This is a genomic window from Desulfosporosinus fructosivorans (genome assembly GCF_004766045.1).
Taxonomy (GTDB): Bacteria; Bacillota; Desulfitobacteriia; order Desulfitobacteriales; family Desulfitobacteriaceae; genus Desulfosporosinus; species Desulfosporosinus fructosivorans.
In genome coordinates this window covers 57672-107570 of the sequence record NZ_SPQQ01000013.1, presented here as the reverse complement: position 1 = coordinate 107570, position 49899 = coordinate 57672, and the positions used below count along the sequence as shown (strand labels likewise).

Genomic DNA, 49899 nt, shown 5'->3' with positions numbered 1-49899 from the left:
GTGTGGGTCAAATGCTCACGGTTTAAGTCCTGGGGGTCTAAGATTTAATGGAGTCATTATTAAATCTTAGACCCTTTTTCTATAACGTCAGATAGTTTGTCATGGTTATTCTGCTATGAGTAATATTGATTATAAGAAGCTGAATTTGAAGCGGGAAAATGTCACATTAAAGGCGAATAATAAACTATTATTAATAAAAAGTAATGTGGTAATACCTCATACCTTATTATTGGCTGCGGTTTTTTCCAATCCTTTGGAGAAGCCCCCATCGCCGTGGTCATAGGATTGAGAAAGTGAACACGTGATTCTTAAACTTAGGCGGTAAAAATCGATCGTATTTAAAAATTACTTAATATTCTTTATGTAGATTTACCTTCTTGCTTTAAATCTAGGGAAATAAACTTAATTGAAACAAAGGGGAGTTAATCGTGAAGAAAAACAGAATTTTGGTTTCGATTGTTGGCATTGTCGTAATTTTAGCGCTTACTTTAACAGGATGTGGACAGAAAGCTACAGCAACTAAGGAGAAATATCCCACCAAGCCACTTAACATGATTATTGCGTTTAGTGCTGGCGGTTCCAGTGATATCCAAGCTCGGATTATGCAAAAGTACTGGAATAAATATGTGCCAGAGCAACCTTGGGTATTTAACTATACGACTGGTGCAGGTGGAGCTATCGGTTTTGGTGCAATCGCTAAGGCTCAACCTGACGGGTATACTCTCGGTGGAGTTAATACACCACACATGATTATTCAGCCAATGGGTCAAGGCGCTGAATTCAAAATTGACGATTTTCAGTATATCGCTCAGGTTGTTAATGACCCGCAAGTATTAGCAGTTCATAAGGACAGTCAGTTCAAAACCTGGCAAGGAGCTATTGATTATGCCAAAGCCAATCCTAAGAAGCTCAAAGTTGGTATAGTCGGTACCTACACGGGTCACCATATGATGCTCCTTGACCTTCAAGCAAAAACAGGTATTGAAGTTACCCAGGTTGTTTACAAAGGTGCTGCAGATCAAAACGCAGCTCTCCTAGGTAAAGAAATAGATCTTATGGTCGGGAACGTAAATGATGTAATGCGCAGTATGGATAATATGAGAATCCTGGGAGTTGCAGCCGAGAAACGTAGTGAATTCTTACCTGACGCTCCAACCCTCAAAGAAACTGGTCTTGATATGGTGTCAGATATTCGTCGTGCATTCGTAGTTCCAAAGGCTACCGATGCTGACAAGGTTAAATTCCTCCGCGATACCTTTAAGAAAATTCAAGATGATCCCGAGTATCTTGCAGACATGAAAAAAGCCGGACAGCCTACAGATTATATGTCGGGTGAAGACTTTGACAAGTATGTTCATGATCAAGAAGCGATCAATAAAGCACTATTAGTTAAGTTCAATTTAATGAAGTAACTGATTCAAAAAAGCATGTTAGTTCATTGCAAACTTTCAAGGGTGGAGCGGACTCTCTGTCCTTGGAAATTTGTTAAAAGGAGGATAAATTATGCTTCAGGTCATTCTCACGGGATTTGCAAACAGCTTTATACCTTTTAATTTTTTCCTAATAGTAGCTGGTCTTACGGGTGGTATCGTAATTGGTGCGCTCCCTGGTCTTACAGCTACCATGGGAGTAGCCTTGATGGTTCCTGTTACCTTTGCCATGAATCCCATTAGCGGATTAATTATGCTAGGGGCAATTTATTCCGGAGCAATCTATGGAGGTTCTAACTCTGCGATTCTAATTAACACTCCTGGTACCCCTTCTTCAGTTGCAACCACTTTTGACGGTTACCCGATGTGTCAAAAGGGAGACGCGGAGGGAGCTTTGAATGCTTCATTAATAGCTTCTGCTTTTGGTGGAGTTATAGGTACTTTGTTTCTTTTATTCCTAGCAGCTCCAATGGCACAATTGGCTCTCAAATTTGGAGCAGCGGAATTCTTCTGGCTCTGTATTTTTGGGCTCAGTACTATCGCAGCCATGTCCCAAGGGAATGTAGTGAAAGGATTAATATCCGGGGCTTTGGGTATGCTCATCAGTACAATCGGTCTTGATCCAATTGAAGGTGCCCGCCGTTTTACCTTTGGTACCTATTCTTTAGTGCAGGGTATTGAAGTGATCCCAGCCATGATTGGCCTGTTCTCCTTCTCTCAGGTTATCATCCTGGTTGGGAGCAAAAATAAATTTATTGCAGAATATAAAGGCAAAAAAGGTGCAACGTTGCGTGTGGCAAGGATACTATTTAAGAAGGCAAAAGTTAACTTATTACGTTCCTCTATTATGGGCACTATTATAGGTATTTTACCAGGCGCAGGTGGAGAAATTGCATCCATTATCTCCTACAATGAAGCAAAACGTTGGGATAAAAACAAGGCCAATTTCGGAACAGGTGCTATTGAAGGGGTTGTTGCCAGTGAGGCAGCAAACAATGCGACCATCGGCGGCAGCTTGATTCCCATGTTAACCTTAGGTATTCCAGGTAGTGCTGTTGCAGCAGTTATTATGGGTGCCTTGCTGGCTCATGGTATTCAACCTGGCTTTAAGATCTTTACAAATAACCCTGATCTTGCCTACAGCTTTATTATTTCTATGATTGTTGGTAATATTGTGATGGTTTTCGTGGGTGCACTCCTTATCAAAGGGACAGCTAAAGTTCTTAATGTCCCAACCTCCTATATAGGGGTTGCCATTGTCTCCCTCTCAATTATTGGTTCCTATGCAATTAGAAACAGCATAGTTGATGTTATGGTTATGATTTTCTTTGGTCTAGTTGGATACTTTGGAGGGAAAATTGGCTTTGACACAGGTGCTATGGCCCTTGGAATTATTCTGGGACCCATCGTGGAAGATAATCTAGGTCGATCTATATCAATAGCGGGTGCAGAAGGCTCTGTATTTAAGGTTTTCTTTTCCCACCCAATCTCTTTGTTATTAATAATTCTTACGGTTGTTTCAGTTATGACACCAGCGGTCATGGCAAAATATCATGCCAAAAAGGGGGCGGCAGCAAATGACAAAGCGTAAATCTGATCTACTTGCTGGATTGGTTAGTGTTTTAGTGGCCGTTGTCTTTATGGTTCAAGGGTCCGAGCTTACTGAACGAAGTAATACTTTTCCACAGGTCCTTGAGATTTTCCTCATTGTAACTGGGATTTATCTGATTACTCGTGGAATTAGAACAAATGGAGCTGAGAAGGGAGTAGAAGAGGTAAATGACCTCCACTGGCTGAAGCCAACAGTCATTGTCTTAGCTACATTTATTTATGTAGCCGGCATTGTTTATATCGGGTTCTATGTATGCACTTTGGTATATCTACTCTTGGGTTCCTGGTATTTGAATGAAAAAGGCTTTACTCTTTCTGCTTTGGTATTCTCGTCGTTTTTTAGTATAGGAATTACTGTTGTGTTATATTTAACATTTACAGTTTTTCTGAAGGTGCCTACTCCCAATGGTTTGCTTTTTTAGTTGAGCTTAATATTTCCATCGGAAGAGGGAAGAGGGAAGAAGGTAAGTTTGAGTGTCAGGGTGCAGGATGTATATTCGGTAGGAAGGTTGGATAATGAAACAACGTTATTCTCAGCATACGCTCGAAAATTTTTGTAAAGCCCTTTTGATGGCAGTCGAAGTCCCCGCGGCTGAGGCACTAATCGTTTCCTCAATTCTTGTGGATACTAGCCTAGATGGGGTGGATACCCATGGAATTAGTCGTTTACCAATATATCTATCTCGCATTTTGAATGGAAGAATTAATCCCAAGCCGTCAATTCAAAAAAATTTGAATGATGCAATCGCTAGTGTCGATGGAGATAACGGTCTAGGACAACTTGTGGCTTATCGGTCTATGTCCTTAGCAATTGAGTTAGCCAAAGAGTATGGTCTTGGTTTCGTTACAGTTAAGAACAGTAATCATTTTGGAGCGGCTTCAACCTATTGTAAAATGGCTGCGCAAGAGCGAATGCTTGGGCAAGCATATACAAATTCACCCAGTGGAATTCCTCCCTGGGGAGGAAAGAGTCCTTATTTCGGAACGAATCCGATTTCATTTGGATTCCCAACTGGAGATCAACCGATTGTGATTGATATGTCTTCCTCAACCGTTGCCCGTGGAAATATTATTTTGGCGGCAAAGGAAGGACGTTCGATTCCTGAGGGCTGGGCCATCAATAAGGACGGCAATTCGACGGCGGATGCCAAAGAGGCACTGCAAGGAGCAGTTTTGCCAGTCGGTGGAGCAAAAGGATATGCGCTGGCTTTGGCAGTCGAGGTTATGTCCGGGATCATCAGTGGCTCTGCTTACGGAACTCACGTAGGATGGATTTACGATGATTCTCTTGAACCAGTCAATATCGGGCATAGCTTTTTCGCGTTGGATATTTCGCGACTTATGCCCTTTGAGGATTATGCCCAAAGAATGACTGATATGATCGGAGAAATAAGAGATGTTCCGAGAGCGGATGGAGCTGATGCCATTCGGATTCCTGGTGAACGGCGGCAGTCAATAGCGAAGGAACGGAAAAAGAATGGAATTCCTATTAATGATGGGCTATTTCAAGAACTCAATGAGCTCGCCACGAAATTTGGTCTTTCGATTCTTGAATAACTGAAAGTGCTAACAGGCAATGTTACAATATGATAAATGGAGGCACTTAAAGGATCAAAATAAGAAAGGTATCGGTTTAGCAAACCGGTGCCTTTTCTTATTTTACACAACAAAAAATTGTATCAGGAAGGTATTTTGTTGTATTATTGATTATTTGTACTGATTTAGGTATAATTTGCATTGTTGTATAAATGAGTGGGAGGTTTTCTAAAATGGGAAAAGCTTTGATTATTGGCGCTGGTGGAGTTGCCAGTGTTGCTATTCATAAATGTTGTCAGAATCCCGATGTTTTTGAGGAGATTTGTATCGCGAGCAGAACTGTCGAAAAATGTGAAGCTATTAAGACCAAATTGGCAGGAAGTCGCACAATAATTCATACGGCACAGCTAGATGCTGATAATACCGATTTGGTAATTGACTTGATAAAGAGTTTTAAGCCAGATATTGTCATTAACCTTGCGCTCCCTTACCAGGATTTGACGATTATGGATGCTTGCCTAGCTACTGGTGTTGATTATCTAGATACGGCAAATTATGAACCACCCGACATTGCCAAATTCGAATACAAATGGCAGTGGGCCTATCGGGAAAAATTTGCTAAGGCTGGCTTAACTGCGTTGTTGGGGAGTGGTTTTGATCCTGGAGTTACCGGCGTCTTTTGTGCCTATGCTCAGAAACATTATTTTGATGAAATTCATTCTATTGATATTGTGGATGCCAATGCTGGAGATCATGGATATCCGTTTGCTACAAATTTTAACCCTGAAATTAATATTCGCGAAATTACAGCACAAGGAAGATACTATGAAAACGGTTCATGGGTCGAAACTGATCCTCTTTCAGTGAAAGAAGTTTACGACCTTCCTGAGATAGGCCCAAAAAACATATATCTTATGTATCATGAAGAGCTAGAATCGTTGGCCATTCATATCAAGGGAATTAAGCGGATAAGATTCTGGATGACTTTCTCTGACAATTATCTTAATCATTTACACGTGCTCGAAAATATTGGCATGACTTCGATTCAGCCCATAGAATTTGAGGGCCAACAGATCATTCCTTTACAGTTTTTAAAGGCGATGCTTCCTGATCCGGCATCCCTCGGACCAAGAACTAAGGGGAAAACGAATATCGGCTGTATAATGCAAGGAACTAAAGACGGAATGCCCAAAACCTATTATGTATATAACATTTGTGATCATCAAGAATGTTATGCCGAGGTGGGGTCGCAGGCTATCTCGTACACAACAGGGGTTCCGGCCATGATTGGAGCAATGTTGATGCTTAAAGGTATTTGGAAGAAACCTGGTGTCTTTAATGTTGAGGAATTTGATCCTGATCCGTTTATGGAAGCGCTTAATATTTGTGGTTTACCATGGCAAGAAAGCTTCTCGCCAACACTCATTGACTGAGGTGAAAGTATTGGACATAAATTTTAGTGCACTTCCATCCCCCTGCTATATTGTGGATGAACGACTTCTTTTAAGGAATCTAGAAATACTGCATTCCGTACAACAGCGTACGGGATGCAGCATTCTTCTTGCTTTAAAGGGATTTTCAATGTATTCGGCATTTCCTCTCTTGGGCAAATATCTTAAAGGTGTAACAGCAAGCTCGCTGTTTGAGGCTAGATTGGGCTTTGAAGAAATGGGGAAAGAAGTTCATATTTATGCGCCGGCTTATATTGAGGCGGAATTTGATGAAATCCTCCGCACTTGTGACCATATTACCTTTAATTCGTTTGCGCAATGGCGTCGATTCAAAGACAAAGTAAACAACATTAAAACAAAAAAGGTAAGCTGCGGCATTCGTATCAATCCGGAATATTCGGAGATCGAGACGCCTATCTATGATCCCTGTTATGAGTATTCAAGACTGGGTGTGACACTGTCTAATTTTCGACCTACAGAGCTTGAGGGCCTTGAAGGACTTCATTTTCACACAATGTGTGAGCAGAATTCTGATACCCTTGAACGTACACTTCAGGTGGTAGATCAAAAATTTGGTGACTATATCAAAACCATGAAATGGCTCAATTTTGGTGGTGGGCATCATATTACCAGACCCGATTATGATATTGAAACTTTGGTGCGTTCCATAACGTTTTTTCAGGATAAATATGGAGTGGATATCTATCTTGAACCTGGTGAGGCTGTGGCTTTGAACACGGGTTTTCTTGTTGCCACGGTTCTTGACATAGTAGATAATGGCATGAAAATTGCTATTTTAGACACTTCGGCAGCATGCCACATGCCGGATGTGCTCGAGATGCCATATAGACCGAATATAATCGGTGCTGGAAACCCTGGTCAATATCCTTATACCTACAGATTGGGTGGACATACTTGTCTTGCTGGAGACATAATTGGCGATTATTCGTTCAAACAGCCTTTGCAAGCAGGAGATAGGCTTGCATTTTGTGACATGGCCCACTATACTATGGTCAAGAATAATACATTCAACGGTGTAAATCTACCGTCTATTGCACTTTTCAGTGAAAAAGAAGGCATTAAGATCATTCGGCAATTTGGGTATGAAGATTTCAAAACACGTTTATCATGAGAAATCAAGGGCTATTATAAAGATACATCGATGGTGAGGTGTTTAATGAATGATTTAATAGATTACAAAAGAGCCAATCATAAAAAGAAGCATGTTCAGGATGTTCCAGAAGGAATTTTAGATGTAATTGAGACGGATTATCCTAGTGAATACCGTTTGATATTAGAGGATCAAACTCGGATAACACCCTTGTTTACCAATGAAGAATGGATTGATATATTGACAAAATCGAGAAATTCTTACATGAGTCATATTCAACGAGTAAACTTATCGAAAAAATGTCTGGCTCAAGGAAATTGAATCATTATCAAGTATTCAGGGTTTAGGCTGTGCTGAAAGCGCAGTCTGAACCCCTTTTGTTGAAATAATTTTCAAAGCTTCTTTAATGCCTATGACGCCAATTGACAAAAATACTAATTGCACAGTACAATGCTAATATACCCTCAGAGGGTATATTAGCATTGTTGTCATAGTTTGTTATCGGAAAGGAATGGCGTATGAATCAAACCATCTCGATCACCATTATGGTAGTAGGAATCCTATTAATTTGGACCTATCTTAAAAGCTCAGGGACTGCTAGTAAATTAAGAATTGATCCAACGGAAGCAAAAAAGAGATTAGATATGGAAAAGGGGATCATTCTTTTGGATGTTAGAACCCGAGAGGAATATCTCGAGAATCATATTCCCAAAAGCACTTTGATTCCTTTAAATGTACTAGCGATGGAAGCTAGCAAGAAATTGCCGGATAAACAAGTCACTATTTTTGTCTACTGTAGGAGCGGAAATCGAAGTGGTGCTGCTGTAAAGAGGTTATTGAAACAGGGTTATACAAGTGTTTTTGATTTGGGCGGCATTATACGCTGGCCTTACAAGACGGTTTCTGGCAAGAAGTAAAATATTTCACTCTCCAAATTCATAGTAGCGTGGTTTCTCCAAAATTGTGAACATAATATCAACACTGGAACAGCCACCTTCATTGAGTAATCGGCTAATGGTATGAGCCACTTGGTCTTGAATTTCTTGTCCACGATCAAACCAAGCGATCTCAACAAAAGGATAACCAGAGGCAACGTCACCATCCATGATAAAGGTTGAGTGAATCACCTCGAGGGTAAAGTAGTCCCGCGGAGATTGGGTCAATACTGCAAGTTCATCGATCAGCTGCTTACTTAGTTTGCGAATAATCTCTATTTCGATTCCGCGCATCTTAATTTGGGGCATTAGAATCCTCCTTTGTGGTAGTTATATGAATCATAATGCAGCTGGTTCTAAGAAGCAAGGGATACAAATTCATCTGAAACCAACTAGGAAAAACAAAAAGTCCGCAAAAGCGGACTTTTTAAATTACTCCTTTAATGCATTAGATGGTTATGCTGTCCTTGCTGTTGTTCAGTCGGTTGTCCCTGAGCAGGTACTAATCCTTGATTTGGAGGCACCTTGCTTTTCAACTCGTTAAAGGCTTGTTCCATCTGGGAATACTTATCCTTAAGTTCTCCTAATTCACTGGCTAAAGCTTCTCTGGTAGCTTCGTCTTTATTACTCAAAAAGAAAACCCCCTTCAATAATTCAATATTAAACAGTATTTCCTGAATTGCAGGAAATATGTTGAATCATGAGAGGGGGCGGATAACCAGGTGAGTGAAGTTGATTTTCTAGTGGTGGACCATAGATCTGCTCTCTAATTATACCTGCGTGCTCCGATATAACGTGAAGAGTAAAAGCCATCATTGAGACTTGAGGTGATAACCCCACTTCTAGGGTTACTGGCATGAACAAAACTGCCACCACCCTTATATATGCCCACATGAGATGCTCCCGGAGCATAGGTCGTAAAGAATACTAAATCACCAGGTTGGAGATCATTTTTGCTGACGGCTCCACCTGAAGCGAATTGAGCAAAAGAAGTACGAGGAAGGGATATCCCAGAACTAGCGTAGACATATTTAGCAAAACCTGAACAATCAAAGCCTTGCTGAGACGTTCCGCCAAAAACATAGGAGGTTCCTTGCATGCTGAGTGCACGACTTACGAGGGAAGACGAACCGCTGCTTCCGCGGGAGGATGCCATTGCAATAGTGACAGGCTTACTACTAGGTCCTTTAGCAATAACTTCATTGACGGGAGTTTGAGTGATCTTTTCATCTAATACTTGTTTGGTAACGTCGATACCGTTCTTTTGTACATAAGAATAGGTCACTAATTTAGAGCCATTACTTCCTTTTTCGATGACTTTCGTTTGGCCGACGCCTAAACTATTATCAGCTTTTGTCACGACATCATAGGGAATTGTTTCCGGACCCGTATAGGTTCCCTCACTGACGACAGTAAGATAAGGTGTAGTATTAACAAGTTTGATAATTTGGCCGGGCTTTAACTTCGTGTCTTTGGTTGCTCCCGAATTACCAGCTAAGACTTCATCAGTCAACATGTCATTTTTGCGGGCAATCAGCCACCAAGAATCATTGGGTTGGACAGTATAATCTTTAGTCATTATCTTTCCGTCGAGTAACAATTTAAACGCTTGATCAATAGGTTTCATTTGATCTGGTTGGACCTCAGCCTTTTCAATACTAATCTTTTCGGAAAAATTAACGGAAGTTACCTTATTATCATCACTGGGTTTAACAAAATTAGCTTCATAGTCTTTAAGAACTTTATCAGAATCTTCTTTACTTGGTAAAACTGCGATTAACGAACCGTCTGCCTCTAACTTATAACCCTCAAGATAAATTCTTAATTTATCTTCCAAAGTCTTTTCACTCAAGGTGGATTTAACATAGACTTCGGGATTAACCCTGACCTTCTCATATGTAATTTGATCATGCGTTTTAGCATTGAGTCCAAATGGCTTGCCATGTTGTTCTAAAATCCCTTCTACGAGATTTTGACCGGTATCAACATTACTAACTAAGCCAATCTGTTGACCGTTAAGCATTACCGCAGCCGCAGAAGTTGTTGTCGAAAGATAATAGGTGAGCCCGCCAGTTAGGATAATCGTAATAGATAGAGCTCCGATGACTTGTGGTGATTTCCAAGATATTTTCTGTAGAGTGTTAAAAGCAACGCCTTTTATCTGGGACAGGACTGGAGACAAATGCATATTTTTTCACCTTTCATAGCTTACGAGGTTAGTTGACGGATTCGGACGGTAAGGTGTAAGCCCGACGCGCATGGTGCACGTTTCACCCCAAAAAAAAATCCCCCGCTCTAGGTGGACCTAGATTTAGCTTTTTGTTACTATGTTCAACATATTAATAATTATTCGACTAGGAATGCGAAAATCCTCTAAGTAAATTTTGGAAATTTTAATGAAAATTTATTTATTTCATATTCGTTGAATATGGAAAACCTAAGGAGGGAATATTAAATGAATAAAAAACAATTCATTGGAGGTCAAATATGAGCCGACATCGGTGAATTTTTTGAGAGTTGTTTGAATGATTTTATTGAAATTAGCAAAAAAGTAAATGTTATGGCTTTATCGAAAGGACTTATTGCCAGAGCACCTAACATACCTATACCTGACAGGGTGGAATTTGTTACTGCAGACATAAGCTTTTTTAAAGGTCTAATGGGAGATAAGAGGCCAATCAACGCCTTGGAAATTTGTCATATTTTTATTAATATTCATCAGAGACAACTAGAAAACGCATTAATACTTGGATTTGGTCAGGTCGCAAAAGCAAAAAAAGTTAAAGATTATTTTTCTAGGGGAAAACAAATTATTGATAAGCAGGTAGGTGTTCTTGGTTCACTTATGGAAGATGAGGACTTGCCGAAACCTATAAATTTCGATTATCTTGTAACCGACTCAACAGAATCTCCATATTCTGATAAATTGATGATGTTCCATGCAACAATATTTTTAGCACATAGCATCTCGGGTTACGGACTTGCGTTAGCAAATTGTGCAAGAACAGATATAATAGCTGATATCACTCGTCTTATGGCGGAATTTGGTGATTATGTAAAAGATGGATTAGATTTAATGATTGAAAATGGTTGGTTGGAAAGAGTTCCCGAAGCCGCTAACCGAAAAGAATTACGTACAACGAATTAATTAACGATGCCAAATTGATAAGTTGTGCTACTTGACGAGAACTCCCAGCTAGTGACGCCCTCCCACGTTTATAAATCGTGAGAGGGCTTATTTTAAAAAGGTGGGTGAATGTAATCTCCCAAAAGGGATGAACTTTTAAGGGACTACGTGGAAAGAATTCCAAGTATAGTTTACTAGGAGGAATTAATTCCGTCATGGTATAATGACAAATAAAAAAAGGGGGCAATTGCAATGGCTAGTGCGCGGAGTACAAAGAAATTTTTGTTTGAAACACTAGAAATTCTTATATTTGCATTCATCCTATCATGGGGATTACGAAGCACAGTTGTTGCAGCAGTGAATGTTCCGAGTGGATCGATGTTACCTACAATCCAGCTTCAGGACAGATTAGTAGTAGACAAATTATCATTTAAATTGACGGAAATTAACAGAGGGGACGTTATTGTTTTCCGTCCCCTTACAAGTGTTGATTCAAGTGGTGACTTTTGGATTAAAAGGGTAATTGGCTTGCCAGGAGACAAGGTGGAGATCAAAGATGGTGAGGTTTTTATTAATGACCATGCATTAACGGAATCCTACGAAATGGAAAAACCTAATTATACGTATGGTCCGTTAATGATTCCAAAAGACTCGTATTTTGTATTAGGTGATAATCGTAATAATAGTCTCGATAGTCATTATTGGGGCGTATTACCAGCAGAAAATGTTGTAGGAAGAGCCTTGTTTAGATACTGGCCACTTGATCATTTCGGATTATTGGCAAAATAGGTACAATACAGTGAATAAACGGGTGGCCCATGGATTATGCCCCCAAGTATGTAAACAGTTGGTGAAACCAGACCTTGACGCTGAGGCGCGCTTATAGCCCCAGCCACTAAAACAAGAAACAAGACCGTTTGTTGAAACGGTCTTGTTTCTTGTTTTAATTTGAGTGCTTACGAAAAACGATAGGTCCAGAAAGATTCGCTCTCGAGCAGGTGACTGAAGGAGCTCTCGAACGACTGTTCATTGAACTGACCTTTCGCGATACGAGCCAGAATCCCTTGTGATTGTGAACCGTGTGCTTTAATAGCGGCCAGCTTTACTTCTGACATGGCTGAAATATCGTTGACGATATCCGGTGGGCCGAGCACATCCAGAGAGTCGTGCGAAAAAGCATGGGCGTATACTACAGGACGGTCTTGAACGGAGAGGCGTGCAATGGCCCGAATCGTCACATCACCCAGAGCATTGTGATCTGGATGCACTGCATATCCGGGATAGTGGGTCAGAACCAGAGAGGGTCGAATCTCTCGGAGGATTTGTTCAATTCGATCAATCAATAGTTCTGGGTCTTCAAACTCAATCGTTTTATCGCGTAAGCCAAGTTTAATTACATGTTGGATGCCGATAGCCTGGCATGCTTCCGCCAACTCTGCTTCCCGAATATTCGGCAGCGACTCTCGGGTGGCGAAGAACGGTTTTCCCATGTTTCGCCCCATTTGGCCTAAAGTACCACAGATATAAGTAACTGGAACACCCGATTTGGCGAATTGCGCGATCGTTCCGCCACAACCAAACGTTTCATCGTCTGGATGGGGGAAAACTACAAGGACGTGTTGTTCCAAAAAATATTCCTCCCCGTTAATTCAAATTTCACGGACACCGCATGAACACCCGTTGAAAATACGGGGTCATGTGGCACTATAGATCAAAAGGGTTCAAACTAAGTTCAAGAGCGACAGCCAGTCGTCCCTCTTGATCATGACCGGCGAGTAGAAGCTGACCTTCTGGCGTCAACTCAAAATCAGTCAGTCCCTCAGCATACACCCAACCGAGTTTCAGCTTGAGTCCGACACGGTATGGGCCATCACCCGTGATAACCCCTCGACCAAAGGAGATGCGAGCATTGCGAATATATGCGCCAACAGACATGTTGCTCTCTTGGCTATGGACTGCATAAGCTCCATTGGTCGTCTCTAGGTGGAGGTACACTTCGCGGTTGAGAAAGCTGTCCAGTGCGTGTTGCACCATCGATTTATCTATTGGGTTCATGAACTATCCACCACCTCAACTAATTTTCTCCTCATTATATTACTAATTCTCTCTTATTCAAAGTCGCCTAGGGCAGTATCCATAGCTGTTCTTATCAGCAGCCTTATCCGAATCGTTGTTAACGATGTTGTTTAGAGAGGACATTGACAAGAAAAAGGCGCAAAACATTGAACTTGCTACTTTTCAGTTCAGTGTTTTTTTATAATGGATATAGAATTATTTAAGGTCGGAAAAACCAAAATAGTTAATAGAAGATAATACATAGAAGATAGTGATAAGATTTGATATAATGAACTTCTAAAATCAGACAGATCATGCGATAGAGTTATTGGTTATAAGGCCGGATTTTATTGTGAAAAAGTAAACAAGGAGGAACAAGATGACATATTTGAAAAAAGTACTTCTAATCTTTCTGGCAACATTCTTCGCTGTCACAATAATCTCCGGCACAGCGGTAGCCCAACCGAAGACTCTCTATGAGACAAGTTCTCACCATACCATCACAGATGGAGCAACTCTTGAACATATTTCGCGGTTTACAGCAGACGGTTGGTTAAATATCAACGTTTTACGTATTGATACCACAAATCCTAATATCAAAATAGATACCCTGGCTAATAGCCAGACCACGGATCTACTTTCTACAGTACTTACCTTAGCCGAGGAAAATGGTGCGGTAGCTGCCGTGAACGCCAGTTTCTTCAATCCGATGGATGGAGGTACCGGATATCCTGATGGACCCATTGTACGAGCAGGAGACCTTTTAGCCACGTCTGGTTGGTACAATCAAAACAATGATGAAATGGCTTCGCTCTCTCTCGATAATGCCGGTCAGATACTCTTTAACTACTGGAAAAACGCCCTTACTTTGACTAGTAACAATGCTTCATTTGCAGTGGCTCAGTACAACCAGCCTAGCCGTCAGCAATATAATGATATTACCATGTTGGATAACAAATGGGGATCTGCCACCCTCGGAACCTCGGAAAAGTATCCTGATTTGGTGGAAATCCTTGTATCCCAGGGACGGGTGATAGAGATTCGACAAGCTTTGCCTGCCGCAACGATACCTGCCAAAGGTTATGTTGTTATTTCCCGGGGAGAACAAGCTGTCGAACTTCTGGAAAGTTTTAAGGTAGGAGATCCAGCAAAATTCACAGTTACCTCCAATCCAGACTGGTCAGAACTGCAAATGTCGGCAACCGGGTCCTCCATGCTGGTCAAGGACGGTCAGATTCCTGAGACTTTTTCTTTAAGTACTGATAGTTTAAATAACAAAAACCCCCGAACCTTGGTCGGAAGCTCTGCGGAGGGAAAACAACTGATTTTGGTCACGGTGGACGGTAGACAGGATAACAGTGTCGGTCTCACCCAGACTGAGTCCGCTCAACTCATGCAGGAATTAGGTGCCTACAATGCTCTGAATTTTGATGGTGGCGGATCCACTACCATGGTATCCCGAAAGACGGGAACTGCTACCTTAGATATTGTCAATATACCTTCTGAGGGTTCTTTGCGTCCTGTTGCGAGCGGTATCGGAGTTTTTTCTCAGGTCGCTTCTGGTTCGTTGGCGAAGCTGATCTTAGAGACCGAGGACTCCAACGTTTTTGTTCATACTTCGAGAAAATATACACTTAGGGGAGTGGACCGTTTCGCTAATCCGGTAGAGGTTAATCCTGAAAAGATAAAATGGAGCGTGAGCGGGATTGAAGGAAGATTTAGAGATAATCAGTTTCAGCCCACTTCGGCAGGCAAGGGTAAAATAACTGCCAAAGTAGGGAAATTAACAGCGGAGTTGGATATCCTCTCTTTAAATTCTCCAGTCAAGCTCGGATTGAATTCAGATAAGTTAGACTTACCTCTTGGACAGAGCCAAACCCTTCAGGTAACAGGCTACGACCAACAGGGATTCAAAGCAAAAATTCAGCCGGAAGATGTTCAGTGGGCAGTAAGCGGGGAAATAGAAGATTTTAAAGAGGGAATCCTTAAAGCCACTACTGTTGGTGCAGGATATATCGAGGCAGGTGTTGGGAACGTTAATGCATATATTGCTGTATCGATCTATGAAGATTCTACCGATACAATATATTCCTTCGAAGACGACCAGGCTTCCTTCCAAGCCAACCCGCAGATAGCCCAAGGTGCTTTTCAGCTTTCTACAGATCAGGTTAAGGGAGGAAATACTTCAGGACAATTAGCCTATGATTTCTTGGACAATCAAAGTTCAGGTGAAGCCTCGTTGGTTTTCCCGGGAACAGGGCTTTCACTTGATTCTGACACTTCTCATTTAGCCGTCTGGATTTACAATACTCATGAAAATCCAAACCGGGTCTTCGCTGAAGTCCTGGATGACACAGGAGAAAAAAATCAGTTTGAAATTGCTGCAAAACTAGATTGGATAGGTTGGAAGAGTATGGAGGTTTCCCTGGAAAGGATTAAGACGCCAACCAATCTTGTGAGACTCTATGTACAAAATACTGATCCTGCTGAGAGCTGGGGAAAGCTATATTTTGATGAACTTACAGCAAAGGTGGTAAACCATCCGGTAATTGATCAAAGCGAAATACCTCAGGATACAATTCTCCAAGATGATGCCAACAGGACAACAGATTTCATTTCAGGTCCTGAAAGTTTTAAGTTTTCTGTTTTTGCTAGTAGGCAGGAAAGCTATAATACTATAGAAGAGCAATTGTTGAACAAAATGTCAGGGTATATTAGTGAAAATTTGGACCTGGCAGTTTATACCGGAAGCCAAGCTGCATCCTCTGTTAGAAATATGGCAAAACCTGCACTAATTACTGAGACTGAACATAAAATCTATAATTATAAGAACTCTAGCTTTATTCAGTTGGATATCAGCAAAGGTGGACTTCGGAGAAGTGACCCTGAACAATGGCTATGGTTGTTCGAGGAGTTAGACAACATGACTGGCAGCAATGCTTTTGTCGTCATGTCAGATGCTCCTGCTACTTTTATTAATGCCAAAGAAGGTGATTTGCTTAAGGATACCTTGGCCGAATATCGGGAGAAAACTGGAAAAAATGTCTGGGTCTTATTTCAGGGAGATGTAAATCAAAGTGAATTGGATAGGGGAGTTCGATATATTTCCTGCGCCGGTTTTAGTATCTCTGATTTTTCTCCAGAAAAGCCGACTGCAGCAAAGTATCTTGAGGTGACGGTAATGGGAAATGATATAACCTATGAATTTAAAGATCTTTTGGGAGAGGGCATATCCCAATAGGTCATTGCTTATCAGAAGAGCTTTTCATGAGTATGGAAAGAAGTGGACTTCCAGTGGGTCAACAAATTACGGACTGTCTTTAAATAGGCAGTCCTTTTTTGCATGCACAACTAAGTGTCCATTGAGCAAAGTTTAATGCGAATCTTCAAGACTGGTAAGCTAGATCAACTGGATGAGCTGTTACTAAGCAGAAGGTTCAAAGATCCCTGCCTGAAATATTACAGTTCATTTTCAGTTCATATAGAACTGATAGTATAACGCTATCAGGAAGAAACAGAAACAATTCTTGAAATAAATTGTAAGACGGATTAAACAGGAGGATTAAACATGGCGTTATTGTGATTCAAACCTAACAATTTATATATTTATTGATGCTTGAAATGTTGAATATTTAAAAATATTATCAAATTCTAAAGATTATTTAAGCTTTTAAGGCCTATCTTTGAAAATTCAATGGGAGGTATAACATGCAAACGAAATCAGTAGTAAAGTTTGAAAATAATACGAAGAAAGTCGGCAATAAAACTATCATGACCTTTGATATCAACCCAGGTGATGTGAAAACGATTATTAAAGATAATTCAATTGAAATAGTCATTGATACAGATCGATTTTCAGACATTATAAACAAGTTTGCTCAAGGTGCAATGAATGTTCTGGCCACTGAAACAGCAAGTAAAATGTTTGAAGATAAGTTTCAGGGACTTACAGGAAGTAATACAATTGTCACAAAACCTGTAGTACAGTTTAAAAATATTACAAAGAGAATTGGGGATAAGACGATCATTGATAACATTACCTTTGACATCAATGAAGGGGAAGTGTTTGGATTCTTAGGACCAAACGGAGCTGGAAAAACCACAACCATAAGGATGCTTTTTGGATTAATATCTATTACAGAGGGTGAGATATTAATTAATGGACGTAATGTTAAAGATGACTTTGAAACTGCAATTTCAAAAGTAGGTGGAATCATTGAAAATCCTGAGCTTTATAAATATTTATCAGGATACGAAAATCTTAAGCAGGCCGCCAATATGTATGAGAATATCACTAAGGTGAGAATTGATGAAGTTATAGAATTAATGGGTCTTGATAAAAGAGTGCATGATAAAGTTGGAACTTACTCTCTAGGTATGCGACAGAGGTTAGGCCTTGCCCAAGCATTGCTTCATAGGCCTACTCTGATTGTGTTAGATGAACCCACCAATGGTTTAGACCCTGCAGGAATTCATGAATTGAGAGGCTACTTGAGAAATCTTGCGGAAAAAGAAAACATCGCAGTACTGATATCAAGTCACCAGCTTAATGAGATGGAACTCATGTGTGACCGGGTAGGCGTCATTCAAAAAGGGAAATTAGTGACTATTCAAAAGATGAGTGATTTACTAAAACAAGAGAAAGCAGCTCGGGTTACCTTTACAGTCGATAATGTGTCAAAGGCTAAGCTCTGCTTAGAAAATATGTTTAGGGATCAAGAAACAATTATTCATGAAAATTCGGTTGAAATATTCATTAATTCAGATCAATTTTCAGAAATTATCAACCAATTTGTTCAAGAGAAAATTAAGGTTTTAGCCACTGAAACTGCCACAAAAACGCTTGAAGATAAGTTTCTTGAACTTACAGGAGGTAACGACATTGAATAGAATGTTTAAACTAACTAAAAATGAAGTTAAAAAAACGTTCTCCCAGAAAAGTACTCCCATAATGCTGGCATTATTAGTTGTCGTTGTGCTAATTGCTGGATTCATATTGAAAGCTAACGCACCCTCGACTACGGATGATTGGAAGATACAACTTACTCAGACAAACCTAACACTGCAAACTCAAATGGCTCTACCACAGACTGGTCCAAGTATAACTATAGAACAAATGCAACAGCAAATTACAACTAATAATTATAGAATAGATCATGACTTACCTCCAATAGAGGGGAGATCCTTATGGGGCTTCGTTATTCCAGTTTCTGCTCTAATATCTTTGGTTTCGCTTTTAACCATTATAGTTGGGGCAGGCGCCATAGCAGGGGAATTTTCGGATGGAACTATCAAACTATTATTGAGTAGGCCCTTTAAACGGTGGAAGATACTTTTGTCCAAATACCTCTCAGTACTGCTATTTGCATTAGCTGGACTGGTAACTCTATTTGTTGCTTCCTTTCTTATAGGGGGAATGTTCTACGGCTTTAGTGGAGTAAGCCAACCCTTTCTTGCTTACACAGATGGAGCCGTCCATGAAGTCAATATGCTGTGGCATATTTTCACAACCTACGGCTATGGTTGCGTTAGCTTGCTGATGATGGTGACGTTTGCCTTTGCTATTTCCACAGTAACCCGTAATAATTCATTGGCTGTAGGAATATCATTATTCTTAATGTTCACGGGTAGTATGATAGTAAATCTCTTAAAGGATTATAGTTGGGTCAAATATATACTGTTTGCCAATACCGATTTAACCCAATATATTAATGGGACGCCTTTGGTATCCGGTATGACAATGTCCTTTTCCCTGATTGTCTTAGCTGTATATTTTGTTATTTTTAACACTACTTCCTGGCTTGTTTTTGGCAAAAGGGATGTAGCAGGATAATTAAGTGTTCTCTTAATGTTGCAATCAATGTCCCCCTTCTTAATTCTCAAAAAGGAAGGGGGCATTGATCTTTAGTTGAACGAGTTTACTTACGCATTTCAATGTTTGTCTCGGGCATAATGATTTTAAGAGGGTAGAGGAGTGGAGGGTCTTGATGAATACAATCCTAGTAGTGGATGACGATCCACATATTCGCAAATTGATCAAGCTGTATCTTGAAAATAGTCTTTTTTCAGTAGTGGAGGCAAAGGACGGACAAGTTGCGCTCGATTATGTAACACATTCGAAAGTAGATTTGATGATTGTGGATGTGATGATGCCTCGTATTGACGGTATTGAATTAACAGAAGGTATTCGCCGGTACTTGGATATTCCCATTTTAATGGTGACAGCAAAAGGAGAATCTAATGATAAAGTAAAAGGATTTCAGGCGGGTACGGATGATTATTTGGTCAAGCCTTTTGATCCTGTGGAGCTTGTTCTGCGCGTAAAATCCCTTTTAAAGCGCTATAATGTTTCATTAACAAAAGTAATTCAATTGGGCGATGTCTTCATAGACTTGGCATCCTTAACGGTTTCTTCTAATCAAGAAACCGTTGAATTAAAAAAGAAAGAATGTGAATTGCTATTTATGCTGGCAAGTTTACCGGGACGTATTTTCACCCGAACACAGTTGATTGAAAGTTTATGGGGAATTAACTATGAAGGTGATGAGCGGACAGTAGATGTTCATATTAAACGTCTGCGCGAGCGGATTGAGCCGTTCCCTTCATTATCTATCACGACCGTCCGTGGTCTTGGCTATCGGCTGGAGGATAAATAATATGCTTAGAAATAGCGTGCGTGCTCAAATCGGCATCGCCTTTACGATCATTGTCCTGATCAGCCTCTTTTTCTCATTTGGAATTACTCGGTTACTTTCCGAAAGGGAAGTGAGTTTAGAACAGCGATATTTGACCATCGCACGTGATACTGCTTCTCTTCTTGCTCTTACTGACTCGGATCGGCGTGAACAGGTTCTGGACCTTTTATCAACCTACAACATAACCGGCGAATTTATAAAAGAAGGAGGCGAGCTACCTTTTTCATTAACAGAAGAAAAAGTCTCGCCACTTTATCAAGCTGGATTAGCTGAGCCATTGTTTCTAAATACAGAGCAAGGTCCTATACGTCTCATCGGAGTACCGAACATCGATAACAGTGGGAGCTCATTGATACTAAAGGTGGATTTTACCGTCTTTTCGGAAACTATGCTGCGCATTTTGTTGATTAGTCTCTTTAGCGTATTGGTTATTGGGACCTTGCTTATTTTGCTAGCCTCACACTACATTGTTGAACCCGTGAAAAGACTGACTAGCGCGGCGAAAGAAATGGCAAAAGGAAATTTATCCTTTCGTATTGAACATAAAAAGAAAGATGAGATCGGCGAATTAATGGACAGCTTTAATCATATGGCCAGTGAACTTGAGAAAATCGATAAAATGCGAGAAAGTTTTGTCAGTAATGTTTCTCATGAAATCCAGAGTCCGATTACAGCGATTCGTGGTTTTACACGGGCGATCAGCGATGGAATTATCCCTGCTGAAAATCAAAAAGAGTATCTGGAAATTATTTATCAGGAAACGTTAAGGTTGTCCAAGCTCAGCGATAATTTGCTTCGTCTAGCTTCCCTGGATTCAGAAAACCATCCTTTTCACCCTGCAAGGTATCGTTTAGATGAACAGCTACGCAAAATGATTCTGGCAACAGAACCATTATGGGCTGACAAAAATCTTGAGATTGAACTTGATCTGCAAGCCTTCCAAGTTACGGTCGACCAGGATTTATTTGAACAAGTCTGGCAAAATTTAATAAACAATGCAATTAAATACTCAGATGAAAAAGGTCGGATCGAAGTGATAATGGAAGTGGATAATCAAGCTGTTTTTGTTCACATAAAAAACAATGGAAAAGTAATCCCCAAAATAGACCTTCCTCATATATTTGACCGATTCTACATGGTGGATAAAGCAAGAAGCCATTCTGGTGGAGGTAATGGGCTTGGGTTATCGATCGTGAAAAAAATTGTTGAACTTCACAGCAGTAAAATAGACGTGATTAGCAATGAAGCGGAAGGAACCTGTTTTACAGTGTCTATGCCTCTTTAGCAAGCAAGATTTTACAACACCTATAGCAAGGTTCATAGGACATAGGTATTAATTGCGAATTTTATACAGCTTAAAGGATTTATAAGGCTTATTAGACTCATTTTGGCTCTCATCGGATTCCCGTGAGGGTTTATTTATGGCCCTAGAGCTCTAATTTTTAGGTCAAATAGAACAATAGAACAAACAAACAAACTCGATTATTTGCGGAATAATCGAGTTTTTACTATTTAAAATGGAAGAAGATCTTCAGCATTGACATAGTTGATCAACAGTGCTAATATTTGATTAACCAATCAATAAATTGAATTTATAGTCAAAATATAGATTATGACCCTGCAAGGACGGCTGCAAGCTTATAAACATTATGTTCCAACTCATATTGTTACGCTGAAATAATGGAGGAAAAGATAGTGAGAACAGAAAATGCACAACGCCAAAACTTCTGGCAACGCCTAGCACCTGTAATAGGGCTATTCTTTCTATCCCCGTTGGTCGGAGAGTACCTGCTCGGCAACATTTCAATTCAGGATATTTGGGCCTTACCCTTCCTCGCGCCGATGTACGGAGGTGGGGCACTCCTTATTCGCGAAGTTACGCGCCGTACTGGGCGTGGTTGGTCGACTATAATTCTCCTTGGTCTGGCCTACGGTCTTTTAGAAGCAGGCTTATTTGACCAGTCGCTATTCAACCCGTCATTCGAGGGACATGACTTCCAGAGCGCTGCACCCATCCCGGCACTAGGGCTCAGTGCTTATAATGCTCTGGCTTTCATAGTCGGGCACGCAGTTTGGAGCATTAGTGTGCCAATCGCTATCATTGAATCACTTGTGCCCGAACGCAAAACAGTCCCATGGGTAGGAAAGGTCGGATTTCTAGTTATCGGAGTACTGTATCTCATAGGTTCCTTCTTTGTCTTCAGCGACCTGCAGAGTGAGGAACAGTTCCTCGCGTCGATGCCACAGCTGATTAGTACAGCCGTCGTGGCGGTGGCACTGATAGGCATCGCGTTCGCAGTTGGGAGGCTATCTCTCCCAAAGATCGACAAGAGGACTCCCAAACCGTGGCTAGTGGGCACACTGTCATTTATCATCTCAGGCCTCTTCTTTGGGGCAAGCGAAAGCTGGTTGGGGGTTGCTTTCAAACTCTTGTTAATAGGCCTGATGACGGTCTTGGTCTTGGAATGGTCACGTGGTCGGGAATGGAACGAAACCCATCAGCTTGCCTTAGCTGGCGGTGCACTACTCACCTATGCCTGGGGTGGCTTCATCCTAACAACGCTACTAGGGCGAACTGAGAGCGTTCACCTAATTGGAAACGTGATTTTTGCAACCGGTGCAATTATGTTGCTCATTATCGCAGCGCGAAAAACACGTAAATCGTATATATAAACCATGAATAGGGGGAATGGTCATGAGTAAGAAAAATAAATTAGAACAGGTATTTGACGAAGCACCAAGTTGGTTATTAAACCTTCTGCCGGTGATTAGTGCAGTGATTGGGGTAATAGTCCTGTGGGCAACCTGGTATTTCTATAAAGATGTATATACTGCACCAAGCTTCCGATGGTATAATTGGTTACAGCCAGCCTTGCTTGTATCAGCTGGTCTCATGTGTTTGATTGCATCGAGATTATTAGCCAATCGTAAGACTGACGGTTGGGATTATCTCTGGTTAGCGATTTCCATGGTCCCGATAATTTTAGCCTTACGACTGGTGATTGTCATAGTTAGATTCATTGGCTTTACGGCTAGTTGGCTGGGTGATAATGTTGGACAGCTAGCGGATGGTACGATTCTTGACCGAATTAGTCTTAGTCCATTAAATATTGCCAACATTGTTGTCGTGTTAGTTATCGTACTCTTCGCATTGTTGAGGAGGGTGGATAAATCTGAAAATATTCCTAAGGAGAAGAAATAATGAGCGATAGGAAGGCCGAAGAAAAACAATCCTTCATCGGTGATGCAAGACGTGCTCAGATAGTTGATGCAGCAATTACCACTCTAGATGATATAGGCTTCGTAAATGCTAGCCTGGCCCAAATAGCCAAAAGAGCTGGTATCAGTACTGCTTTGATTTCTTATCATTTTAGAGATAAAAATGATTTGATGGATCATACACTTATAACGCTATTAGAAAGTTCCACCTCGTATGTGTTAGAAAGAACAAAAGCCGAAAAGACCGAACATGAGAAGCTACACGCATACATTTCATCCAGCCTCGCCTACCAAGGAACTCATTCTAAGCACAATACCGCTCTGTTGGAGATAATATTTAATGCCCGGACCCCCGACAATATTCCCTATTATAAGTTGAGCGATGACGAAGAGGAACCTGTAATCCTTGAACTTAAACAGATCTTGCTAGATGGTCAAACTAAAGGTGAATTTGGCCAATTCAATGTTCATGTCATGGCTAGTGCAATTACTGGAGCTATCGGGGAGTATATGTTACTGGCAAACCCTAACATCACGACTAAAATCGATCTAGAATCTTATAGTGCAGAACTCGTGAAAATATTTGACAAAGCAATCATGAATGATGTGGAAAACAGACCCCGACAGTCAGAGTAAGGTTGTTGATGGCTTTCGTCTTTAAATAATATAGACTTAGATACTAAAAAGCTGCTGTAAGTAATTTACGGCAGCTTTTAGTATCTGATAATAGAATTCGATTTCACTATTTTCCAGCAGGTTTTCCTAAAATACCAAAGAAAAAAAGTGTCACAAGCTCTTTGAAATACTGTTTACTATGTTCGACGTCATGAAGGAATGTATCGGAGTGTTTGCCTTCTCTAAACATATTAATATAGAGTAAAATGGCCTGATTGGAAATACTATGATTGATATAACCTTCCTCTTTCCCCTTTTCAATCAACTTAAACATCAAGGGAATGAATTTGTTCTTGGTAAAATCCTCCGCCATCTGCCGGATAGCAGGGTCTGCTGACATCAGTAATTTAAGAAAGTCTGGATTCAATTCGGATAAGTCCTTAGTTTTTTCGGAGATGAATAATTCGATTTTTTCTCGAAAAGGTAGGCTGCTTTCGATGACCTCAGTGTCTTCCTGTAGCCTTTTATCTAAAAGTACGGAGATCATGTTCCTGAGCAACTCGTCTTTACTGCCGAAGTAGTTATATATGCTAACTGGGGATACATTTGCTTTAGCTGCTATCTCAGCAATACTAACTTTTTGCATGCCATGAACAGAAAACAGGTCGAAAGCGGCCTGGCGTATATTTTCTTTTTTTCTTTCCTTGCGTCGTTCGAAGCCATCCATTGTACGTCACCTCATTCATAGAATACTATAAATTATGAATTGAATCAATAAATATATTACATAATTAAATTGAAATAACCTTAAAACTGATATATTATGAAATATATAAATGGTTTTAGTTCATAATTTACAAAGGAGTGATTTTCGTGAGTAAATTTGTCTTATCCTTTGATGAAATCGATAGCACTAATTTGCCTGAAGCAGGAGGTAAAGGCGTTAATTTAGGAGAGCTATCAAGGATTGTAGGACTACACGTGCCTGAGGGCTTTTGCGTAACTACTGAAGCGTATAAACAAATAATTAGACATAACGAGGAGTTTGACTCACTCTTAGATCAATTATCACTTATAAAAGTGGGGGACAGGGAAAGAATCAGAGAACTCAGCAGAAAAATCCGCTTAATAATCGAAGGGGCAGAAATTGCAAAGGACATTGAGGATGAGATCACACAATATATCTCGAAGCTTGGCGAAAAATACGCCTATGCCATACGGTCCAGTGCGACAGCTGAAGATCTACCGCTAGCTTCCTTTGCGGGTCAGCAGGATACGTATTTGAATATAATAGGTAAGGATGCCATCCTGCAACATATCAGAAAGTGTTGGGCATCGCTTTTTACCGATCGTGCAGTGACCTATCGCATACAAAATGGCTTTAACCATAGCAACGTTTACCTATCTGTTGTCATTCAGCGTATGATTTTCCCCCAAGCCGCGGGGATAATGTTTACGGCCGATCCCATCAACTCCAACCGGAAGGTGCTTTCCATCGATGCCAGCTTCGGACTTGGTGAAGCTCTAGTTTCTGGCCTCGTGAATGCTGATATTTATAAGGTTCGGGAAGGTAGGATTATTGATAAAAAGATATCCAACAAAAAATTGGGTATCTATGCATTAAAAGAAGGTGGCACGGAGGAACGGGAAATCGATCCCGAACTGCAAAATATGCAGATATTGACGGATGAGCAGATTGTGAAGCTTGAGGCCATGGGCAGAAAGATCGAGGAGCACTTTGGTTGTCCCCAAGATATAGAATGGTGCATTAATTGGGATCATTCCTCTGATACATCGGAAGATGAGTTTCACATTGTCCAGAGCCGCCCCATCACCACCCTATACCCTGTACCGGTAAATGACGGAAAGAACCATATCTATGTTTCAATGGGCCATTTTCAGATGATGACAGAAGACATCAAACCATTGGGGATATCCTTCTGTAATTTTCTGTCATTTTGGTTTGGGGAGAATTTAAAGTCTGCTGGTGGAAGGCTTTTTATCGACGGAACTCATGACCTAGCTTCACCCATTGGTCGAAAGATTTTGCTCACTAGTACAGGTAAGGCCGATATCCTGATGAAAAACGCTCTCGTAGATCTAATGAAGCGGCAGGACTTTATTAAAGCCTTACCTCGGGGCAAAGGGTCTATCAACCTCGGTAATGGGGCACTGTCCTGGATAATACCCGCTATTAAAACATACCGAAAAAACGATGTAGCGATTATTGAAGCCCTGATCAACGACACTGAAGAACAGATACGGGATATGGAGCAAAGGGTTGAAAAATTATCTGGCGATGAGTTATTTGAATTCATTGTACGAGACACATTGGAATTAAAAGGGGTTCTGACAGGTCCGCGAAACATGGGGATGATGGTGCTTGGAGCCTACGTAACGAGTTGGATCAATAAAAAAATGGACAAGTGGTTAGGGGAAAAGAATGCTGTCGACACCCTCACCAAATCAGTTAATAACAACGTCACTTCTCAAATGGGTCTCGCACTCCTAGATGTGGCTGACGTTATTCGGCAATACCCAGAGGTAATTGAATATTTTAACCATGCTAACGATGAAACCTTTTTCGCGGACCTGGCAGGATTGGAAGGCGGTGATCTTGTCAGCACCTCCATGAGAGAATACCTTGGAAAATACGGAATGCGTTGTTCAGGAGAGATCGATATCACCAAGCCCCGCTGGAATGAAAAGCCGACAGCACTTATACCTATGATTTTGAACAATATCGAAAATTTTGGGCTAAATTCAAGTAGCGTGAAATTTGAACAGGGACGACTAGAAGCTGAGCAAAAGGAACATGATCTCTTAAGACGATTAGAACAATTGCCCGGTGGTAAACAAAAGGCTAAAAAGACCAAAAAGATGATTAGTGTTTTACGTAATGTTGCCGGTTTCAGGGAATACCCCAAGTATTCCTTCATCAAGCGTTTTCAAATTTATAAAAATGGTCTACTGAAAGAAGCCACAAAGCTCGTTCAACAGGGCCTCATTAAGGAGAACGAGGATATCTTCTATCTATCCTTTGAGGAACTCAGAGAGGTTGTTCATACCAATAGTTTAGATTACAGCATCCTAACTAAGAGAAAGGACGGATATGAGGTTTTCGAGAAGCTGACACCACCGCGAGTGATGACCTCGGAGGGTGAGGTCATCACTGGTAAATATAACACCGGCAATATCCCTCCGTGTGCATTAATGGGTATACCTGTTTCATCAGGTATTATCGAGGGCCGGGCAAAGGTCGTCTTGAAACTGGAAGATGCCAAATTAGAGGATGGCGAAATACTGGTAACTGCATTCACAGACCCTAGCTGGACCCCACTGTTCGTATCTGTTAAAGGTTTAGTCACTGAGGTAGGCGGGCTGATGACTCATGGGGCCGTTATTGCACGCGAATATGGTCTTCCTGCAGTAGTAGGTGTAGAAAATGCCACGAAGCTGATAAAAGACGGACAGCGGATCCGTGTGAATGGAACGGAAGGGTATGTAGAATTGTTGTGATAGGTTAAGAGGTGAAATATGGTGAATAATAACGTACTCAATTTGGCCCTGTCGGACAGGAAATGTAGCTTGAGCTATCATACGCAGTAAAGTTATTCCAAACAACCGGTGTCAGCGATCTGCTAGATGGGCGCATGTTTTCGGTGAAGATCGATGCAATAGCGGATACCTATGAGGGGAAATTTATCTTCATGCCGCTGGCGGATTTTAATCAGAAATTTGAGATGCCAGAAGGAAGCTATATCGGTGCCTTTAGTAATGTGCTACTGAATATCCCTGAAAATCAGTCATACAGTGTAGTGTCTTTGGACGAGAAGTTAGCTGCCATTAGAGAGGTCATGGCGCCTATGCAGTCAATGATTAGTGGCCTGGCGACTGTGGCGTTTATCATTGGAATGATTGTTATCTATCTTGTAACCTCGATGATCGTTGAGGAGAACAAAGGCACGATTTCCCTGATGAAGATTTTTGGTTATCGGAAGAAGGAAATCAATTCATTGATTCTGAATAGCTCGACGATCGTTGTTGTGAGTGGATATATTATTGGCATACCGTTGACTCTTTCAGCAATAGGGGTATTGGTTCAATCAATGGAAAATAGCGTTGGCTTGTCGTTGCCGCCCTTAAAGATCGATCTGCTATATATTTTAATTGGGTTTATTGTTGTGATGATTTCCTATGAGTTGTCGAAGCTGATGTGCAGAAAAAAAGTCAATTCAGTTTCTATGAGTGACGCTTTGAAATCAGGAATGGAATAGAAAAAGGTATTGTAAAGAACCGCAATTTGTAACAGCAAATTGCGGTTGCAAGAATGCCCCCAATTGATTAAAGGAGTGTTTTTTACCTGCAGCTATTGTAGCTAGAGAGCTTGGTATTCCCGCTGTTGTAGGATGCGGAAATGCAACAACAAGACTTAAGACGGGAGACCGAGTTATCGTTGATGGTGGACAGGGTGTTGTGCATATCTTGGTGGGATAATGTCTTTTCCGGTTAATACGTAATAAACGAGTCAAAAGGACTGATTCACTTTGACTTGGATTGAATAAAAAACGAAGATAGAAAGCCGCCGGTTGTTAGGAAAATGTCTTAACATCCGGCATTTTTTATAAGATATCCATCTATCAAGCGGGCTTGACAAACTAGCCGCAATAATTTATCCTAAATACATACCGACGTCGGTTTGTTTATGGAGGTGTAAGTATGGTCAAAACAGCAAAAAAACACAGTACTAAAAAAAATGAGCTAATAGAAATTGCTGAAAAATTATTTTTGGAAAAAGGTTATGAAGAAACAAGTATTGAGGATATCTTACAAGCTTCAGGACTTTCAAAGGGTGGTTTTTATCATTACTTTAAATCGAAAGAGGAAGTGCTGTCTGAGAGTATCAATAACTTAATGGAAGATTCTCTAAAAGAACTTGAACCCATAATTGAAGATAAGGACCTTAATGCATTGGAAAAACTAAAACTGTTTATGGCAAGAAAAGTAGCTTTCCAAAAGCCCAAAATCGAATATGCAAAGTATCTAGGTATGATAATGAAGTCGGACTTTACACTTTATAAATACTATCTATCTCTTTCTCAAAAGTATGTTGATCCACTTGCTCGAATTATTGAGCAGGGGACAAAAGAAGGCGTTTTTAATGTCGAATTCCCCCGTGAAACTGCAGATATATTGCTCAGGGCTGTGACCTCTCTTCCACAAAGCGTGTTTTATAGTGAATATCTCCGTGAGGAAACGAGACATTACAATTATTCAGTTTCTTTGAAGGAAGTAATTGCTAGGGTTTTAGGTATAGACAGCAAGGAAATATGAACTCGAAAGGAATGAAACTTTTTATGACTAATATGGTGAAAAGCTTTAAAGAGTTGACTCCTGAGCTACAGTCACTTGCGGGAGGAAAGGGTAGCATGCTATCTATAATGTATCGGGAGGGTTATCCTGTACCGGAGGGTTTTGTCATTTTACCTTTAGCTTTTCAGATGGAAAAACTGGATAATATAGCTTGGGCAGAGATACAAGTTATGTTCAGTGAAATTAGAAGGAAGAATAAAGGCGCCTTGTTTGCCGTAAGATCCTCTGGGTTAAGTGAAGACTCAGCCCAAGCTTCCTTCGCTGGAGAGTTTGAAACAGTCCTCAATGTTAAGGCTGACAAGGATATACAGGAAGCTATTTATACAGTATTTAGATCAAGAAAATCTCAACGTGTAAAGGCATATAGCTCTGTTAAGGGTATTGAGCAGAATCACCAGATTGCAGTGGTCATTCAGTTGATGGTCCAATCAGAAATTTCAGGAGTATTGTTTACAGCTGATCCCATAACTGGCAGTTATACAAACATGATAGGCAATTATGTTCATGGATTGGGGGAACAGCTTGTATCCGGGGAAGCCAATGCGTATGAATTCAAATTGATTAGACCAAAAGGGAAATATGACGGTCCAGATGTGTTTCAGAAATATGCCTCAAAGCTTTATCAATATGCAGCAAAGCTTGAGAAAGAACTGGGTAGCCCTCAGGATATTGAGTGGGCTGTGGCCGATGGGAAACTATACCTGCTGCAAGCGAGACCGATCACCACATTGACAGGGGGGGATTTGGACACCTATGAAATGAATTACTCTTTTATGGGGGATGAACTTTGGATCAATACCAATGTGGCGGAGGCAATACCTGATGTTTATTCCCCATTTACCTGGAGTATAGGAAGACAACTGGATGAGTCACTGAATTTTATTCCCGGGTATTATATATTTTCAGGTAATATCTGCGGAAGACCCTATATGAATATCAGTAGAAGGGTATCAATGATAACGTCTATGCTTGGCAAGTATTCCAAAGGTGCATTAAAGCTAATCACCGATATGTATGGAGAATTACCTGATGGTATGAGTATGCCACTTCGCCCATTTTCACGGTTAGAGGTGCTTAAAGTGATGTTGCCAGTCGTCGTAAGCGCATCCAAAAGCACACTGGAAGCTTCCAGAAATTTAGTCCAATCCCTTAAGCAGAGCCCTGAAAGATGCAGTAAGATGAGGGCAGATATTAAAAAAGCAAAGACTAAGCAAGAACTATTGTCCTTATGGAAGGAAGAGCTTCAGCCATATTTCCTTAAAGCATGGTCACGTGCTGGGGCTTCTGCTCTTAAAATGACGAATATTACCACATCGGATAAAAAACTTACAGAACTAGTAGGAACTGAAGACTCCAACACCCTACTATCCAATCTTAGGGGAGGCTCTGAGCTGGCAAGTCTCGGGCCAGTTATAGGCATTTCCAAAGTCATTAAGGGAGACATGAGTAAGGAAGAATACTTGAGGAAATATGGCCATCGGGGAGCACATGAGTATGAAATGTCATTACCTGATCCCATGGAGGATACAAACTGGCTGGAACAACAGATCCAGGAATCTATTGGATCGAATATGGATGTGGAGGGACTTCTGAAGAAGCAGCATACACAATATGAGGCTGCTAAAATGAGATTTAAGGAGCGTTATCCTAATAAAGTAAAATGGCTCGAGAAACAACTAGAGAAAGCATCCGAAGGCGCTCGTCTTAGAGAAGAAGGCCGTTCAGAGTTTGTAAGAATATTTAGGGTAGTTCGTGCTTTCGCCCTCAAGGCAGGGGAACTTACGGGTTTAGGGGACGATATATTTTTCCTCTATATTGATGAAGTGGAGGATCTTCTATCCGGAAGAGCTTCGAATGTTATGCATATTCCCGCGAGAAAAGTGAATTTCGAGAAATATAAAGCGATGCCACCATTTCCCTCCATTATAAGAGGACGTTTTAATCCGATTGAATGGTCCAAGGATCCCAATAGAAGAATGGACTATTATGACGCTTCGATGCCTATTGTTAGTGCGACTAATTCCGAAACCCTTAAAGGGTATGCAGGAGCAGCTGGCAGAATAGAAGGAATTGTACGTATTTTGCTAAATTCAGAAGAAGGAGATAAGCTTTTGCCGGGTGAAATACTCGTTGCAACAACCACCAATATAGGGTGGACTCCTATTTTTCCTAAAGCCTCTGCAATTATTACAGATATAGGAGCACCTCTGTCCCATGCTGCTATTGTAGCTAGAGAGCTCGGTATTCCTGCTGTTATTGGATGCGGCAACGCTACTACAAGGCTAAAGACCGGAGACCGGGTTATCGTTGACGGCGGGCATGGAGTCGTGCATATCTTAGAACACCCCACCCAATCTGAATCAAGCACTACGACAAATCCCTCAAATTCGAGCAGGCAATCTCAATGACCGAAGTGGTATAAGCAAGGAAAGGGAATAAGACAAAGCCCATCACTCGAGGGGCTTTGTCTTATAGGTTTCTCATTTACTTGAGATGAATTCCTGGCGGCAGCCATGGGCTTGGCAATCAGGAGGGCTTCAGTCAGCAGTCATTACTGAAATGTTGGTGAAATCTATAGCTTCTATGAGTACTTTGGGAATATCCTAAATACAACCAGTCTTTTTTGTTGGTATAGCTTCTTACTATTCCATGGATTTTTTGAGATTCACGGCAGCGTCCGCCGCGCTATTCATCGCGTCATTGACAGCGTTTCCGCTACAATCAGGACCGGTGAAGCGATAGCGAAAACCAAAGAATAGTCCGATGATAACCAGTGGAATAGTAATCCAGGGGGCGAAGATCAACAGCAAGACGAAGGCTGTGACAGGAGTAGAAGCTTTGCTTTCCTCCCCCTTGAGCACTTCAAAGGAATTTGCATTGCCCTTGCGAATCATCTTCATGCAAAATCTTCCAAAGCGTTTCAGCAGAGAAGAAAAGGTCTCTCTACCGTTGCAGTTATTATGGTTATCTCCGCAATTTTTCCTGTAGGCTACTGAGTCTGCGTCCGCTGCTTTTTCGCTACTGTAATAACCACTTCCGGATGGAGAGCTAACCTTTCCCTGTTTCTCAAGATAGATAATAGCTTCTAGTAAATCCCCATTGGTTGCATCTAGGGCAATTTTTGCCTCGTCGTAGCTAATATTTGCCATTGTACGTAGTTTTTCCACTTGCTCTAAGGTTGTCATAAAAGTTCCTCCTTGTTTTCTGTTGTTGTACCGCAATTCGGTATATATGAATTCTAACCCAAAAAACTTCATAGAGACTTTGATTATTATTAAAATACGATTAAAAAAATATATTTTCATTGTTATATAAATGTCATAATAATGGCATTTTTTTTTGTTATCATCCTAACTAGAGGAAGGTCATACAACTAAATTTGATCTAGTACTAAATAGTCTTCATATCCAACCATAAATAAGATAATAATATGATTTCTTTCAAAGTTCTTAAAGATTTATTAATAATAAGGAGGAAGATCAATTTGCCATTTCAATTACCGGAATTGCCTTATGCCTATGATGCGCTAGAACCATATTGCGACGAGGCTACTGTAAGACTCCATCATGATGTCCATCATAGAGCCTATGTAGACGGACTTAATAAGACTGAAGAAAAACTGGCAGAAAATAGAGATAAGGGGGATTTTACCATAATTAAACATTGGGAGCATGAATTAGCTTTTCATGGATCAGGACACTTACTTCACACCCTCTTTTGGCAGAATATGCGTCCTGGAGGTGGTGGAAATGCTCAAGGGAGCTTAGCCGAATGTATTACTAAGGATTTTGGCTCTTTTGACAATTTCAAGAAACAGTTCACTGCTGCGGCATTGGCTGTCGAAGGATCTGGCTGGGCTATATTAGTTTGGAGTCCAAACTTTGCAGAATTAGAGATCTTACAGGTGGAGAACCACCAGAACCATACCCAATGGGGAGTTACTCCACTCTTAACTGTAGATGTTTGGGAACATGCTTATTATCTCAAATATCAAAACAAGCGCTCTAATTGGGTTGAAGCGTGGTGGAACTTAGTTAACTGGGAGGACGTTCTAAATCGTTTTGAAGTTAGTACAAAACTATTAGATCAATAAAATTTGAAACTCGGCTCGTGGCTTATTCAGACTAAACCTGAAATATAAATATAGTAATGATCAGGAGAGGTGTGATTCAATTGAAGAAAATATTGGTAGCAACTGATGGATCAGAGTATTCACGACGAGCATTGAAAACTGCAGTGGATCTTGCTCGGAAATTTGACTCAGAGATTGAGATTTTGTTCGTCATTCGAATGCCTAAAGAATATGACACTAATATTTATAATTATCAAATTTTGCTTGAGCAAATTGAAGAAGAAGGTGAGCGTACAATAGTAGCGACGTTTGAAGGAACTGATCTTATTGGAGTTACTTTAAAAAGTAAAAAATTGCATGGGAATCCAGGGAACGTTATCATCCAAGAAGTTGAAAATGAAAACATTGACTTGGTCGTCATGGGGAGTCACATCCAGGAGTTTTTTCGGGCTGGGTGTGACGACTATATTTCTAAACCAGTCGACCTAGGAGTCCTTCAGAGAAAGCTTGAGGAGTTCATCGCTCGGCAAGAAGCATAATAAATCAAAAGAGAACAAGGTGGGGGATGAATTTGTAACCGTCTGAGCTAATTGCAGATTAAGAAGAAATGCAAAATAGTGACCTCACAAGTGACTTATCTTTTTATACTTTGTCATAAATCCAATAACTGCTGGTATAAATGCTGTGCATGAAACGAATAACAAGGTTACGAATAAATTTTGTTCTACCCATGTGAAGTTTCCTAAAATAAATCCTGCCCCGAGCCAGACAGTTGTCCAAATAAGTCCTCCAATTAAGTTAAAGCTAAAAAAAGAATGATAAGCGAAACCCGTATAGCCAGCTACAAAAGGGATGGAAGTACGCATTAACGGCACAAATCGTGAAAATATAATGGCCACTTTTCCATAATCAGTTAAGAAGTTTCTCGTTTTAGCAACGGTCTCTTCAGAAATAAGTCTGATAAGGAAATGATTTTTCGATCGTATTTTACCAACATATTTTCCAATTAAGAAATTCTGACTATCGCCTAGTGCTGTTGCGGTAACAAAAAGCACAAATAATACCCATAATTCTAATTCCCCCATTGCTGTGAACGTGCCACTTGCAAAAGCTGTCGTATCCCCAGGCAAAAATGTTAGGACCACAAAAGCTGTTTTACAATAAATCACCCAAAATAGCAAAACATAAATGGCAACCCCATATACTTCAAAATAATAATGTAGACTGGTATCAATGTTATTTAACACTTGTAAAATCTGTTCCATTTTAGCACCTCATAGCTTAAAACTTATGGCCTACCCACCGGTACTCAATATTCTACTTTAGTAGAACGAGTTCACTATAAGCAATAATGTGTATAAAGGCAACCTTGCAATTAGATTTAATAAAAGCATTTGGGAAATTAAGTGTTAAAACACCTTAAAGAAGAGGGTGCCACGAATGGCACACCCTAATACAATTTTCATCCTAAGATCCTTAACGGGAACAAAATTGCCGAACCTGAGCTTCAATGTAACTCCCTTAAAACGGTATGAAAAGCAATATGAAAAGTAGTCCAACGACATTCACAGATAAATATATCCGTATTATAACTGCCATATAGACAATTATCTATATGGCAGTTATAATACGGATATAGAGACTTATCTATATCTACAATCGAAAAAATACTGGAGTGATTTTATGAAGTATAGTTACGCAGAATATGTTTCACTATTTAAGGCAATTTCCGATCAGACGCGCCTGAAAATAGTAGACTTACTTTCTAGTGGCGAAATGTGTGCCTGTCAACTATTAGATAACTTTAACATTACACAACCCACCTTGTCGTATCATATGAGGATTCTGTGCGAGAGCGGAATTGTTACTGGTAGACGTGATGGAGCGTGGATGTATTATAGAATCAATGGAGCTGTAATAGAAGCTATCTCTGATTTTCTGATCGAGATTAAATCTAATAATGAGCAAGGTATTGGCAAGTCTAAGGATAATTGTAATTGTCAAATAAGTAACTTATGAAAAGCAAATTATACAGAAAATAACCAATAATGCTTAAGTGAACTCATTCAACTTAAGATCATGAGAAGAGGTGTCGGTAATATGGAGATATCCAGCAGAGAACTAAAAATTATCCAAACAACAGATCAATTGACATTCAAAGATACTCTAGGTACTTGGAAAGCACGTTGGGGAATTAACAGAATGACCTTTACTGTGGAACCCGGTCTCTATAGTTTAGGCAAGCCAGATAGCACTTCTCCGGTCCTGGTTTCAGCGAATTATAAAATGAGCTTCGATAGTTTAAGAAAAGAACTGAAGGGGATAGATGCCTGGATTCTAGTGCTCGATACCAAGGGCATCAATGTATGGTGTGCTGCCGGTAAAGGAACCTTCGGGACAACGGAACTACTCAACCGTATTGCTATCGTTCAACTCGAGAAATTTGTGTCTCACAGAACTATCATCCTACCACAATTAGGAGCTCCAGGGATAAGTGCTCACGAGGTTGCCAAGTATTCAGGCTTCAAAGTGATTTATGGGCCAGTGAAGGCCAAGGATATCAAAAAATTTATCAAGTTGGGAATGAAAGCGACTACTGAAATGCGGACGGTCAGATCCAGCGCGTATGATCGTCTGGTTTTGACTCCCGTAGAATTAGTTGGCACGTTCAAAATTTCCTTGATGATTTTTGGCGTACTCTTTCTGTTAAATCTCCTTGATTTAGGGCCTTTTGGACTGGCCGATTTTTATGGCTATATGGGCGCAGTCATTGTCGGTTGTGTCATAACCCCAGTCTTGCTGCCGTGGATTCCGGGCAGAGCTTTCGCCTGGAAAGGATGGCTATTAGGATTTATTTGGGCAGTCATCGTTAACGTGCTTAATGGCTGGAATGGATGGACGGCTATTCCTCAGTACAGCATCTTGAGAGCTCTGGGGTATTTATTCGTTCTTCCTTCGATCTCTGCTTTTTTAGCAATGAACTTTACAGGGTCTTCAACGTTTACTTCCTTTTCAGGGGTCCTGAAAGAAATGAAAATAGCTGTCCCTGCAATAATTATCTCGATAGTTATAGGGGTAGTTCTGATTTTGCTTAACAGTTTTATCTTTAGTTGAGGAGTTCACTAACTCTAAGGAGTGTTGTTTATGAAGAATCTATATTTAAAAAATGTTGCGACGTTGAAGCTGAAGTCAGAGTTATGTACGGGCTGTGGTAAGTGTCTAGAGGTTTGCCCGCATAACGTCTTTCTCATAAAAGATAGAAAATCCGTTATTATTGATAAAGATCGCTGTATGGAATGCGGTGCCTGTGCTAAAAACTGTTCGTTTAAGGCAATCGAGGTTAAGCAAGGGGTTGGCTGTGCCTTTGCGATCATTATGGGTTGGTTGACTGGAACGGAACCAAACTGCGATTGCTCGGGGAGCAGTGGAGGTAGCTGCTGCTAATGAAAGGGTTATGCCTCGGGCGCGGCAGGGAGCATAATCGAAATTCTAGTGCCGATATCTTGCCTACTCAAAACCTCCATGTGACCGCCATGCCGCTCCGTAATCCACTTGGCAATAGATAAGCCCAGTCCCGTTCCACCCGTGGCTCTGGCACGGGATTCGTCGGCACGGAAGAAGCGGTCAAAAATTTGAGGAACCGCATCAGGCGCGATACCAATGCCTTCATCTTGAACGGACAGTCGGGCATAGCCCTGTTCACCAGAGACAGAAAGGGTGATCCGCTTACCCTGCGGGCTGTATTTCATGGCATTGTCAATCAATATTCGCATTGCCTGTTTGATTAGGCTTTTATCCGCGTTGATGAAAACGGGCATAACACGTGAATCGTATTCATGCCCACCGTCGATCATCTGCGTCTCCCGTAGGACTTCGACAGCCAGGTCGGATAGTTCAAAACGCTCTATTTGCAGAGACATGGTGTTGTTATCACCCCGCGCCAGAAACAAAAGCTGTTCCACCAAGCCCTGCATATTCGCAGTTTCATCTTTGATGGCATCAATGGATTCTTGCAGCGTCTTTTCATCCTTCTTACCCCAACGATCCAGTAGATTGGCATACCCCTGAATGACGGAAATCGGCGTTCTTAGCTCATGGGACGCATCCGAGACAAAGCGTGCCTGGGAACGATAGGATTCGTTGATCCGGTCCAGCATCCCGTTAATAGCAGAGGCGAGGGTTTTTAATTCGCTTTGTGTATCGTCTATTGGAATTCTTGTATCCAGCTTGGTGGCATTGATGTTGTCTAATTTACCTGCCAGAACTTCCAGCTGCTCCGGTGTAAAGACACCTCCGATCGTCAAGTTTTGTGCTGTTTTAGCCAATTCTTCAATGGGCCGGAGGATTTTTCGAATCGTTCGTGCACCTGAGAAGATGCTGCCGAACAGCATTAATAACTCTAGAAGAAAGAGTGTGGCAAACATCCCTGCGACAATCTGTAGGGTCTCCTGAAGACGGATGGAAATAAGATAAGATTGTCTGGTCTCATCGAGCATTGCATTGTAGGTAACACCCTCTAATTGTCTCCAAAAAGGTAAGTTTCCCGAATTCGGCAGGTCAATACTTCTTATACCAGACACAGTCTGTTTGGAGTAGTTCTGGAGGGCTTGAGGTAGTTGAAAACCTTTCGGTTCTCCCGTCTGCAACGAAACGCTGTATCCGGTGAGCTCGAGCCAGTTTTCCGCATCCTGAGTAGGCAGTCCTGTTTGGTTCAGCTTTTCGGCCACCGACGCCACGGTTTGTTCGGCGTGCACGAGTAGCCCTGCTGCAGTCACCAAGCACAGTGCAATATCAAGGGCCAAAAAAAAACCTAGCATACGGAAAAATAGCTTAATGTTGAGCTTCCAGACTAGGGAAAAGCGAATATTATGGCCGATGCGATTCGTGGGACTGTTTAAAGGTTCATTTTTCATCCTTAATCACATACCCCACTCCCCTGACGGTGTGAATTAGTTTAATATCGAACACCTCGTCAATTTTTCCTCGCAAAAAACGCACGTAGACATCAACGGCGTTAGTTTCTCCCGCAAAATCAAAGCCCCATACATGTTCGAGCAGCGCTTCCCGAGAAACGACCAAGCCCTTGTTTTTTAGCAGATAGTGGAGAAGATCAAATTCACGTTTAGTCAGTTCAATAGGCTTGCCCATCATGGTAACTGTATGGCGACCAGTGTCCAGTAGCAAACCGGAGGCGGATAACACACCGTCTTCTTGCTTGGTTTTTCTGAGGGCAGTACGGATCCGGGCGAGAAGCTCCTCAATGGCAAAGGGTTTAGTGATATAATCGCTCGCCCCGCTGTCGAGTCCGGAAACCTTATCCATAACGCTGTCCCGCGCTGTCAGCATGATGATGGGAACGGAGGAGGTTCGGCGAATTCTGCGCAGCACCTCCATGCCACTTAACTGAGGCAGCATAACATCCAGCAAAACGAGGTCGAACTCGCCGGTTTCGGCGAGTTCAAGCCCTGTTCTGCCATCAAAGGCCTTTGTTGTGGTGTAGCCCTCATAGCCAAGCTCAAGCTCGACAAAGCGGGCAATCTTTTCCTCATCTTCGATAATCAGTATTTTTGAACTCATTGTAAGCCCGCCATTTCAAATAATTTTTCTTTACTTATCCATGGACTTCTTGAGGTTTATGGCAGCGTCTGCTGCACTGTTCATCGCTTTATTGACAGTGTTTCCGCTACAATCAGGACCGGTGAAGCGATAGCGAAAACCAAAGAATAGTCCGATGATAAGCAATGGAATAGTAATCCAAGGGGCGAAGATCAGCAGCAAGGCAAAGGCTGTGACCGAAACAGAAACTTTAACTTGCTCAGACTGGAGTACTTCGAAGCTATTTGAATTGCCCCTGCGAATCATTTTCAAGCAAAAGCTTCCGAGTTTTTTCATCAAAGAAATGATCCTCGTGCCGCCGCCGCTATCCTTAGTTTGCTTTTCCCAGCCTGTGTTTTTGTAGGTTTTGTCGCTTATGTTTGCTTGCTTTTCGCTGCTATAATAACCGCCCCCGATCGGAGCGTTAACTTTTCCCTGTTTCTCCAGATAGATAATAGCTTCCAGCAAATCCCCGTTTGTTGCATCTAGGGCAGTTTTGGCCTCATCATAGCTTACATTGGCCATCGCACGTAGTTTTTCTACTTGTTCTAGGGTTGTCATGATATTTCCTCCTTGGTTTCTATTATTATACCGCAATTGAGTATGTATGAATTCTAACAAAAATAACTTCAAGGAGACTGTGATTATTATTAAAATACGATTAAAAATCTTCTCCCATTAGCACTCGTTTAAAAGTCTAAATACGCATAAAGAAATAGACAATCATTAAGACCCCAGCACATAATTTTAGAACTGTGCCACCCAGGATGCCGACGAGGGTGCCAAAACCAACCAGCATTGCTTGTTTTATTTTTACACCACGCAACAATTCTGCCCCAACCGCTCCCAGGAATGGGCCAATTAGGAGACCCAGCGGGCCCAAGAATAGTAAACCGAGGATTGTGCCGATTATTGCACCTGTTGCTGCCTGTTTACTGCCATTGAAGCGTTGTGTGCCAACAGCAGAAGCAAGGAAGTCGACGGAAAAAATCAAAGCTAGCACTAATGCTTGTAGGAGAAAAAAATTTACGTCTAGTGATGCGAATTCAGTCATGAACCCATAGAGAAGCATGCCGCCGTATATGAGGATTGCACCAGGTAAAATAGGCAGTATAGTCCCCAGCAGACCTGCTATAAATAAAATAATAGCTAGAATTAATGCTGTCGTTTCCAATTGAGAGCCTCCTTTATAGAGAACCGTAATGGGTTTGTCTTCCTTTAATGAGCAGCATAACACACGATGCACCTGAAGTTGAAGCGGAGAGACTTTCTTTGAACAGATTCTATCATAGCATACCTCGTGCTTCTGTCTTCAGTATCTTTCCATGAAACGCATCTTATGATAAGCTTATCTGCAAATAGTTGCTTTTCAAAGTAAGTGAAAAGTTGCAAAGAACGATAAAAGGTGGCGGATTATCATCCGCCTTTATTACATAATTTACCCATTGATCTCAAGATAGCTAAATACTAAAAAAGGTCGCCTTAGGCTATTTCAGGAAGATATTGGGTCAGTAAAGAGGGGCAAAAAGTGAATAATTGTATTTTTGACAAAACTATTTTACATATTTTAGATGCTAATTTACAAGTTCCAATACTATCTATAAAAGAAATGAATAATGAAAAAGATATTGATGACTTCTTGAAAAAACATCTCAGTAAGATTATTAATGATAGTGATCTTAAAAATGTCTTATTCGAACTTAATGGAAATAAAATATATGATTTGTGCAAAAAAATCAATCTAGATAAAGAAAGCTTTATCGACGTAAGTGTTGAACTTGCTAATATGTTATTTGCAATAATGAAGGAAAACCCTAGCATCCCTTCCGGTGATGTAGTATTTGCTACCTTTGAAGACAGCGGTAATAACTACTTTTTATTAATGAAACTAAATTATAGAAATAGTTATATGCACTATGTATCGAATACTGATCAAGGTAATTTTAATAACCTGATAAAGCAAAAAACTACTTTGCCAAATGAAACACAAAAGGTTGAAGAATGTATTCTTATTAACCTATCAAACTTCGAATGTAAGATATTAGAAAAGCAATATGAAATTTGCGGGCAAAAAGAATACTACTTATCAAAGTACTTCCTTAAATGCGTTAGTGAGTTGTCTAATTCGCAAAAATTAAAGGTGTTAGATAAGGCAGTTAGTAAAGTCAATAAAAAATATTTCGATGAAGAATTTGATAAAGTCTCTAAATTCAGAACCTGCCTTGCAGAAGGGATTGAAGAGACAAATAGCATACAGGTTGATTTAGTAGCTGAATCCGTTTTTGGAGATAACCAGCAAATAAAAAAAGAGTATCTTGAGGAAGTCAAAAAGCTAGGTTTGGTAGAAAATATAGTTGAAATACCCGTAACTAACAGTACCACAAAAAAATATAGAACTCAGAAATTAAAGACTGATAGTGGAATAGAAATTAATTTCCCTTCTAATTTCTACGATAACAAGGAGTTAATTGAATTTATTAATAATCCTGATGGCACAATCTCAATACTGATTAAAAATATAACCAAAGTTATTAATCAGTAAGAGAGAAGTGGGAGTTTCACGATTGAAAGAAGGAAACTAAAAATTCCTTTTTAGGGAGTTTAGAAAAATGATAAACTTAACGGTCGATTTCTATAATAAGAACGCCCATGAATTTTATAATAATACGCTAAATGTGGATATGAGCGAACACTACAGAAGATTTGAAGAATACCTTCTTCCAGAGAATCGTATTCTTGATGCAGGTTGCGGTTCCGGCAGGGACAGTCTATATTTTCTCAGCAAAGGATACAATGTTGATGCCTTTGATGCGTCGGAGGAAATGGTCAATTTGAGCTCGAAACTTACTGGGTTGTCCGTTCTGCATGCTAAATTTGAGGATGTCGATTTAGATGGTATGTTTAATGGCATATGGGCTTCTGCATCGCTTTTGCATGTTGACAGAGGATCCATCATCAACATACTCCAAAGGCTAGCCTCAAAACTATCCGAGGACGGTGTGTTTTTCATGTCATTCAAATATGGGGACAAGGTTTATCAGAAGGATGACAGATTGTTTAACGGTTATGATGAGAATTCCTTTAGTGAAATGTTAACTTACATTCCAGTACTGACAATTTGCGAACTATATAAAACCGCTGATGTTAGGGACGAGAGAATCAATGAATACTGGCTTAGTGCTATAGTTAAAAAAATGCACCTATGAGGTGCAAGAGCACAAGCACAAGGGGGACTCACTTAAATATTAAGACAGGGATCGTTCGTCACGAGTTAATAACATTGTCAATAAAGATCTTTACTAACTCTGGGTCGAACTGAATCCCGGCATTCTTCTGAAGTTCTGCAATAGCTACTTCATCCGGTAAAGCATCTCGATAGCTTCGTGCGCTCGTCATGGCATCATAGGCATCTGCAATGGCAATAATCCTGGGTTGAAGGGGTAATTCCTCACCCTTTAAACCCTTTGGATAGCCTAGGCCATCCCATCGTTCATGATGAGCCAACACGTATTCGGCCATTTCTACCATCCCATTGACAGTGCTCAGAATACGATAACCGATTTCCGGATGACGTTTAATTTCTTCCCATTCATTCTTGGTTAGTATACCCGGCTTATTGAGTATTTCTTCGTCGATTGCGATCTTGCCTATATCGTGAAGTAAGCCGACGGTTTTAAGTTCTTGAATTTCTCCTTCCGGCAAACCAAGAGCCTCTCCCATACTTTGACAGAGTGCGGAAACTCGGTAGGAGTGCTCTTCTTCCCGTTTGTTCTTTTCGTGAAGGGTCTTTATAATCGTCTGTATAGTTTTTCCACGCATACTTGGACCTTCAAAGAGTTTTCTCTTATACATAAAATCTTCCGCTTTATTTAATAATTCGAGAATATCCTCTGTCTCGGAACGTTTTGTTTCGTAGCCAAAAGAAATCGATAATTCAATTGAACCCACTTTTTCCTTTCCAGCTAACGCATTGATTCGTTTAAGAATTTGCTCCGTTTCAACACAATCCGTTTCGGGCAACAAAATGACGAATTCATCTCCGCCAAGTCGGGCAATTATATCATCGCCTCGGCAGCCTTTACGAAGCACATCGGCAACGTTTTTTAGAAGTTCATCTCCAAAGGCATGACCAAAGGAATCATTAATCAGCTTAAGCCCGTTGACATCGGCCATCACAAGTGTCAAGGGAAAATTCCTTGCGACATCGAGTCGTTTTAACTCCTCTTCGAAAAAGCGCCGATTATATAGACCGGTCAGTTGATCATGGAAACTCAAATACACTATTTTCTCTTCATAATGTTTTCGATCCGTCACATCCTGAATCATGCCAATCAAAGAAACTGCCTTGGCTTGGTGATCGAAATCAATTTTTCCAAGTTCATGCACCCAGCGTTCCTCTCCATCATGAATGCGGATGATTTTATATTCGAAATCGAAACCCTGTTGTGCCCGGGTCACCTTAGAAAAATAATTAATAATTGGGGCCCTCCAATCAGGATGAATAATCGCCAACCACCCTTCCCTCGTGTGTGGATAGGTAGAGTCTATCCCCAAAATTTCATGCAGCTCGGGTGAACACCGCCATTCTCTCGTTATGAAATCTGTGACATAGCTCCCCAATCGTGCCACTCTTTGTGATTCGCTTAACAAAGCGTTGTGTTGTTCTAATATAGTATTAAGCTCATCCAATTCACTCGTACGCATTTGTACCTTATTTTCAAGCTCCTCATTCAAGGCTCTGAACTCCTCTTCAACGTTCTCTCGCTTGACGATCTCCTCCTTAAGCAGAGCATTACTTTGTTCAAGCGCACTATATAGATCCTCTAGCTGTGAGGTTCTTTCAATGACTTTGCTTTCGAGTTCTGCATTTAACTCTCTAATTTCTGCTTCAACTTGTTTTCTTGCCCTGAGGTCATTCCATAGCTCACTGGTTTTTTGTTTAACCAGTCGCTGAAGCGTCCTATTCCAGATAAACATCAACAACGCCACCAGAAAGACTGCGCTTCCTATGACAATCACTCTGAATGAGGGATTGTCATAGGAAGGTGCACTTGGGGAGGCTGCGCTGACACGGTTCGTGTATAATAGCAATATAGAAAAACTTAGCGTCCAAAAGATTATAAATTTACGACTCGTGATTTTCATGGAATATACCCTCCAAAGCGTTACCACCGCACCCTCTATCCCATTCGGCTCATGCCGATTAAAGCGAGGCATTTGTGTTTGTCTATTTCTGATTTCCCAAAAAACGACTCGAATCACTCTAATTATTACTTATTCTTCATAATTTGAAGAAATCCTGCAATATTGTCCTCTTAGACTCATGGATACAAGGAACTCAGAAATCGTCCAAAGGATGATAAAATGAGAAGATCCACTCTACGATTATGTAGGTGGATCTTCTCATTATCTATGAAATGCTATCAGTTTCCGAAAGTAGGGAATATTGGACATGTTCACTGGATACACCAAACACTCACGATATTAACCCTGTCTCTGATCTTATGAAGGGCTTTTGTAGCTTCACTGGGACAGTGGAGAGGAAAACCTGTATGGGGACATAAGCTAGTAAGTATTACAGCGAATGCGGTTTTAGAACCCCAAATATTATTAGGGATTATTCTTTTATTCAGTGGAACAATACCGTCGATAAACCACCATTATAGCTACTCTATAGAGAAGCGCATGGTAGTAGCGTTGCTACAGTGGGAAGCGCCTGGGGAGCGGCTATAACAGTAATTATCATCTAAATTTAACGTGATGCGGATGTTAAGAAGCTTATAACAGAGGAGAACGAAAGAGGAGGGACGGTTAAGCCGTTCCTCCTCTTCATAGTTATTCATACCTCATTGAAGCTAAGGAAAACTGTAGCAACTGATGAGGATATTGCGTAAGATACTTCCTCTATAATATTGGGTGTGATGCTTATGGTAAATGTTAGAAGCATGTAGAAATCAGTCATGATATAATAGGAAGGATAGCGTTATAAATAAGATGTGTTGAGGTATATATGATAATTTTAAAGAATGTCAGTAAAGAGTTTGATTCAGGCTTTTCTATAAAAAACCTGAATCTTTCTATTAAAGCTGGAGAAAAAATAAATATTTTTGGTCCTAACGGAGCTGGAAAAACTACTTTTCTCAAAATCTTGGCAGGTCTAATTACTCCTTCGTCAGGTTCACTTGAAATTTTTGGATGTTCAATAAATAATAGGACAGAGATATTAAAAAACTTAGGTTTCGTACCTCAGTCTGGTCATTTTTATGAGACCTTAACTGTAAAACAAAATCTCGAATTTTATGGAAAAATGTATAGCTTTAACAAGTGTGAATTAGCTGAAAGAATTAGTGGACTTTTGACTAAATTTGATTTAAGCGCGAAGCTAGATATTAAAATCTCACAGTTATCAAAAGGGATGAAACAGCGACTTCTAATTATAAAAGCTTTGCTTCATGATCCAGATCTATTACTTCTCGACGAACCTTATTCAGGCCTAGATCTACAATCTTCAGAGTTCCTGTTCAGTTTTATAGATTCTATGGAAGCTAAGACTGTTATAACTGCTACCCATGATTTCGATACGGGGATTCGAGAAGGCCAAAGAATCATTATCTTCAATCAGGGTTCAATTCTGTTCGATGCTCAGTGGGAAGAAAGCATTCCTGCCTTTAAATCGTTTTATCGGGAGAAGGTGGGCTGATGATTAAACATGCTATTGCAATCGCTTATAAAGATTTCCAAATAGAATCCGGAAAATTGAGGTTGTTTACTTCTCTGATTTCCTTGTCTTTTATCTTGATATTTCTGTCCAGTCTAGTTTCAGCCAAAGTCCCCAATGCTAAACCTGAGATGGCAGCTTTAACAATTTGGCTAATACTCATCTATTTATTATTCCAAACCCTTAATAGGTCGCTTGCAACTGAAGATGAATCCGGTTGTTGGGATGCTCTACTGCTTTGTCCTATTTCAGCTAGGGCAATATTTCTGGGAAAATTCATCTATAATTTGTTCCTAGTAATTATCGTAGAACTGATAACATTTCCTTTCTATCTTCTCTTTTTTAACCTCTCTATTACGGTCGTCCTGATTCTTGTTCCCATTTTTTTAGCATCCCTAGGGTTTGTGGCTGTTGGTCTGCTAGTTTCTCTCTTTTCCCTAAGAAGCCAAGGACGTGAATTGCTGTCAAATGTGATTTCATTACCTTTATTTCTACCAGCCCTATTTTTGGGGCTCAGTATCACAATAGACATTTCTAAGGGTGCTGGATTCCACGATGTGTGGAAACCAATGATCTTCCTAGCTATTTATGATATAGTTTTTATAATCATTTCATTTATTGCCTTTGATACAAATCACATAGATTAAACCAGAAAATGTCAAAACGAAGATGAAATACCGATATTTCAATCGCTTACATATAAACGACTACAACCCGGGTTGTAGTCGTTGTTTGTATAAAAGCCCTTAGTACGATTAAATTATGATCCGAAGACGTCATCTATCTAGGCATTATTGTGGGCGTTGTCCACCAGCCCCCTTGCCTCCACCACCGGGTCCGGCATTTTGTGGCTTAGTGGTTACGCCAGATTCCGCAAGATAGGTAAGCGAGTCTGAAAGGGCAAAATCAACAATTTTAGTGTCTCCGGTATAAAGCGTATAGGTAGAGCCTACAGATAATTGGGGAGAAGAAATTGCAACCGAGTTATATTGTTTTGAGGGCGTATAGGTTGCAACAATAGTTCCATCCTTATCTTTAAGGGTTATTGTACTTCCCGCCGTTTGGGTAGAGGTGTAATTCATAAGAATAGATGGTTGTGAATTAGTATTTGGGGCCTGTGCCATTCCAGAGCTGCCGGAGGCTACGAGGGTTCCCCCGCTTATTGTAAAACTACCGTCATAATCAAGAGCACCATTATTATTTGCTGTTGGGCCATCAACATAGACAGTACCACCAGTCATATTTACACTTCCATTGGAATCCAGTCCGTCACCATTGGCCTTTAGAGCAACTTCGCCACCTGTGATATTCAAAACACCCTCCTTGTTATTAACATTTATTCCGTCGTCAGTAGAGGTAACGTTAATTTTCCCGCCGTTTACCGTTATATTAGTACCCTCTAAACTTTCATACGAGTTCTTTATGGTTATTTCACCATTGTTAATAAGGAGGTTGTTGTCAGCGTGTACCCCATCATCACCGCTTTCTAGGCTCAGGATACCACCATTTATGGCAATATCATTGTTGCTGTGTACTGAATCCTCATAGGATGAAATATTGATATTACCACCATTTACGAGAATACTTTGCCCCGCCTTTAAGCCTTTTTTGCTTTCCTCTGTACTCTCAGTACTCACAGTATTCTCGGTACTCGTTGTAGCAGTTGCATTTTGAGCAGGACGACCGCCGAAATTATTGTCCCCACTACTGATACTCTTGCCGGGATAACCACCGCCGGAGTTAAGTTTGAAGTTTCCATCGTCGATTTGTACTAGTTTAGCTGCTTGTATAGCATCATTTGCAACCGTAATAGTAAATTGTCCGTTTTGGATAACGACATTTCCCTTGCCCTCATCTGTTTCATTTGTAGAGCGCATACCGTCTTTGCCGGCGGTTATGGTAATGCTTCCGTTTTTAACATTAAGGCTGTCTTTGCCAACAATTCCATCAGCCTTCGCGTATACAATCAACGTACCGTCAGTAATTTTCAAGTCATCCCTGCTTGTTATACCATCGTTATAATCGGCTGTAACCGCTAATGTTCCGCTACCGGTTATTGTAAGGTCAGTCTTGCTGAAAATAGCAGCTGACGGTTCACCGTCGGCATCTACAATGGTGCCACTTCCACTAGTAACTGAATTTTCGGTGCCGTCTTCAAGGAGTATTACCGCCTTTTCAGCGCCTTTAATATAGATAGGAGCGCTTGTTTGGGAATTGATAGTTGCTTTGTTTAACACAAGAAATACCGTTTCTTTATCGGTCTCCTTATTAACATCTACAATAATACTCCCGTCCGTCAAAGTGCCGCTAATCTCATAAACACCTGATGCGGAGATCGTAACAACTGAGTCTTGTACGGCTAAGCTATCTCCTTTTACTGTAGCCGAACTTCCATCTAAGGCGATAGTCTTATAACTGCCGTTTTTCCAGTCAAAATAGTAATCGTCGGTATCATAGTTTACTGAAACTGGATTGATCGCGCTCGTAGTATTTATGCTTTCCACATCGGAGCTGTTTTTCGTGGCGGCACACCCTACTATACCTGTCAATAAAAGGGTAAGGGATAAAAGAATCCCAAGTGGTTTTTTCATAAGTTTAGTCTCCCTTAAGCGTAAATTTTATCTTCATATTCTTTCGATGTTAAGGCAATGTTCAGATTGCCATTACGACATCTAAGTTCGTCCAGAAAGTCTTTCTGATTGATCGACTGTTTTAAATTAAGGTTGTAAACCACTTCGAACAGGGTTCCGAAATTACTAGTTTTTACCCGTTGCATGTTCCAAGAATTTGAATAGGTGTTTAAGATATCATCAAATAGTCCTTGGAAGTTTAGGTTCTCTGGAACGGTGATTTTCAAGTTCATGGCATTAGAGCTTGGATTGGGAAAGTTAGTGTAATTCAGGAGGAACATGACTGAACATAATATCACGGCAAACATGGCTGCATAGACTATATATCCCATTCCACACGCTAAACCAACCGCTAAGGTGAAGAATACATAAGCAATATCCTTCGGTTGACCGGGAGCACTTCTGAAACGAATGAGGCTAAAAGCACCAGCTAGGCTAAAGGCTCTGGCCACATTATCTCCAATCAGTAAGATAATGACCGCGATGATGGCTGGTAACATAATCAAGGTGATGGTGAACCCTGCAGAATAGCCTTCTTTTTTATGAGTCTGGATATAAACAAGGCTGATAAACAAACCTATGACTAAGGCTGCACAGAGGATAGCCAGAGAGCTCATCAAAGTAAGGGATTCTCCACTCGTGGAGGCTAGTATCGTTTCTAACATTGTGCTGGCTCCTTTCAAGCGTATTAAATACTGTAACTAAGGCTATCGCTGGTGACTGAAGGGTCACTTCTCACCATACTTGGCCAGGGCTTGGCGCTAACCATACTTTCTCTATAACTGACATCGTGAGTTGGATAAAGATAGGGGCAGGTGTTTTCGAATTCTTGGCCATATTTTGAAAAGCCGGTACGGTAGATCAATAGATCTGAAAGTGTCTTAGATAACCACATTGGCACAGAATCGGAGAGCTTAACTTCCATTAAATACTGCCCTTTGTCTAAGAGTTGGTCTCCATAACTGGCTTTTTCCAAACTCAAGTCAGTTCTTCGGGTCGTGATCTCATAATCAAAGGTTACCCGAAAGTCCTTATCCTCTTTACCGAAAAAAGCCAGCCGTTTATAGCCGATGTAGACCGCAGGATCAACGTCGTTGTGACTCAGAAAATACTCGATTTCGCTGACGACCTGTTGGGTCATAGTGTTCGTCGTAACCGGCCGTTTCCCAAATTTGATAAAATCATCGGCCTCCTTCATTGTTAGGACTGCACGTCGCTTGTTGACGATGCCGCCGATTTTCTTTTTCAGTTCTAAAAACACCTTGTCATCCGGTGATGTTGATATGTTGTAGCTTCTCAAGCGGAGTTTTTCCTTATAATAGGGCTTGGAAAGAGAATGTCGAATTAAATTGTGATCACGGGTATCGTAATAAATATTGTAAATGCTGTAATCCTTTCCGTTTTGGCAATGATCATCGGGGTTCATGTACACTAGCAGTTTGGGAATAAGAGTATCAAATTGTGTTTGACTAAGCATAAATTTCATTTCATAACGTTTAAATGCTGTTATGGCCATTTCGGTTCCTCCTATTAATGGACTCATCACGAATCCTTATTACCACTCTTTGAAAGCGCGCTTGCTAGGGATCTGATGTTAGTATAGACTTACTCCCTGAGTTTGCGCTGAGAGTTAACTGAAAAAATGCTGAATCTCTGATATAAGTGTATAAATATACTGAAGATCACCCACAGATCACCCACGGGATGTTCAGAACCTTGTGTTTCT

General features: G+C 40.7%; 47 protein-coding genes, 1 pseudogene and 1 riboswitch. Of the genes and pseudogenes, 32 read left to right on the top strand and 16 right to left on the bottom strand.

All coding sequences use genetic code 11. The annotated features are described in order from the left end of the window. Window positions 1–428 precede the first annotated feature (428 nt). The 8 genes from E4K67_RS25045 to E4K67_RS25010 all read left to right on the top strand — a co-directional run bounded on the left by E4K67_RS25045 (window position 429) and on the right by E4K67_RS25010 (window position 8056). Window positions 429–1412, top strand: a complete 984-nt coding sequence (locus tag E4K67_RS25045) for a tripartite tricarboxylate transporter substrate binding protein (protein ID WP_135551736.1) — start codon at window positions 429–431, stop codon at window positions 1410–1412. 91 nt (window positions 1413–1503) lie between these two features. Then, window positions 1504–3021, top strand: a complete 1518-nt coding sequence (locus tag E4K67_RS25040; RefSeq protein WP_135551734.1) for a tripartite tricarboxylate transporter permease — start codon at window positions 1504–1506, stop codon at window positions 3019–3021. Further along, window positions 3008–3463, top strand: a complete 456-nt coding sequence (locus E4K67_RS25035; protein ID WP_135551733.1) for a tripartite tricarboxylate transporter TctB family protein — start codon at window positions 3008–3010, stop codon at window positions 3461–3463. Before E4K67_RS25040 ends, E4K67_RS25035 begins: the two co-directional genes overlap by 14 nt. 94 nt (window positions 3464–3557) lie before the next feature. Further along, a complete protein-coding gene (locus E4K67_RS25030; protein ID WP_135551731.1) occupies window positions 3558–4598 on the top strand; it encodes an Ldh family oxidoreductase in 1041 nt (346 codons plus the stop codon). Window positions 4599–4810: 212 nt separating this feature from the next. Continuing rightward, the gene (locus E4K67_RS25025; RefSeq protein WP_135551729.1) at window positions 4811–6010 is read left to right on the top strand and encodes a saccharopine dehydrogenase family protein; all 1200 of its coding nucleotides are present in this window, start codon (window positions 4811–4813) and stop codon (window positions 6008–6010) included. Window positions 6011–6020: 10 nt separating this feature from the next. After that, complete coding sequence (gene nspC / locus E4K67_RS25020) at window positions 6021–7160, top strand: carboxynorspermidine decarboxylase (protein ID WP_243454619.1); 1140 nt, start codon at window positions 6021–6023, stop codon at window positions 7158–7160. Between the two features lie 45 nt (window positions 7161–7205). Next, entirely contained in the window at window positions 7206–7460 is a 255-nt protein-coding gene (locus E4K67_RS25015) for a hypothetical protein (protein WP_135551725.1), read from the top strand. A 197-nt stretch (window positions 7461–7657) separates the two neighbouring features. After that, window positions 7658–8056, top strand: a complete 399-nt coding sequence (locus tag E4K67_RS25010) for a rhodanese-like domain-containing protein (protein WP_135551723.1) — start codon at window positions 7658–7660, stop codon at window positions 8054–8056. Window positions 8057–8062: 6 nt separating this feature from the next. On the opposite strand, the gene E4K67_RS25005 is transcribed toward E4K67_RS25010, so the two are convergent. The 3 genes from E4K67_RS25005 to E4K67_RS24995 all read right to left on the bottom strand — a co-directional run bounded on the left by E4K67_RS25005 (window position 8063) and on the right by E4K67_RS24995 (window position 10262). Continuing rightward, window positions 8063–8383, bottom strand: a complete 321-nt coding sequence (locus E4K67_RS25005; protein ID WP_135551721.1) for a DUF1904 domain-containing protein — start codon at window positions 8381–8383, stop codon at window positions 8063–8065. 131 nt (window positions 8384–8514) lie between these two features. After that, complete coding sequence (locus E4K67_RS25000; RefSeq protein ID WP_135551720.1) at window positions 8515–8706, bottom strand: hypothetical protein; 192 nt, start codon at window positions 8704–8706, stop codon at window positions 8515–8517. A gap of 134 nt (window positions 8707–8840) precedes the next feature. Then, window positions 8841–10262, bottom strand: coding sequence for an NlpC/P60 family protein (locus E4K67_RS24995; RefSeq protein ID WP_135551718.1), 1422 nt, complete (start codon window positions 10260–10262; stop codon window positions 8841–8843). A 2-nt stretch (window positions 10263–10264) separates the two neighbouring features. Continuing rightward, a riboswitch (cyclic di-AMP (ydaO/yuaA leader) is annotated at window positions 10265–10401 on the bottom strand. 194 nt (window positions 10402–10595) lie between these two features. Here E4K67_RS24995 and E4K67_RS24990 point away from each other — a divergent pair. Beyond that, window positions 10596–11222: a DUF3231 family protein gene (locus tag E4K67_RS24990; RefSeq protein ID WP_135551716.1), complete on the top strand. Its 627-nt coding sequence runs from the start codon at window positions 10596–10598 to the stop codon at window positions 11220–11222. A 231-nt stretch (window positions 11223–11453) separates the two neighbouring features. Further along, window positions 11454–11990 carry a signal peptidase I gene (lepB, locus tag E4K67_RS24985; protein ID WP_135551714.1) on the top strand — a complete coding sequence of 179 codons (537 nt, stop codon included), beginning with the start codon at window positions 11454–11456 and terminating at the stop codon, window positions 11988–11990. Window positions 11991–12157: 167 nt separating this feature from the next. On the opposite strand, the gene bshB2 is transcribed toward lepB, so the two are convergent. Together bshB2 and E4K67_RS24975 are read right to left on the bottom strand one after the other, a co-directional pair. Continuing rightward, window positions 12158–12829 carry a bacillithiol biosynthesis deacetylase BshB2 gene (bshB2, locus tag E4K67_RS24980; RefSeq protein ID WP_135551712.1) on the bottom strand — a complete coding sequence of 224 codons (672 nt, stop codon included), beginning with the start codon at window positions 12827–12829 and terminating at the stop codon, window positions 12158–12160. 76 nt (window positions 12830–12905) lie between these two features. Beyond that, complete coding sequence (locus tag E4K67_RS24975) at window positions 12906–13256, bottom strand: YojF family protein (RefSeq protein ID WP_135551710.1); 351 nt, start codon at window positions 13254–13256, stop codon at window positions 12906–12908. A gap of 379 nt (window positions 13257–13635) precedes the next feature. Between E4K67_RS24975 and E4K67_RS24970 the strand changes: the two genes are divergently transcribed. From E4K67_RS24970 to E4K67_RS24935, 8 genes are all read left to right on the top strand, one after another. Continuing rightward, window positions 13636–16497, top strand: a complete 2862-nt coding sequence (locus tag E4K67_RS24970) for a phosphodiester glycosidase family protein (RefSeq protein ID WP_135551708.1) — start codon at window positions 13636–13638, stop codon at window positions 16495–16497. Between the two features lie 467 nt (window positions 16498–16964). After that, window positions 16965–18146, top strand: coding sequence for an ABC transporter ATP-binding protein (locus E4K67_RS24965; protein WP_243454618.1), 1182 nt, complete (start codon window positions 16965–16967; stop codon window positions 18144–18146). 1 nt (window position 18147) lies between these two features. Further along, entirely contained in the window at window positions 18148–19089 is a 942-nt protein-coding gene (locus E4K67_RS24960) for an ABC transporter permease (RefSeq protein ID WP_243454622.1), read from the top strand. Between the two features lie 154 nt (window positions 19090–19243). Next, window positions 19244–19912: a response regulator transcription factor gene (locus tag E4K67_RS24955; protein WP_135551751.1), complete on the top strand. Its 669-nt coding sequence runs from the start codon at window positions 19244–19246 to the stop codon at window positions 19910–19912. Between the two features lies 1 nt (window position 19913). Next, the gene (locus tag E4K67_RS24950) at window positions 19914–21236 is read left to right on the top strand and encodes a sensor histidine kinase (RefSeq protein WP_158408577.1); all 1323 of its coding nucleotides are present in this window, start codon (window positions 19914–19916) and stop codon (window positions 21234–21236) included. Between the two features lie 410 nt (window positions 21237–21646). Further along, complete coding sequence (locus E4K67_RS24945; RefSeq protein ID WP_199242645.1) at window positions 21647–22624, top strand: hypothetical protein; 978 nt, start codon at window positions 21647–21649, stop codon at window positions 22622–22624. Window positions 22625–22646: 22 nt separating this feature from the next. After that, window positions 22647–23153, top strand: a complete 507-nt coding sequence (locus E4K67_RS24940; protein WP_135551701.1) for a hypothetical protein — start codon at window positions 22647–22649, stop codon at window positions 23151–23153. Next, entirely contained in the window at window positions 23153–23806 is a 654-nt protein-coding gene (locus tag E4K67_RS24935; RefSeq protein ID WP_135551699.1) for a TetR family transcriptional regulator, read from the top strand. The genes E4K67_RS24940 and E4K67_RS24935 overlap by 1 nt, the downstream gene beginning before the upstream one ends. A gap of 106 nt (window positions 23807–23912) precedes the next feature. On the opposite strand, the gene E4K67_RS24930 is transcribed toward E4K67_RS24935, so the two are convergent. Then, window positions 23913–24512, bottom strand: coding sequence for a TetR/AcrR family transcriptional regulator (locus E4K67_RS24930; RefSeq protein ID WP_135551697.1), 600 nt, complete (start codon window positions 24510–24512; stop codon window positions 23913–23915). A gap of 146 nt (window positions 24513–24658) precedes the next feature. Between E4K67_RS24930 and ppsA the strand changes: the two genes are divergently transcribed. The 5 genes and pseudogenes from ppsA (at window position 24659) to E4K67_RS24905 (ending at window position 31566) form a co-directional block, all read left to right on the top strand. Beyond that, window positions 24659–27304, top strand: a complete 2646-nt coding sequence (gene ppsA / locus E4K67_RS24925) for a phosphoenolpyruvate synthase (protein WP_135551695.1) — start codon at window positions 24659–24661, stop codon at window positions 27302–27304. 143 nt (window positions 27305–27447) lie between these two features. Next, window positions 27448–28062, top strand: coding sequence for an ABC transporter permease (locus E4K67_RS24920; protein WP_158408576.1), 615 nt, complete (start codon window positions 27448–27450; stop codon window positions 28060–28062). A gap of 88 nt (window positions 28063–28150) precedes the next feature. Further along, a pseudogene (locus E4K67_RS24915) lies at window positions 28151–28282 on the top strand (PEP-utilizing enzyme); the annotation flags it as partial. 222 nt (window positions 28283–28504) lie between these two features. Beyond that, complete coding sequence (locus E4K67_RS24910; protein ID WP_135551691.1) at window positions 28505–29119, top strand: TetR/AcrR family transcriptional regulator; 615 nt, start codon at window positions 28505–28507, stop codon at window positions 29117–29119. Between the two features lie 95 nt (window positions 29120–29214). After that, window positions 29215–31566 carry a PEP/pyruvate-binding domain-containing protein gene (locus E4K67_RS24905; protein ID WP_338031915.1) on the top strand — a complete coding sequence of 784 codons (2352 nt, stop codon included), beginning with the start codon at window positions 29215–29217 and terminating at the stop codon, window positions 31564–31566. A 234-nt stretch (window positions 31567–31800) separates the two neighbouring features. Here E4K67_RS24905 and E4K67_RS24900 read toward each other — a convergent pair whose 3' ends face one another. Next, complete coding sequence (locus tag E4K67_RS24900; protein WP_135551689.1) at window positions 31801–32343, bottom strand: ubiquitin; 543 nt, start codon at window positions 32341–32343, stop codon at window positions 31801–31803. Window positions 32344–32642: 299 nt separating this feature from the next. Here E4K67_RS24900 and E4K67_RS24895 point away from each other — a divergent pair, with 299 nt between their 5' ends. Both E4K67_RS24895 and E4K67_RS24890 read left to right on the top strand, forming a co-directional pair. Then, entirely contained in the window at window positions 32643–33251 is a 609-nt protein-coding gene (locus E4K67_RS24895; RefSeq protein WP_135551687.1) for a superoxide dismutase, read from the top strand. A gap of 80 nt (window positions 33252–33331) precedes the next feature. Next, entirely contained in the window at window positions 33332–33769 is a 438-nt protein-coding gene (locus E4K67_RS24890) for a universal stress protein (protein WP_158408575.1), read from the top strand. Between the two features lie 84 nt (window positions 33770–33853). Here E4K67_RS24890 and E4K67_RS24885 read toward each other — a convergent pair whose 3' ends face one another. Then, on the bottom strand, window positions 33854–34495 hold the full coding sequence (locus tag E4K67_RS24885) for a DedA family protein (RefSeq protein WP_135551683.1): 642 nt from the start codon (window positions 34493–34495) through the stop codon (window positions 33854–33856). 418 nt (window positions 34496–34913) lie between these two features. Here E4K67_RS24885 and E4K67_RS24880 point away from each other — a divergent pair, with 418 nt between their 5' ends. The 3 genes from E4K67_RS24880 to hgcB all read left to right on the top strand — a co-directional run bounded on the left by E4K67_RS24880 (window position 34914) and on the right by hgcB (window position 36674). Continuing rightward, a complete protein-coding gene (locus tag E4K67_RS24880) occupies window positions 34914–35249 on the top strand; it encodes an ArsR/SmtB family transcription factor (RefSeq protein WP_135551681.1) in 336 nt (111 codons plus the stop codon). A gap of 81 nt (window positions 35250–35330) precedes the next feature. After that, a complete protein-coding gene (gene hgcA / locus E4K67_RS24875; protein WP_135551679.1) occupies window positions 35331–36344 on the top strand; it encodes a mercury methylation corrinoid protein HgcA in 1014 nt (337 codons plus the stop codon). Between the two features lie 30 nt (window positions 36345–36374). Next, window positions 36375–36674 (top strand): mercury methylation ferredoxin HgcB, encoded by a 300-nt coding sequence (hgcB, locus tag E4K67_RS24870; protein WP_135551677.1) that lies wholly within the window; start codon window positions 36375–36377, stop codon window positions 36672–36674. A gap of 8 nt (window positions 36675–36682) precedes the next feature. Here hgcB and E4K67_RS24865 read toward each other — a convergent pair whose 3' ends face one another. The 4 genes from E4K67_RS24865 to E4K67_RS24850 form a co-directional block, all read right to left on the bottom strand. Then, window positions 36683–38143: a sensor histidine kinase gene (locus E4K67_RS24865; protein ID WP_135551675.1), complete on the bottom strand. Its 1461-nt coding sequence runs from the start codon at window positions 38141–38143 to the stop codon at window positions 36683–36685. Continuing rightward, on the bottom strand, window positions 38133–38807 hold the full coding sequence (locus E4K67_RS24860; protein ID WP_135551673.1) for a response regulator transcription factor: 675 nt from the start codon (window positions 38805–38807) through the stop codon (window positions 38133–38135). The genes E4K67_RS24865 and E4K67_RS24860 overlap by 11 nt, the downstream gene beginning before the upstream one ends. 30 nt (window positions 38808–38837) lie before the next feature. After that, entirely contained in the window at window positions 38838–39386 is a 549-nt protein-coding gene (locus E4K67_RS24855) for a ubiquitin (protein WP_135551671.1), read from the bottom strand. Window positions 39387–39522: 136 nt separating this feature from the next. Further along, window positions 39523–39999, bottom strand: coding sequence for a DUF456 domain-containing protein (locus E4K67_RS24850; protein ID WP_135551669.1), 477 nt, complete (start codon window positions 39997–39999; stop codon window positions 39523–39525). A gap of 354 nt (window positions 40000–40353) precedes the next feature. Here E4K67_RS24850 and E4K67_RS24845 point away from each other — a divergent pair, with 354 nt between their 5' ends. Both E4K67_RS24845 and E4K67_RS24840 read left to right on the top strand, forming a co-directional pair. Further along, window positions 40354–41367, top strand: coding sequence for a nucleoid-associated protein (locus tag E4K67_RS24845; RefSeq protein ID WP_158408574.1), 1014 nt, complete (start codon window positions 40354–40356; stop codon window positions 41365–41367). Between the two features lie 67 nt (window positions 41368–41434). After that, window positions 41435–42031, top strand: a complete 597-nt coding sequence (locus E4K67_RS24840; RefSeq protein WP_135551665.1) for a class I SAM-dependent methyltransferase — start codon at window positions 41435–41437, stop codon at window positions 42029–42031. A gap of 58 nt (window positions 42032–42089) precedes the next feature. Here the strand turns inward: E4K67_RS24840 and E4K67_RS24835 are convergent, their stop codons facing one another. Further along, window positions 42090–43970, bottom strand: coding sequence for an HD domain-containing phosphohydrolase (locus E4K67_RS24835; RefSeq protein WP_199242644.1), 1881 nt, complete (start codon window positions 43968–43970; stop codon window positions 42090–42092). An 865-nt stretch (window positions 43971–44835) separates the two neighbouring features. On the opposite strand from E4K67_RS24835, the gene E4K67_RS24830 reads away from it, so the two are divergent. Then, entirely contained in the window at window positions 44836–45525 is a 690-nt protein-coding gene (locus E4K67_RS24830; RefSeq protein WP_135551663.1) for an ABC transporter ATP-binding protein, read from the top strand. Beyond that, window positions 45525–46190, top strand: coding sequence for a heme exporter protein CcmB (locus E4K67_RS24825; protein ID WP_135551661.1), 666 nt, complete (start codon window positions 45525–45527; stop codon window positions 46188–46190). Before E4K67_RS24830 ends, E4K67_RS24825 begins: the two co-directional genes overlap by 1 nt. A gap of 144 nt (window positions 46191–46334) precedes the next feature. Here the strand turns inward: E4K67_RS24825 and E4K67_RS24820 are convergent, their stop codons facing one another. Genes E4K67_RS24820 through E4K67_RS24810 form a run of 3 tightly spaced genes read right to left on the bottom strand, consistent with a single transcriptional unit; the run spans window position 46335 to window position 49689 of the window. Continuing rightward, window positions 46335–48134, bottom strand: a complete 1800-nt coding sequence (locus tag E4K67_RS24820; protein ID WP_135551660.1) for a carbohydrate-binding domain-containing protein — start codon at window positions 48132–48134, stop codon at window positions 46335–46337. Between the two features lie 14 nt (window positions 48135–48148). Continuing rightward, window positions 48149–48838, bottom strand: coding sequence for a DUF4956 domain-containing protein (locus E4K67_RS24815; RefSeq protein ID WP_135551658.1), 690 nt, complete (start codon window positions 48836–48838; stop codon window positions 48149–48151). 23 nt (window positions 48839–48861) lie between these two features. Then, on the bottom strand, window positions 48862–49689 hold the full coding sequence (locus E4K67_RS24810) for a polyphosphate polymerase domain-containing protein (RefSeq protein WP_135551656.1): 828 nt from the start codon (window positions 49687–49689) through the stop codon (window positions 48862–48864). Between the last annotated feature and the right edge of the window lie 210 nt (window positions 49690–49899).

What these genes read in the sequence shown, in the direction of transcription:
- E4K67_RS24835 (WP_199242644.1), bottom strand. Translation starts at nt 43,970, where the DNA reads ATGAAAATCACGAGTCGTAAATTTATAATCTTTTGGACGCTAAGTTTT.
- E4K67_RS24940 (WP_135551701.1), top strand. Translation starts at nt 22,647, where the DNA reads ATGAGTAAGAAAAATAAATTAGAACAGGTATTTGACGAAGCACCAAGT.
- E4K67_RS24950 (WP_158408577.1), top strand. Translation starts at nt 19,914, where the DNA reads ATGCTTAGAAATAGCGTGCGTGCTCAAATCGGCATCGCCTTTACGATC.
- E4K67_RS24970 (WP_135551708.1), top strand. Translation starts at nt 13,636, where the DNA reads ATGACATATTTGAAAAAAGTACTTCTAATCTTTCTGGCAACATTCTTC.
- E4K67_RS24955 (WP_135551751.1), top strand. Translation starts at nt 19,244, where the DNA reads ATGAATACAATCCTAGTAGTGGATGACGATCCACATATTCGCAAATTG.
- E4K67_RS24865 (WP_135551675.1), bottom strand. Translation starts at nt 38,143, where the DNA reads ATGAAAAATGAACCTTTAAACAGTCCCACGAATCGCATCGGCCATAAT.
- E4K67_RS25025 (WP_135551729.1), top strand. Translation starts at nt 4,811, where the DNA reads ATGGGAAAAGCTTTGATTATTGGCGCTGGTGGAGTTGCCAGTGTTGCT.
- E4K67_RS24910 (WP_135551691.1), top strand. Translation starts at nt 28,505, where the DNA reads ATGGTCAAAACAGCAAAAAAACACAGTACTAAAAAAAATGAGCTAATA.
- E4K67_RS24965 (WP_243454618.1), top strand. Translation starts at nt 16,965, where the DNA reads ATGCAAACGAAATCAGTAGTAAAGTTTGAAAATAATACGAAGAAAGTC.
- E4K67_RS24820 (WP_135551660.1), bottom strand. Translation starts at nt 48,134, where the DNA reads ATGAAAAAACCACTTGGGATTCTTTTATCCCTTACCCTTTTATTGACA.
- E4K67_RS24900 (WP_135551689.1), bottom strand. Translation starts at nt 32,343, where the DNA reads ATGACAACCTTAGAGCAAGTGGAAAAACTACGTACAATGGCAAATATT.
- E4K67_RS24840 (WP_135551665.1), top strand. Translation starts at nt 41,435, where the DNA reads ATGATAAACTTAACGGTCGATTTCTATAATAAGAACGCCCATGAATTT.
- E4K67_RS24905 (WP_338031915.1), top strand. Translation starts at nt 29,215, where the DNA reads ATGCTATCTATAATGTATCGGGAGGGTTATCCTGTACCGGAGGGTTTT.
- E4K67_RS24930 (WP_135551697.1), bottom strand. Translation starts at nt 24,512, where the DNA reads ATGGATGGCTTCGAACGACGCAAGGAAAGAAAAAAAGAAAATATACGC.
- E4K67_RS24830 (WP_135551663.1), top strand. Translation starts at nt 44,836, where the DNA reads ATGATAATTTTAAAGAATGTCAGTAAAGAGTTTGATTCAGGCTTTTCT.
- hgcA (WP_135551679.1), top strand. Translation starts at nt 35,331, where the DNA reads ATGGAGATATCCAGCAGAGAACTAAAAATTATCCAAACAACAGATCAA.
- E4K67_RS24935 (WP_135551699.1), top strand. Translation starts at nt 23,153, where the DNA reads ATGAGCGATAGGAAGGCCGAAGAAAAACAATCCTTCATCGGTGATGCA.
- E4K67_RS24975 (WP_135551710.1), bottom strand. Translation starts at nt 13,256, where the DNA reads ATGAACCCAATAGATAAATCGATGGTGCAACACGCACTGGACAGCTTT.
- E4K67_RS24810 (WP_135551656.1), bottom strand. Translation starts at nt 49,689, where the DNA reads ATGGCCATAACAGCATTTAAACGTTATGAAATGAAATTTATGCTTAGT.
- E4K67_RS24815 (WP_135551658.1), bottom strand. Translation starts at nt 48,838, where the DNA reads ATGTTAGAAACGATACTAGCCTCCACGAGTGGAGAATCCCTTACTTTG.
- E4K67_RS24825 (WP_135551661.1), top strand. Translation starts at nt 45,525, where the DNA reads ATGATTAAACATGCTATTGCAATCGCTTATAAAGATTTCCAAATAGAA.
- E4K67_RS24960 (WP_243454622.1), top strand. Translation starts at nt 18,148, where the DNA reads ATGTTTAAACTAACTAAAAATGAAGTTAAAAAAACGTTCTCCCAGAAA.
- E4K67_RS25040 (WP_135551734.1), top strand. Translation starts at nt 1,504, where the DNA reads ATGCTTCAGGTCATTCTCACGGGATTTGCAAACAGCTTTATACCTTTT.
- E4K67_RS24880 (WP_135551681.1), top strand. Translation starts at nt 34,914, where the DNA reads ATGAAGTATAGTTACGCAGAATATGTTTCACTATTTAAGGCAATTTCC.
- E4K67_RS24855 (WP_135551671.1), bottom strand. Translation starts at nt 39,386, where the DNA reads ATGACAACCCTAGAACAAGTAGAAAAACTACGTGCGATGGCCAATGTA.
- E4K67_RS25015 (WP_135551725.1), top strand. Translation starts at nt 7,206, where the DNA reads ATGAATGATTTAATAGATTACAAAAGAGCCAATCATAAAAAGAAGCAT.
- E4K67_RS25030 (WP_135551731.1), top strand. Translation starts at nt 3,558, where the DNA reads ATGAAACAACGTTATTCTCAGCATACGCTCGAAAATTTTTGTAAAGCC.
- hgcB (WP_135551677.1), top strand. Translation starts at nt 36,375, where the DNA reads ATGAAGAATCTATATTTAAAAAATGTTGCGACGTTGAAGCTGAAGTCA.
- E4K67_RS24860 (WP_135551673.1), bottom strand. Translation starts at nt 38,807, where the DNA reads ATGAGTTCAAAAATACTGATTATCGAAGATGAGGAAAAGATTGCCCGC.
- E4K67_RS24995 (WP_135551718.1), bottom strand. Translation starts at nt 10,262, where the DNA reads ATGCATTTGTCTCCAGTCCTGTCCCAGATAAAAGGCGTTGCTTTTAAC.
- E4K67_RS25010 (WP_135551723.1), top strand. Translation starts at nt 7,658, where the DNA reads ATGAATCAAACCATCTCGATCACCATTATGGTAGTAGGAATCCTATTA.
- lepB (WP_135551714.1), top strand. Translation starts at nt 11,454, where the DNA reads ATGGCTAGTGCGCGGAGTACAAAGAAATTTTTGTTTGAAACACTAGAA.
- E4K67_RS24885 (WP_135551683.1), bottom strand. Translation starts at nt 34,495, where the DNA reads ATGGAACAGATTTTACAAGTGTTAAATAACATTGATACCAGTCTACAT.
- E4K67_RS25005 (WP_135551721.1), bottom strand. Translation starts at nt 8,383, where the DNA reads ATGCCCCAAATTAAGATGCGCGGAATCGAAATAGAGATTATTCGCAAA.
- E4K67_RS25035 (WP_135551733.1), top strand. Translation starts at nt 3,008, where the DNA reads ATGACAAAGCGTAAATCTGATCTACTTGCTGGATTGGTTAGTGTTTTA.